The organism is Caulobacter sp. GW821-FHT09H08, assembly GCF_059415885.1.
Window position 1 is genome coordinate 453,560 of the sequence record NZ_JBWKOC010000003.1, and the last position, 57,671, is coordinate 511,230.

43 protein-coding genes (2 of these 43 running past the window's edge) are annotated in these 57,671 nt (G+C 66.7%); 23 read left to right on the forward strand and 20 right to left on the reverse strand.

The annotated features are described in order from the left end of the window. The 8 genes from AC07NN_RS11790 to AC07NN_RS11825 form a co-directional block, all read left to right on the forward strand. Window positions 1-241 carry the end of a GntP family permease gene (locus AC07NN_RS11790; RefSeq protein ID WP_494640886.1) on the forward strand. The gene continues 1,100 nt to the left of window position 1, outside the view, so only the last 241 of its 1,341 coding nucleotides appear in the window; its start codon lies off the left edge, out of view; the stop codon is at window positions 239-241. 79 nt (window positions 242-320) lie between these two features. Beyond that, a complete protein-coding gene (locus tag AC07NN_RS11795) occupies window positions 321-1,685 on the forward strand; it encodes a glycosyl hydrolase 53 family protein (RefSeq protein WP_494640888.1) in 1,365 nt (454 codons plus the stop codon). A gap of 141 nt (window positions 1,686-1,826) precedes the next feature. Further along, the gene (locus AC07NN_RS11800; RefSeq protein WP_494640890.1) at window positions 1,827-4,466 is read left to right on the forward strand and encodes a TonB-dependent receptor; all 2,640 of its coding nucleotides are present in this window, start codon (window positions 1,827-1,829) and stop codon (window positions 4,464-4,466) included. A 75-nt stretch (window positions 4,467-4,541) separates the two neighbouring features. Beyond that, window positions 4,542-7,031 (forward strand): beta-galactosidase GalA, encoded by a 2,490-nt coding sequence (gene galA / locus AC07NN_RS11805; RefSeq protein WP_494640892.1) that lies wholly within the window; start codon window positions 4,542-4,544, stop codon window positions 7,029-7,031. 408 nt (window positions 7,032-7,439) lie between these two features. Then, a complete protein-coding gene (locus AC07NN_RS11810) occupies window positions 7,440-10,541 on the forward strand; it encodes a TonB-dependent receptor (RefSeq protein WP_494640893.1) in 3,102 nt (1,033 codons plus the stop codon). A gap of 147 nt (window positions 10,542-10,688) precedes the next feature. After that, window positions 10,689-11,411 (forward strand): SapC family protein, encoded by a 723-nt coding sequence (locus AC07NN_RS11815; RefSeq protein ID WP_494640894.1) that lies wholly within the window; start codon window positions 10,689-10,691, stop codon window positions 11,409-11,411. Next, the gene (locus AC07NN_RS11820; RefSeq protein WP_494640895.1) at window positions 11,336-12,457 is read left to right on the forward strand and encodes a cupin-like domain-containing protein; all 1,122 of its coding nucleotides are present in this window, start codon (window positions 11,336-11,338) and stop codon (window positions 12,455-12,457) included. Before AC07NN_RS11815 ends, AC07NN_RS11820 begins: the two co-directional genes overlap by 76 nt. Window positions 12,458-12,469: 12 nt before the next feature. Continuing rightward, complete coding sequence (locus tag AC07NN_RS11825) at window positions 12,470-13,969, forward strand: tryptophan halogenase family protein (protein WP_494640897.1); 1,500 nt, start codon at window positions 12,470-12,472, stop codon at window positions 13,967-13,969. Between the two features lie 37 nt (window positions 13,970-14,006). Here AC07NN_RS11825 and AC07NN_RS11830 read toward each other — a convergent pair whose 3' ends face one another. The 4 genes from AC07NN_RS11830 to AC07NN_RS11845 all read right to left on the reverse strand — a co-directional run bounded on the left by AC07NN_RS11830 (window position 14,007) and on the right by AC07NN_RS11845 (window position 18,833). After that, window positions 14,007-15,311 (reverse strand): glycosyltransferase family 4 protein, encoded by a 1,305-nt coding sequence (locus AC07NN_RS11830; RefSeq protein ID WP_494640899.1) that lies wholly within the window; start codon window positions 15,309-15,311, stop codon window positions 14,007-14,009. A 14-nt stretch (window positions 15,312-15,325) separates the two neighbouring features. Next, entirely contained in the window at window positions 15,326-16,588 is a 1,263-nt protein-coding gene (locus AC07NN_RS11835) for an FkbM family methyltransferase (protein WP_494640901.1), read from the reverse strand. Between the two features lie 258 nt (window positions 16,589-16,846). Beyond that, window positions 16,847-18,265: a hypothetical protein gene (locus AC07NN_RS11840; protein WP_494640903.1), complete on the reverse strand. Its 1,419-nt coding sequence runs from the start codon at window positions 18,263-18,265 to the stop codon at window positions 16,847-16,849. Window positions 18,266-18,533: 268 nt separating this feature from the next. Then, window positions 18,534-18,833 (reverse strand): helix-turn-helix domain-containing protein, encoded by a 300-nt coding sequence (locus AC07NN_RS11845; protein WP_494641907.1) that lies wholly within the window; start codon window positions 18,831-18,833, stop codon window positions 18,534-18,536. Between the two features lie 264 nt (window positions 18,834-19,097). Here AC07NN_RS11845 and AC07NN_RS11850 point away from each other — a divergent pair, with 264 nt between their 5' ends. The 10 genes from AC07NN_RS11850 to AC07NN_RS11895 all read left to right on the forward strand — a co-directional run bounded on the left by AC07NN_RS11850 (window position 19,098) and on the right by AC07NN_RS11895 (window position 36,447). Beyond that, the gene (locus AC07NN_RS11850) at window positions 19,098-24,941 is read left to right on the forward strand and encodes a beta strand repeat-containing protein (RefSeq protein WP_494640905.1); all 5,844 of its coding nucleotides are present in this window, start codon (window positions 19,098-19,100) and stop codon (window positions 24,939-24,941) included. Between the two features lie 253 nt (window positions 24,942-25,194). After that, window positions 25,195-26,427 carry a glycosyltransferase family 4 protein gene (locus AC07NN_RS11855; RefSeq protein WP_494640907.1) on the forward strand — a complete coding sequence of 411 codons (1,233 nt, stop codon included), beginning with the start codon at window positions 25,195-25,197 and terminating at the stop codon, window positions 26,425-26,427. Between the two features lie 346 nt (window positions 26,428-26,773). Next, the gene (locus tag AC07NN_RS11860) at window positions 26,774-28,498 is read left to right on the forward strand and encodes a type I secretion system permease/ATPase (protein WP_494640909.1); all 1,725 of its coding nucleotides are present in this window, start codon (window positions 26,774-26,776) and stop codon (window positions 28,496-28,498) included. 55 nt (window positions 28,499-28,553) lie between these two features. Next, window positions 28,554-29,864: an HlyD family type I secretion periplasmic adaptor subunit gene (locus tag AC07NN_RS11865; RefSeq protein WP_494640911.1), complete on the forward strand. Its 1,311-nt coding sequence runs from the start codon at window positions 28,554-28,556 to the stop codon at window positions 29,862-29,864. A gap of 136 nt (window positions 29,865-30,000) precedes the next feature. Next, window positions 30,001-30,978, forward strand: coding sequence for a GDP-mannose 4,6-dehydratase (gene gmd, locus AC07NN_RS11870; protein WP_494640913.1), 978 nt, complete (start codon window positions 30,001-30,003; stop codon window positions 30,976-30,978). After that, on the forward strand, window positions 30,978-31,610 hold the full coding sequence (locus AC07NN_RS11875) for an acetyltransferase (protein ID WP_494640915.1): 633 nt from the start codon (window positions 30,978-30,980) through the stop codon (window positions 31,608-31,610). Before gmd ends, AC07NN_RS11875 begins: the two co-directional genes overlap by 1 nt. Further along, window positions 31,607-32,722: a DegT/DnrJ/EryC1/StrS family aminotransferase gene (locus AC07NN_RS11880; RefSeq protein WP_494640917.1), complete on the forward strand. Its 1,116-nt coding sequence runs from the start codon at window positions 31,607-31,609 to the stop codon at window positions 32,720-32,722. Before AC07NN_RS11875 ends, AC07NN_RS11880 begins: the two co-directional genes overlap by 4 nt. A 3-nt stretch (window positions 32,723-32,725) precedes the next feature. Next, a complete protein-coding gene (locus AC07NN_RS11885; protein WP_494640919.1) occupies window positions 32,726-33,763 on the forward strand; it encodes a glycosyltransferase family 4 protein in 1,038 nt (345 codons plus the stop codon). Then, complete coding sequence (locus tag AC07NN_RS11890) at window positions 33,760-34,797, forward strand: glycosyltransferase family 4 protein (RefSeq protein ID WP_494640921.1); 1,038 nt, start codon at window positions 33,760-33,762, stop codon at window positions 34,795-34,797. Before AC07NN_RS11885 ends, AC07NN_RS11890 begins: the two co-directional genes overlap by 4 nt. A gap of 57 nt (window positions 34,798-34,854) precedes the next feature. Continuing rightward, a complete protein-coding gene (locus AC07NN_RS11895) occupies window positions 34,855-36,447 on the forward strand; it encodes a TolC family outer membrane protein (protein WP_494640923.1) in 1,593 nt (530 codons plus the stop codon). Window positions 36,448-36,458: 11 nt separating this feature from the next. Here AC07NN_RS11895 and AC07NN_RS11900 read toward each other — a convergent pair whose 3' ends face one another. After that, complete coding sequence (locus AC07NN_RS11900; RefSeq protein WP_494640925.1) at window positions 36,459-37,748, reverse strand: glycosyltransferase family protein; 1,290 nt, start codon at window positions 37,746-37,748, stop codon at window positions 36,459-36,461. A gap of 182 nt (window positions 37,749-37,930) precedes the next feature. Here AC07NN_RS11900 and AC07NN_RS11905 point away from each other — a divergent pair, with 182 nt between their 5' ends. Next, a complete protein-coding gene (locus AC07NN_RS11905; RefSeq protein ID WP_494640927.1) occupies window positions 37,931-39,466 on the forward strand; it encodes a methyltransferase regulatory domain-containing protein in 1,536 nt (511 codons plus the stop codon). Between the two features lie 575 nt (window positions 39,467-40,041). On the opposite strand, the gene AC07NN_RS11910 is transcribed toward AC07NN_RS11905, so the two are convergent. From AC07NN_RS11910 to AC07NN_RS11945, 8 genes are all read right to left on the reverse strand, one after another. Further along, the gene (locus tag AC07NN_RS11910; RefSeq protein ID WP_494640929.1) at window positions 40,042-40,791 is read right to left on the reverse strand and encodes a DUF599 domain-containing protein; all 750 of its coding nucleotides are present in this window, start codon (window positions 40,789-40,791) and stop codon (window positions 40,042-40,044) included. 40 nt (window positions 40,792-40,831) lie between these two features. Next, a complete protein-coding gene (locus AC07NN_RS11915) occupies window positions 40,832-42,283 on the reverse strand; it encodes an MFS transporter (protein WP_494640931.1) in 1,452 nt (483 codons plus the stop codon). Window positions 42,284-42,344: 61 nt separating this feature from the next. Next, the gene (locus AC07NN_RS11920) at window positions 42,345-42,500 is read right to left on the reverse strand and encodes a DUF3309 family protein (RefSeq protein WP_165185512.1); all 156 of its coding nucleotides are present in this window, start codon (window positions 42,498-42,500) and stop codon (window positions 42,345-42,347) included. 136 nt (window positions 42,501-42,636) lie between these two features. Further along, a complete protein-coding gene (locus tag AC07NN_RS11925; protein ID WP_494640933.1) occupies window positions 42,637-43,029 on the reverse strand; it encodes a DUF983 domain-containing protein in 393 nt (130 codons plus the stop codon). A gap of 450 nt (window positions 43,030-43,479) precedes the next feature. After that, window positions 43,480-43,617 carry an entericidin A/B family lipoprotein gene (locus AC07NN_RS11930; RefSeq protein ID WP_494640935.1) on the reverse strand — a complete coding sequence of 46 codons (138 nt, stop codon included), beginning with the start codon at window positions 43,615-43,617 and terminating at the stop codon, window positions 43,480-43,482. 82 nt (window positions 43,618-43,699) lie between these two features. Then, window positions 43,700-44,104, reverse strand: a complete 405-nt coding sequence (locus AC07NN_RS11935) for a beta/gamma crystallin-related protein (RefSeq protein ID WP_494640937.1) — start codon at window positions 44,102-44,104, stop codon at window positions 43,700-43,702. A gap of 12 nt (window positions 44,105-44,116) precedes the next feature. Beyond that, window positions 44,117-44,728 (reverse strand): beta/gamma-crystallin, encoded by a 612-nt coding sequence (locus AC07NN_RS11940; RefSeq protein ID WP_494640938.1) that lies wholly within the window; start codon window positions 44,726-44,728, stop codon window positions 44,117-44,119. A gap of 87 nt (window positions 44,729-44,815) precedes the next feature. Continuing rightward, window positions 44,816-46,918 carry an acylase gene (locus tag AC07NN_RS11945; RefSeq protein ID WP_494640940.1) on the reverse strand — a complete coding sequence of 701 codons (2,103 nt, stop codon included), beginning with the start codon at window positions 46,916-46,918 and terminating at the stop codon, window positions 44,816-44,818. Between the two features lie 164 nt (window positions 46,919-47,082). On the opposite strand from AC07NN_RS11945, the gene AC07NN_RS11950 reads away from it, so the two are divergent. After that, entirely contained in the window at window positions 47,083-47,835 is a 753-nt protein-coding gene (locus AC07NN_RS11950) for a class I SAM-dependent methyltransferase (RefSeq protein WP_494640942.1), read from the forward strand. A gap of 116 nt (window positions 47,836-47,951) precedes the next feature. On the opposite strand, the gene AC07NN_RS11955 is transcribed toward AC07NN_RS11950, so the two are convergent. Beyond that, the gene (locus tag AC07NN_RS11955) at window positions 47,952-49,052 is read right to left on the reverse strand and encodes a L,D-transpeptidase family protein (RefSeq protein ID WP_494640943.1); all 1,101 of its coding nucleotides are present in this window, start codon (window positions 49,050-49,052) and stop codon (window positions 47,952-47,954) included. Between the two features lie 90 nt (window positions 49,053-49,142). Here AC07NN_RS11955 and AC07NN_RS11960 point away from each other — a divergent pair, with 90 nt between their 5' ends. Further along, window positions 49,143-50,219, forward strand: coding sequence for a M15 family metallopeptidase (locus AC07NN_RS11960; protein ID WP_494640945.1), 1,077 nt, complete (start codon window positions 49,143-49,145; stop codon window positions 50,217-50,219). On the opposite strand, the gene AC07NN_RS11965 is transcribed toward AC07NN_RS11960, so the two are convergent. Both AC07NN_RS11965 and AC07NN_RS11970 read right to left on the reverse strand, forming a co-directional pair. Next, a complete protein-coding gene (locus tag AC07NN_RS11965; protein ID WP_494640947.1) occupies window positions 50,149-50,769 on the reverse strand; it encodes a glutathione S-transferase family protein in 621 nt (206 codons plus the stop codon). The genes AC07NN_RS11960 and AC07NN_RS11965 overlap by 71 nt on opposite strands. After that, window positions 50,766-50,942 carry a hypothetical protein gene (locus AC07NN_RS11970; RefSeq protein ID WP_494640949.1) on the reverse strand — a complete coding sequence of 59 codons (177 nt, stop codon included), beginning with the start codon at window positions 50,940-50,942 and terminating at the stop codon, window positions 50,766-50,768. The genes AC07NN_RS11965 and AC07NN_RS11970 overlap by 4 nt, the downstream gene beginning before the upstream one ends. 63 nt (window positions 50,943-51,005) lie before the next feature. On the opposite strand from AC07NN_RS11970, the gene AC07NN_RS11975 reads away from it, so the two are divergent. Together AC07NN_RS11975 and AC07NN_RS11980 are read left to right on the forward strand one after the other, a co-directional pair. Next, the gene (locus AC07NN_RS11975) at window positions 51,006-51,566 is read left to right on the forward strand and encodes a hypothetical protein (RefSeq protein ID WP_494640951.1); all 561 of its coding nucleotides are present in this window, start codon (window positions 51,006-51,008) and stop codon (window positions 51,564-51,566) included. Between the two features lie 54 nt (window positions 51,567-51,620). Then, window positions 51,621-52,400, forward strand: a complete 780-nt coding sequence (locus AC07NN_RS11980; RefSeq protein WP_494640953.1) for a protein NO VEIN domain-containing protein — start codon at window positions 51,621-51,623, stop codon at window positions 52,398-52,400. 4 nt (window positions 52,401-52,404) lie between these two features. Here the strand turns inward: AC07NN_RS11980 and AC07NN_RS11985 are convergent, their stop codons facing one another. From AC07NN_RS11985 to AC07NN_RS12000, 4 genes are all read right to left on the reverse strand, one after another. After that, on the reverse strand, window positions 52,405-52,965 hold the full coding sequence (locus AC07NN_RS11985) for a hypothetical protein (RefSeq protein WP_494640955.1): 561 nt from the start codon (window positions 52,963-52,965) through the stop codon (window positions 52,405-52,407). A 124-nt stretch (window positions 52,966-53,089) separates the two neighbouring features. Then, the gene (locus AC07NN_RS11990; RefSeq protein ID WP_494640956.1) at window positions 53,090-56,104 is read right to left on the reverse strand and encodes a TonB-dependent receptor; all 3,015 of its coding nucleotides are present in this window, start codon (window positions 56,102-56,104) and stop codon (window positions 53,090-53,092) included. A gap of 318 nt (window positions 56,105-56,422) precedes the next feature. After that, on the reverse strand, window positions 56,423-56,812 hold the full coding sequence (locus tag AC07NN_RS11995) for a hypothetical protein (protein WP_494640958.1): 390 nt from the start codon (window positions 56,810-56,812) through the stop codon (window positions 56,423-56,425). Between the two features lie 83 nt (window positions 56,813-56,895). After that, window positions 56,896-57,671: the final stretch of a glycoside hydrolase family 2 TIM barrel-domain containing protein gene (locus AC07NN_RS12000; RefSeq protein WP_494640960.1), read on the reverse strand. It continues 1,594 nt past the right edge of the window; the window shows 776 of its 2,370 coding nt (coding positions 1,595-2,370); its start codon lies beyond the right edge, outside the window; the stop codon is at window positions 56,896-56,898.

The window sequence follows — 57,671 nt, forward strand, 5'->3', positions numbered from 1 at the left end:
CCTGGTGCAGCCGGTCATCGCCGCGACCCATGTCGACCCCAACCTGATGGTGCTGGCGATCGGCGCGGGCAGCCTGATGTTCTCCCACGTCAACGACCCAGGCTTCTGGCTGTTCAAGGAGTATTTCGGCCTGAACCTGAAGCAGACCCTGCAGTCCTGGACCGTCATGGAGAGCCTAGTCGGCGTCGTCGGGCTGCTGTGCGTGCTGGCGATGAGCGTTGTGCTGCCCATGCTGGGCTAGCCACCGCTTGCATCAATTGTACGATAAATGATACGCGCTCCGTGGCGAGGTCCTCAGACGGCCTCGCGACGGAGGAAACATGCCCGCCCAGTCCTGGCGCTCGAACGCCCGCATTTCGCTGACTGCTCTCGCGCTGGGGGCGCTGCTGGCCGCGCCGGCTGGAGCCGCTCCGAAGACCTATCTCGGCGTCGACATCTCCTACGCCAACGAGATGGAGGACTGCGGGGCGGTCTATCGGTCTGGCGGTCAGGTCGTGGAACCCTACGCTTTCTTCAAGTCGGCCGGCGCGAACGTGGCGCGGATCCGGATCTGGAACGATCCCGACTGGACGCCCTATTCGAACCTGAAGGACGTCAAGCGCAGCATCGCCAAGGCCAAGAAGGCCGGGCTGCAGGTGCTGCTGGACTTCCACTACTCCGACGACTGGGCCGACGGCGACAAGCAGATCGCGCCCAAGGCCTGGGCGAAGCTCTCGACGCCGGACCAAGCCAAGGCGCTCTACGACTTCACCAAGAACTCCCTGGCCGAGTTGGACCGCGAGGGACTGATGCCCGACCTCGTCCAGGTGGGCAACGAGACCAATGGCGAGATCGTCTCCAGCGTCGCCAAGGCCAAGGAACCGATCAATTGGAGCCGCAACGCCCTGCTGTTCAATGCCGGGATTAAGGCGGTGCGCGACGCCGGCGCGGCCTCGGCGATCAAGCCGCGCGTCATGCTGCACATCGCCCAGCCCGAGAACGTCGAGCCCTGGTTCGCGATGGCGGCCAAGGCCGGCGTCACCGACTTCGACCTGATCGGGATCAGCTACTACAGCAAGTGGTCCAAGCGCTCGATGGCGCAGCTGGGGCAGACGATCAACCGCCTGCGTCACCTCTATGCGGCCGACGTGCTGGTGGTCGAGACGGCCTATCCGTTCACCAATGACGGCGCCGACAGCTCGCCGAACCTGCTGGGGCCCGACTCGCTGATCGCCGGCTATCCGGCCACGACGGCGGGGCAGAAGAAGTATCTCACCGACCTGACCCAGCTGGCCTACGCCAACGGCGGCGTAGGGGTCGTCTACTGGGAGCCGGCGTGGCTCTCGACCAAGTGCAAGACGCGCTGGGGCCAGGGCTCCAACTGGGAGAACGCGGCGCTGTTCGACTTCAAGGGCCAGGCGCTGGAAGGCGTCGACTGGCTGAAGACGCCGTACGCCATGCCGGTGGACGTGACCTTTCGCGTGAAAGCCCAGGGTGAGGCCGCGCGGTTCATCGACGGCGACTTCCTGGGCGGGGCCGGGCCGCGCCCGATGACGCTGGAGAACGGCGCCTGGACCTACCGTACGCGCCTGATGCCCGGTGCTTACGTAACCGTCGCTACGGCCCCGGTTTCCGCCACTGTCGGCGACGCTCCGGCCAAGTCTGCGACCGTGGGGAAAGCGGCCAGCATCATCCCGCTCGACTGACAGCGCTTGTCATGTGTGATTGGTATGATAAATAGAACTTATGACGCTCCCGTGAGCGCCTAGGCGTCCGCGTACGCCATTCGTCGTCCCGGGCAGTCGCGCCATCAACGAGCGCGGCGTCCGTCTTTCAGGGGGAAATCCATGACTCGCCATTCCATTCTGCTCGCCGCCGCCAGCGGCATCGCCCTGACCTTCGCGGCCGGGGCCGTCCAAGCCCAAGAAGCCTCCCAGGTCGAAGAGGTCGTCGTCACCGGCGTCCGCAAGAGCCTGCGCGACGCCCTCGCCGTGAAGCAGGGCTCCGACAAGGTCGTCGAAGCCATCTCGGCCAAGGACATCGGCGTCCTGCCCGACGTCACCATCGCCGAATCCATCGCCCGCCTGCCGGGCGTCAACGCCACCCGCGACCGTGGCAATGACAGCCAGGCCGTCGTGCGCGGCCTCGGCGCGCGCCTGGTGCTGGGCACGGTCAACGGCCGCGAGGTCGCCTCGTCCGAGCCCGACCGCAACGTGCGCTGGGAGATCTATCCGTCGGAAGTCGTCTCGGGCGTCCAGGTCTACAAGTCGCAGTCGGCCGACCTGATCGCCGGCGGCGTCGCGGCCACTATCAACATCTCGACCATCGATCCGCTGGACTACAAGGGCCCGAGCGTCGTGCTGCGCGCCGGCCCGGTGTTCTACGACGGCGGCAAGGACATCCCGAACTACGGCACGACCGGCTACCGCGCCTCGGGCTCGCTGGTCCAGAAGTTGAGCGACGACTTCGCCGTCGTCCTGGGCCTGACCACCCAGCGCCAGAAGAACGGCTATGGCTCGTTCACGGGCTGGGGCTACAACGACAGCAACGCCCGCCCGCCGGCCGGGGCCAGCGACTACTCCAGCGACCTGAACCGCGACGGCAAGGTCGACTACACGCCCTGGGGCGCGCAGATGTCGGCCAGCCGCATCGACCAGAAGCGCACGGGCGTCTCGGGCGGCCTGCAGTACAAGCCCAGCGACAATTTCGAGCTGAAGGCCGACGCCCTCTATTCGAAGATCAAGATCACCGAGGTCCAGGACCAGACCGTCTGGGGCGCCAACAACTGGGGCAACTGGAACACCGGTGCGGCTTCGAATATCGGCTGGAACGACGGCACGTACAACGCGGCCGGCGCGTCCTACACCCTGATCAACAACGCCGTCGTCGCCGCCAAGCTGCCCTTCAGCTCGGTGCAGACGGTCCTGGCCAAGTACAGCGAGGACAAGGATCTGTTCGCCGGCGGCCTGAACGGCAAGTGGACCGGCGACCAGTGGACCGTCGTCGGCGACCTCTCCTACTCGAAGGCCAAGCGGACCAACACCTGGAAGGCCGTGCGCTTCGAGGCCTGGCCGGCCTGGACCAGCTTCGACTGGCGCGCCGGCAAGACCCCGACCATCGCCACCAGCGACGAGAGCATCAAGCTCAGCCAGACGGCGGACCTCTCGGGCTCGCATGACGGCCCCGAGCGCCTGAACGACGAGCTGAAGGCCGCGGCCCTCGACTTCACCCGTGACCTGGGCGAAGGCGCGATCAAGAGCGTTCAGTTCGGCGTCCGCGCCTCGGACCGCACCAAGGACCACACCCGCTTCAGCTTCAGCCCGTCGGCCACCGGCGCGACGGTCCCGACCAACCTGCTGACGGCCTACAAGCTGAGCGGCGGGGCCAATGTCCCGGCGCTGCTGACCGGCGACATCGACAAGATCGCCGCCGTCGCCTACGGCGCCAACGCCTTCGCCGTCTCCAAGGCGACCGAGGATCTGGCCGCGCGCTGGGCAGTCAACGAGAAGGTCTATGAAGGCTACGGCAAGGTGAACTTCGCGGCCGACGGCATCGGCGGCGCGTGGGTCACCGGCAATGTCGGCGCCCGCCTGGTCCACACCGAGACCAGCAGCGACGGCCAGCAGCAGGACACTGCCAGCGCCTTCAAGGCCGTTACGGTAGACAACGAGTACACGGACTTCCTGCCCTCGGCGAACGCCAAGCTGGACTTCGGCGACGGCAAGATCGTGCGCCTGGGTCTGGCCAAGGTCATCGCCCGCCCGCCGCTGGACGAGCTGCGCGCCAGCCGGACCCTGGCCAACTGGGCGCCCTGGACCGGCAGCGCCGGCAATCCGAAGCTGAAGCCCTTCGAGGCCATCCAGTTCGACGCCTCGGCCGAATACTACTTCCGTCCGGAAGCCCTGGTGGCGCTGTCGTACTACTACAAGGACGTCGACAGCTATATCGGCTGGAAGCAGACGCCGGCTACCTTCGGGACCCAGGCCTACACCGTCGCCAGCCCGGCCAACGGCGGCAGCGGTCATATCCAGGGCGTGGAACTGACCTTCCAGACGCCGTTCTTCTTCCTGCCGGGCCCGCTCAGCAAGTTCGGCATCTACTCGAACTACGCCTATGTGCAGTCGAACCTGCACGAGTTCTCGCCGGTCAATAATCCGCTGCGGATGACGGGCCTGGCCAAGAACAACGCCACGGTCGACCTGTGGTACGCCAACGGTCCGTTGGAAGCCCGCCTGGGCTGGAAGTACCACTCGCCGATGACCGTCATCTACGGTTGGAACGGCGCGGACCTGCAGACGCTGGAGACCGAGAAGACCCTCGACTTCAGCTCGTCCTACCAGGTCAACGAGCGCATCGGTATCCGCTTCCAGGTCAACAACCTGACCAACCAGGAGCTACGGATGTACCGCGACAACGATCCCAACCGGATCGGCCGCTACGACAACTACGGCCGTCGTTACCTCGTCGACGTGACGCTGAAGTTCTAGTCCGTCTAGTTTTGTACTCTGCGCTGGGGGGAGGCCGTGCGGCTTCCTCCCTCTTTTTCGTGAGGGGGCGTTTCCATGGTCCAGATCAATCGTCGCCTGGCCCTGGCCGCTACCGCGGGCGCGGTCCTGCTTGCCCGGACCTCGGCGGCGAACGCCCAGGTCGCGCCGGTCGCGGCCGTGGACCTCGGCCCGCGCGAACGCACCTCGCTGGACTTCGATTGGCGCTTTGCCTTGGGTCACGCTTCCGATCCGGCCAAGGACTTCGGCTTCGGCGCCAACCAGCGCACCTATGCCAAGCAGGGCGCGAGCTCAGCGGGCTGGTGGGTGGCCGCCGCCGCCCAGAAGGACTTCGACGACAGCGCCTGGAAGCGGGTGACCCTTCCCCACGACTGGGCGGTCGAGCTGCCCTTCGCGAACAACCCCGACTACAAGCCCTCCGGCAAGCCGGACGACGAGGATCTGCGCGCCGCCCATGGCTACAAGGCGCTGGGCCGCGAGTTCCCCGACACCAGCGTCGGCTGGTATCGCAAGACCTTCGACTTGCCGGCCAGCGATGCGGGCAAGCGCCTGTCGATCGAGTTCGACGGCGCCTTTCGCGACGCCCTGGTCATCGTCAACGGCTACATCCTCGAACGCGAGGACAGCGGCTACAGCCCGTTCCGCATCGACATCACCGACATCGCCAAGCTGGGCGGCGACAACGTCCTGACCGTGCGCGTGGACGCCAGCCTGGGTGAGGGCTGGTTCTACGAAGGGGCGGGGCTCTATCGCCACGTCTGGCTGGTCAAGACCGCGCCGGTGCACGTACCCCAGTGGGGCGTCTTCGTCCGCGCCAAGCCCGATGGCACGCTGCGGATCGACACCGATCTCGTCAACGAGGGTGACAAGGCCCAGGCCTTCGAGCTGACCCACGCGGTGCTGGACGCCGCTGGCAAACCGGTGCTGGCTGTCGCCCCCGTCGTCGACCGCGTCCCCGCCTGGGAGCGCCAGAGCCTGTCTCAGACCGTGACCCTGGCCAATCCGGTGCTGTGGTCGATCGAGACCCCGCACCTCTACACCCTGGTCACCGAGGCCAAGGTCGGCGGCGCGGTCGTCGATCGCTTCGTCACCCGCTTCGGCGTCCGCTCGATCCGCTTCGACGGTCAGACCGGCTTCTTCCTCAACGACAAGCCGGTGAAGCTGAAGGGGAGCTGCAACCACCAGGACCACGCCGGCGTCGGCGCGGCCATCCCGGACGCCCTGCAGGTCTGGCGACTGGAACAGCTGAAGTCGATGGGCTGCAACGCCTATCGCGCCTCGCACAATCCCCCGACGCCCGAGCTGCTGGACGCCTGCGACCGCCTGGGGATCCTGGTCATCGACGAGGCTCGCCGGATGTCCAGCGACCCGACCTCGATGGACGAGCTGGAGCGCCTGGTCCGCCGCGACCGCAACCACCCGTCGGTGATCCTCTGGTCGATCGGCAACGAGGAGCCGCACCAGGGCGCGCCGCGCGGCGCGAAGGTCGCCGCGACGATGAAACGGCTGGTCAATCGCCTCGACGACTCGCGCCTGGTCACCGCCGCCATGGACAACGGCTTCGGGGAGGGGATCAGCCCGGTCATCGACGTCCAGGGCTTCAACTATCGCCACGAGAAGATGGACGCCTTCCACGAGCGCTTCCCGAACGTGCCGATCATCGGCAGCGAGAGCAGCAGCGTGGTGACGACGCGCGGCGAGTACGCCCGCGACGAGGCCAAGAGCTACGTCCCCGCCTACGACACCGACCACCCCTGGTGGGCGACCACGGCCGAGAAGTGGTGGAGCCACGCGGCGGAGCGGCCGTGGATGGCCGGCGGCTTCATCTGGACCGGGTTCGACTATCGCGGCGAGCCGACGCCCTTTAACCGCTGGCCCAGCGTCAGCTCGCACTTCGGATCGCTGGATACCTGCGGCTTCCCGAAGGACAACTATTTCTACTATCGCGCCTGGTGGCGGTCCGAGCCGCTGCTGCACGTGCTGCCGCACTGGAACTGGGAAGGCCGCGAGGGCCAGCCGATCGCGGTCTGGGCGCATAGCAACTGCGACAAGGTCGAGCTGTTCCTGAACGGCAAAAGCCAGGGCGTCCGCGCGGTACAGCCCAACCACCACGTCGAGTGGTCCGTGCCCTATGCGCCCGGCGTGCTCGAGGCGCACGGCTACAAGAACGGCAAGGTCATCCTGCGCACGCGCCGCGTGACCGCCGGTCCCGCCGCCGCCCTGCGCCTGACCGCCGACCGCGGCAAGCTGAGCGCCGACGGCCAGGACGTGGCGATGCTCAAGGTCGAGGTGCTGGACGCCAAGGGCCGCCCCGTGCCCCGCGCCGCCGACCTGGTGCGGTTCGAGGTTTCCGGCGCCCTGGACGTCATCGGCGTCGGCAACGGAAATCCGACCAGCCACGAACCCGACGTCGCCAGCCAGCGGAAGGCCTTCAACGGCCTGGCCCAGGCCATCGTCCGTACTCGGCGCGGCGAGTCGGGACGGGCGAGGGTGTCGGTCACCGCCGATGGCCTGAAGGGCGCCGGCCTCGACATCGATCTGGCCTGACGCACCGCACACTCGGACAAAGACCGCACACGCATGAAGCGCGCGTGGTTGGCTGAAATTTGACAGCGCTTACCCGAAAAGCCCTTGTGGGCTTGGGTTCGAGCCATTTCAGCGCTGTAATATCATGCAATCAAAGGATGTATTGCGAATTGCGGCAGGTTTGCGGCGCTGCAAAAAGCCCTGAATCCGCCCCTTCATTTGTCATAAAAATACGCCAAAAGACCCTTGAAAAAAGAATGCTAGCGCTGTCAATTGGCCATTGCGGCGGTCGGTGACCAATGTTACCGCTAACTAGTATCTCGTGTCCTGGTTGTCATCCGGGGCGCGAGAGCGGGAAGAGCGGCCGGAAATGCTTCCGGTTCGAAACAAAAACATCGCCCCACAGAGGGCTTTTTAGGGGGAACGGCTATGAAGCGGCTTCGTCGCTTGCACGCGTCTGCCTCTTGCGTCGCCATCACGGCGGCCATGTTCGCCAGCCCAGCGCTGGCCCAGCAGACACCAAACACCACGGTCGATGAGATCATCGTCACCGGCATCCGCGCTTCGCTCGAACGGTCGATCGAGATCAAGCGCACCAACAGCGGCGTCGTCGACGCCATCTCGGCCGAAGACATCGGCAAGTTCCCGGACACCAACCTCGCCGAGTCCCTACAGCGGATCACCGGCGTGTCGATCGACCGGACCAACGGCGAAGGCTCGCAGGTCACGGTCCGCGGCTTCGGCGGCGGCTTCAACCTCGTCACCCTGAATGGCCGCACCATGCCGACGGCGAACGTCGCCACGGTCGGCGGCGACCAGTCGACGGACTTCGCCGGCGGCACCAGCCGCTCGTTCGATTTCTCGAACCTGGCCTCGGAAGGCGTGACCACGCTGGAGGTCTACAAGACCGGCCGCGCGGCGATCCCCTCGGGCGGCATCGGCGCGACGATCAACGTCAAGACCCGTCACCCGCTGGATGCGCGCGAGCATGGCCTCTCGGGCAGCATCGGGGTCAAGGGCGTCTATGACCAGAGCATGTCCAAGAAGCTCGAGGACACCTCGAAGTACACGCCGGAAGTCTCGGGACTGCTGAACTATCTCGATGAAGACGAGAAGTTCGGCATCGCTCTGTTCGGCAGCTACCAGAAGCGCAACTTCACCAGCCGCTCGGTCACCTCGAACGACTGGAACATCCGCACCTTCGCCGAGTTCAACAACCCGGCGAACGGCTTCGTGCGTAACGGCGGGGCGACCCAGATCACCAACGCGCCGTCGGCCACCACCCTGGTCGCGATCCCCAACGACAGCCGCTATCACTTCTCGCAAGGCCAGCGCGAGCGGGTGAACGGTCAGTTGACCGCGCAGTTCCGCCCGACCGAAAGCCTGACGATCACCGCCGACGCCCTGTACGCCGAGAACAAGTCGTACGAGCGCCGCAACGACAGCACGAACTGGTTCAACCGCCCGTTCGACAAGGTGACTTTCGACAACAACCCGGTCGTGGCCACCGCGGTCCTGCTGCAGGAAAACCTGAGCGGCACCAAGGACATGGGCTTCGAGCAGCAGTACCGCGCCAACACCGACTCCCTGAAGTCGTATGGCCTGAACGCCGCCTGGGACCTGTCGGACCGCTTCCGCGTCAATGTCGACGGCCACATCTCGAAGTCCGACTCCAAGCCGGGCGCGCCCAACGGCACCAGCTCGACCATGGTCTCGATCGGCGCGCCGATCGTTTCTGCCCACTCCGTCGACTACAGCGGCAAGGTTCCGATCCAGTCGATCACCATCAACGACGCCGCGCCGCGCGGTAACGCCAATGGTCAACTGGACGTCGGCGATCTGGGCAGCCAGGTCGGCCGGACCTCGGCCCAGCGCCAGCAGCAGGAAGTCAAGGAAGCCCGGATCGACTTCACCTGGGACCTCGACGACAACGGCAGCCGGATCGACTTCGGGGCGGACTACCGCACCTCGAAGATGACCCAGTCGAACATCAACACCGAGCAGGACCTGGGCAGCTGGGGTATCTCGAACCCGCGTGACGTCCAGCAATACGCCGGCAGCCTGGTGAAGGCCTTCTGCCTGGCCTGCCGCTTCAGCGAGTTCGACCTGAAGCAAAGCGGCGCCGGCCTGGTGTCGTTCCGCGCCGATGCGGTCAACCTGCTGAACGCCCTGTCTCCGGTCTATGTCGCTCGCGGCAACCCCGTGCGCGTCACCGGTCAGAACAACAACCGGGTCGACGAGGACATCCTGGCCGCCTACGGCCAGATCACCTGGAAGTCGGAACTGGCGGGTCGTCCCGCGACCCTGGTCACGGGCGTTCGCTACGAGCAGACCAAGGTCGACTCGACGTCGCAGATCCGCACGCCCACGGCGATCGTCTGGACGGCGGACAACGACTTCCGGACCGACACGGCGGCGACCTTCCAGCCGCTGGCCGGCAAGGGCAAGTACAACAACCTGCTGCCTTCGCTGGACTTCAGCGTCGACATTCGTGACGACGTGATCGGCCGCTTCTCGTTCAGCCGCACCATCGCGCGTCCTGACTTCGGCAACCTGTTCGCCGCCCAGACCGCCGGCCAGCCGAACCGCCCGATCGCCAACGGGGCCATCCCGCTCGGCACCAGCGGCAACCCGGACCTGGAGCCGCTGATCTCGGACAATTTCGACGTCTCGCTGGAGTGGTACTACAAGCCCAGCAGCTTCATCACGGCCGGCTTCTTCGAGAAGCGCGTGAACAACTTCGTGGGCACCGGCACGGTGATGCAGAACCTGTTCGGTCTGCGTGACCCGTCGTCCGGCGCGGCGGGCACCCGCTCTGGTCAGGCGGCGGCTCTGCTGTCGGGCCTCGGCGCTGGCCAGACCGACGTGAACCTGTTCACGATGACGGCCCTGCTGCAGCAGAACGGCGGTTCGGCGGCGGCGGCGACGGCCCAGTTCCAGGCCAACCGCGTCGCGGGCGGCGATCTGTCCCAGGCCTTCGTGGACGCGATCCTCGCCGCCGTGGACATCGCGCCGAACAGCACCGATCCGTTGTTCAACTTCCAGGTCTCTCGCCCGATCAACAATCGGACGGGCAAGATCCATGGCTTCGAAATCGCGGCGCAGCACTTCTTCGGCGACACCGGCTTCGGTGTGTCGGGGGCCTATACGATGGTGCGCGGCGACGTCGACTTCGACAACGGCGCGCCTTCCGGCCAGGACCAGTTCGCTCTGCTGGGCCTGTCCGACACGGCCAACGCGACCCTGATCTACGACAAGAACGGGATCTCGGCGCGGGTCGCCTACAACTGGCGTGACAAGTTCCTGCAGGCCACCAACCGCGGCGGGGCGCGCAACCCCGTCTACGTCGCGCCGTTCGGCCAGCTGGACTTCAACATCAGCTACGACGTCACGTCCAAGCTGGCGGTTTCGCTGGAAGGCATCAACCTGACCAAGGAAAGCCTGCGGACCTACGGCCGTGACCCGAACCAGCTGTGGTTCGCTCAAGAGCTGGATCGGCGCTTCCTCCTCGGCGCCCGCTACCGCTTCTAGTCGGGTAGTTCTGGAGCCTGCCCTGGCAGGCTCCACCTCTCGGACGAAGAGCGCGTCGCCGCGCTCGGAAGTGGATCTGGGGACCGCCGCTTGCGGCGGTCCCCTTCTTCCTTTGAAGTGAGCGTAACGAGCGTGGGCGGGCCGAGCATGAACCGAGTGCTTCTGAACAATATCGACCACGCCGACCTGCGCGTGATCGCGGGGCACGGCGCGGCCTTTGGCGATGCGATCAACCAGACCCTGGTGCTGCCGACCGAGTTCGAGGCCGTGCAGCGCGAATATCCGATCGTGATCCGCAAGGACCCGTCCGGCGCCTACCAGGCCGTGGCCCTGCTGGGCCTGGATCGCGACGAGAACCTGTTCCTCGACGAGACCGGCTGGAACGCCCGCTATATCCCCGCCGTCCAGCGGCGCGGGCCGTTCTCGATCGCCCTGCAGCGCGACGATCGCGGCGGCGAGCCTCGGCCGATGATCCATGTCGATCTCGACCATCCGCGCGTCAGTCGGGACGAGGGCGAGCACCTGTTCCTGCCGGCGGGCGGCAACGCGCCCTTTCTGCAAGGCGTCAGCTACGCCCTGGGCCAGATCCACGACGGTTTGGAGATCGCCGCGCCGATGTTCGCGGCCTTCGAGGAATACGGCCTGATCGAGCCCATCGATATCGAGATCAAGCTGGGTGACGACACCAGCTACGACGTGCCCGACGTCTATACGATCGCTCCGGACCGGCTGAACGCCCTGACCGGTGAGCCACTGGAGCGCCTTCATGCCTCGGGCCTGCTGCGCGCCGCCCAATGGATCGCCTCGTCGATGGGCAACGTCCAGGAGCTGATCGCTCGCAAGAACAGCAAGCAGGCGAATCTGGCATGAGCGCCCTGGTCGCCCGCCGGACGCTGGAGACCACGGTCGCGACACCGGCCGAGATCCCGTTCGACGCGGTGCTGGCCGGCCAGACGCCGATGGTCTTCAAGGGCCTGGCCCGTGATTGGCCGCTGGTCCAGGAGGGTCTGAAGTCCGCCCAGGCGGCCCGGGACTATATCCGCGCCCACGCCGTTCTTGCCCAAGAGCGGGGCGGCCGGGTGGTGGGCTACACGGGCGATCCGGCCATCAAGGGCCGCTTCTTCTACGACGAGACGCTCACTGGTCTGAACTTCAAGGCCGAGCGTGCGCCGCTGGAGGACTTCCTGCGCCGTATCGAGACGGTGGAGGACCACAACGACGCGCCGTCGATCTATATCGGCTCGACCGATCTGGACGCCTATTTCCCAAGCCTGAAGGCCGCCAACGACCTTGGCCTGGGGCCCGAGACGTTCGGGCCGCAGCCGCCGATGGCCGGCATCTGGCTGGGCAACCGCACCGTGGCGGCGGCCCACTATGACATGTCCAACAACATCGCCGTCTGCGCCGTGGGCCGGCGGCGCTTCACCCTGTTCCCGCCGGACCAGGTCGCCAATCTCTACCCCGGCCCGCTGGAGCCGACGCCCGGCGGCCAGGTAGTCAGCATGGTCGACTTTCAGAACCCCGACCTCGACCGTCATCCCCGCTTCCGCGAGGCCCAGGCTTCTGCCCAGGTCGCCGAGCTCGAGCCCGGCGATGTCCTGGTCTATCCGGCCCTGTGGTGGCACCAGGTCGAGGCGCTGGAAGCCTTCAACGTGCTGGTGAACTACTGGTGGAACACCTCGCCGGGCTTCGTCGACACGCCGATGAACACCTTGCTGCACGGCCTGCTCAGCCTGCGCGACCGGCCCGATTTCGAGAAGCAGGGCTGGAAGGCCCTGTTCGACTACTACGTGTTCGGTCCGTCCGACCGCGCCGGGGCGCACCTGCCCGAGGCCGCGCGGGGACCGCTGGGACCCATGGACGAGCTGAAGGCGCGCCGCCTGCGCGCCTGGCTACTCGATCGCTTGAATCGATAGGGGAGGGACGCCATGACCCAGCAGACGATCCGCAAGGTGGTGATCGCGGGCGGCGGCACCGCCGGCTGGATGGCCGCCGCGGCCCTGGCGCGCCAGCTCGGCCCGCTGCTCGAGATCACCCTGGTCGAGTCCGAGGACATCGGCACGGTCGGGGTGGGGGAGTCGACCATCCCCACGGCCCGGACCTTCAACGCCTTGCTCGGCATCGACGAAGCCGAGTTCATGCGCGCCACCCAGGCGACCTTCAAGCTGGGCATCTCGTTCGAGCACTGGGGCGAGATCGGCGACCGCTACATCCACTCGTTCGGCCAGGTCGGCAAATCCACCTGGATGGGCGGCTTCCATCACTTCTGGCTGCAGGCCCAGGTGCAAGGCTTCGGCGGCGACCTCGGCGACTACTGCTTCGAGTTGAAGGCAGCCGAGCAGAACCGTTTCTACACGGGCGAAGAGAGCCCCCTGAACTACGCCTACCACCTGGACGCCGGCCTCTATGGCCGCTTCCTGCGCGGCATGGCGGAAAAGGACGGCGTCCGCCGCGTCGAGGGCAAGATCGCCTCGGTTCGTCAGCATGCGGAGAGCGGCTTCATCGAAGCCCTGGTCATGGAGAACGGCGACGTCGTCGAGGGCGACCTCTTCGTCGATTGCACCGGCTTCCGGGGGCTGCTGATCGAGCAGACACTGAAGGCGGGCTTCGAGGACTGGGGGCAGTGGCTGCCGACCAACAGCGCCCTGGCCGTCCAGACGCGCTCGACCGAGCCGGCCGTGCCCTACACCCGCGCCATCGCCCACAAGGCCGGCTGGCGCTGGAAGATTCCGCTGCAGCACCGGGTCGGCAACGGCCTCGTCTACTGCAACGACTTCATGTCCGACGACGAGGCGCGTGACCTGCTGACGGGGGAGATCGAGGGGGAGACCCTGATCGAGCCGCGCCTGATCCGCTATCGCACCGGCCGGCGCCGCAAGACCTGGGACAAGAACGTCGTGGCCCTGGGCCTGGCCAGCGGCTTCGTCGAGCCTTTGGAGTCGACCTCGATCCACCTGATCATGATCGGCGTGAACCGGCTGATGCAGATGTTCCCCTTCGCCGGGATCAGCCAGGCGGCCGTCAGTCGCTACAATCGTCAGGCCGATGACGAACTCGAAAAGATCCGTGATTTCATCATCTTGCACTACAAGGCGACCGAACGGAGCGACAGCCCATTCTGGGATCGTGTGCGCGAGATGGAGATTCCCGACAGCCTGGCCCAGCGCATCGCGCTCTTCCGGGAGAGCGCCCAGGTCTACCAGGCGCCGGGTGAGCTGTTCCAGGTCGACTCGTGGCTGCAGGTCCTGCTGGGCCAGCGCGTGACGCCCCAGAGCTGGCACCACATGGGCCGACTGATGCCGCCGCAGCAGCTTCAGCAGGCCCTGAACGACCTGAAGCGCAACATCGCAGGGGCGGTGACGCGTCTACCGCAGCACCAGGCGTTCCTGGACGCTTACTGCGCCCCGCCGGTAAGCAAGAGCGCCTAGGGCCGAAACCTCGCCCTTCGACAAGCTCAGGGTCTTCTTAGGCGTCCAGCGGCGCGAAGAGCTTCTGCAGCGTCGCCCCGATGCGGGCCGACGCGGGATCGCTTTCGCTCAGGCCCATGGCGTTCAGCTCGCCGCCGATGCGACGGCCGATGGCCAGCAGCGGACGGCTGGTGACCTGGGCCTGGGCCAGGGCCTCGATGGACTCGGCGTAGCGCTTGGCGTTGAGGTTTTCCAGCGCCCAGGCGCGGGCGGCCTTGCCGGTTTCGCGGCGCAGCTTGGCGTCGCCGACCAGGCGCTCCAGCACCTGGCGCAACTCGTCGACGACGATCTCGCCGTCTACCTTGAACACCAGGTCGTCGGGCAGCTCGCCATAGAAGCCGGCGCGGGCCACCACGGTCGGGCGGCCGCTGAGCATGCCTTCGCAGGCCGAGCCCGAGGCGCCTTCCAGCACCGGCTTGCGCAGGGCGACCATGATGTCGGCCTCGTCCAGGCGCTTATCCAGCGTGGCGTCGTCGACCGCGCCGTCGATGACCAGGTTGTTGAACCCGACCTCGGCGGCGAGGGCTTCCAGCTTGGCGCGCTCTTCGTCCGAGATCGGACCGACCAGACGATAGACGCAGGCCTTGAGGGCTTCGGAGCCGCCGATGGCGCGGATCGCGTCGGCCACGCGCTTGTTGGGGTTCATGACGCCGACGGTGGTGATGGTCAGCTGCTTTTTGGCCTTGGGCGGCCCCGGTGGGGTTGCGCGGTCGGGGCAGCACAGCGGCGTCACCGCCACCGGGCCGGGCACGGCGGCTTCCAGCTTGGGCGCATAGAACCGCGCGTGGGCCAGGGCGGCCTCGCAGCGCCCGGCTAGCCACTCGGTCATCGGCGCCTTGGCGGCGATTTCGCCCATGTCGGTCATCTGGCCCGAGCGGATGGCGATGGCATGCTGCTCGGCCTCGGGGCCATAGGTCGCGACGATCTCAGCGTCGTGTCGGCGATAGTCGAGACCGTTGTAGTACAGCCAGCCCGAGAACAGGTTGTAGATGTAGAAGTCGTGGAATATTCCCAGGCAAGGCGCGGCGTCCAGGATCGCGAAGACGCCGGCGTGGAAGGGATAGTTGTCGCCGATATTGACGATGACGACGTCGAAGTCCGTCCGCAGGCGCGCGAGATTGTAGGTCCGCCAGTGATGAACGGGCAGGCGCGTCGGATGCAGCGGCTCCGAAGAGTCGTCCTGATCCTCGCACCGCAGGATCTCGACCTGGTGCCCGCGGGCCGCCAGTTGCTTGGCGACCTCGGCGCTGACGCGACCGATGGACGAGCGCAGGACGAAGGGCGTGACCCAGCAGATCTTCATGGGGCGGTCCGGTCCTAGCGCTGCAGCAGGCGCTTTTCGGCGTCGCCGCCGGCGCGCACGAAGGCGATATTGGCCGAAACGACCTCGGCGGCCGTCTTGGCGTTGGTCGTGGCGGCCGCGCCGGTCGCCTCGTCGATCATGTAGGCCTTGAAGCCGGCGTCGGCGAAGGCCTTGAACCATTGGGCGGGGGTCTGGCCAACGCGCTTCAGGTGTTCCGGACCGAACTCGGCGACGATGGCCAGGTCCTTGTTCTTGGCGATCACGCCCGACATGCCGGCCAGGACGTCCAGCTCAGCGCCCTCGACGTCGATCTTGACCACGTCCATGCGCTTGCCCGGCGCGACGTCGTCGAGGCGAACCACCTCGACCTGGACCGTGCGGGCCTCCTCGGCCTCGGGCAGGGCGTAGAGCGAGCTGTGGCCGATGATGTCGCTGACGTGGAAGGTCAGCTGGCCGGCTTCGGCGCCGACGGCCTGGTCACGGACCTCGACCCACGACAGGCCATTGAGATATTTCATCTTTTCCAGGTTCGAGCGCGGCGTGGCCTCGGGCTCGAAGGAAATGACCTTGCCGCTTGGGCCAGTGGCCCAAGCCATAAGCAAGGTCAGCATGCCGATATTGGCGCCGACATCGGCGACGATCATGCCGGGCTGCACCAGGCGGCGCAGCACGTCGCCGGTGCCGGGCTCCAGGCCCTTGCTGGTGGCGTTGGCCAGCATGGTCACGAAGGTCGGCAGGTTGCTCGGCGCCATGACATAGCCGTCGCGCATGCGGATCGCCGTCGACTCCGTGTCGTAGGCGATCAGCGGGCGAGCCTTGATCTCCAGCTCGTCGAAGCGCGGACCGAACAGGCCTGGGATGGCCTCGACCTGGTCGAAGGTGCGCTGGCTCTGGTCGAAGGTGCGCTGACCGAGGGCGAAGGTCGTCCGGCCAAGCTCGATGCCGTCCAGGATGTGAGATTGGATATGGCCCTGGTGGGTCTCGATCAGGCCTTGATGGGTCTCGATCCGGTCCTGTTGGGCCTGGAGCAGATCGACTTGCGCGCGCAGGCTCGCCGTACGGGCGTCGGCCTGCGAAATCTGCGCCGAAAGCGCGCGGGCCAGGGTGCTTTGCTCGGCCAGGATGGCCTGCAGCAGGTTCTGGGTGCGGACGACCTCGCCGCGCATGACGCGAAGTTCGTCGGAGAGGGCGTTGATGCCGGTCTGGGTGTTCCGAAGCTCGTGCTCGACGGAGGCTTGCAGGTAGCGGCGGGCATAGTCGGCGACACGGCCGAACACGGAGGAAACCAGGCGACGCGCCAAGTTGAACCGGCGACGTGGGGCAGGGCCGGAGGCGGGGGCAGGGCTGGGCGCCTGGGCGGCGTGCGGAGGTGGGGCCTCGTGCGCGGGCGCTGGGGAGGGCGTGTCCTTCATGACGGATTGGATCGCCAGATCCAGGCGCGCAGGTCTCACGTCGGTACTTCCTGGACGGGCGCGGGCGCCGCGTTCCGCTGATCTTGGAACGTGCGAAGCGCGCGAGCGCGACGCACGCCTCGTCTAGACCAGAATACCGCCATGGAGGAAGGAAGAATGATCCCCCACGAGATTGACCGAGCTACCGTCGAAGAAGGTGAAGGTGATGCTGGTCAGATGGTCGATCGCACCAGGGTCACTCAGGACGCGCGCGTCGTAGATGACGACCTGCAGGCCCGTGGCCATGATCTCGACGTCATGGGTGTGCGCGATGAAGTAATCGACGAACTGCTTGACCAGATCCTGGGACGCGAACCGAGGCGGGGTCGGCGTGGGGATGGTCGGCTGGGTGGGCGTCGGGTCGGGAATGACCGGGCTGCCGGACGAACCGCCCGTCGAGCCGCCATCCGCCAGGCCGCCGTTCGCGCCACCCGAAGAGCCGCCGCCCGCCAGGCCGCCATCCGTCGTGCCGCCGTCCGTCACACCGGAGCCGGTGTCGTGGTTGCCTGGGTCGGTCGTCGCGCCGCCCGTCGCCGGGGGCGGCGGGGCGACCACCGTGGGCGCATCGGGGACCTCGGTCGCCGGCGGAGCGACATCATAGTGCGTGCCGCGCGCGATGATGTCCGCCAGGGCGACCGGAAGCTTCTCGACCTCGATGACCGCGATCTGCTGCGGCGGGCCGTCGCCGACCGCGGCGCGCACCAGTTGCACCGCCTCGATGTTGAGGGCGTGGCTCCAGTCCATGCGGACTTCGATCGACCACTGGCCGGCCGTCGGGTCCGACGCGCGCGGCGTCAGGATTTCGAAGCCGGTGCTCGCGCCGCCATTGCCGCCGCCATTGCCGCCGCCGTTTCCGCCACCGCCGCTGACGGACAGTTCGTGCGCGGCCGGCATGGTCGACAGCAGGGCCATCAGCGACAGCACCGACGAGACCGTACTCGCGGGGGTGTTGTCGACCACCTGAGCGCGGCTGGGCGTCGCCACGAAGTTGGTTTCGCTAGAACCGACCACGGCGGTCGCGCCGGTGAAGTCCAGGCTCGCCGCGGCCGCGGCGATGGTGGCCGTGGCTTCGTGAGCCATCGGAGCCGCGCGGTAGTCCGAGGCCAGCAGAGCGGCCGCCAGCACCAGCACCGCCTGGTTGGCGGGCAGTTGGGCGGTGTCGTACAGGGCGTTCGACAGGGGAGCCCCCGTCGCGGTCAAGACGGCCGGACCGGAGCTGCTCTGCAGCAGGGCGGGGCGGTTGTGACCTGAACTGGCGTTCGTCGCGCCGGTCTCGGCCGCGCGCGCTTCGCCCGTCTTGAAGAAGGCGGTGCCGACCACGGCGATCAGCAGGGCGGCCGGGTGGATCGAGACGTTGGCGCCGCGCTCCTGGCGACGGATCAGCGGGTGGCGGGCCACCATGTTGCGGACCAGGGCCGAGAAATCGAGACCGCGCGCGATCTCTTCATAGGCCGGGCCGGCAATGATGTATTCGCCGTCGATGCGCGCGAAGTGGATAACCACTTCACCGTCGTCGGCGCGATAGAAGATGAACCAGGGTTCGTTCTCGTCGCTCAGGCCCCGATCGGTGCCGACGCGAATCCCAGCGCGGATGAGGGCGCTCTCTACACGGTAGAACTCTGCGAGTTCCTGTTGCGTCCAATCCGCATAGAACGCGCTCGGGCGTTGCTGACGCTGAAAGAACGAAATGACCTGTGCGACCATCCGGCGGACGCTTCCCCACGCCTGTTAACACGACCGGTTCCCAACCGGCGGTGCAAGGTTAAACGAATTAGTTCTCGCTGAACAGGATTTCGTAGGTGATCGGATCGTAGAACCGCATCAGCTCACGGACGAACGTCCGCTCGTTGAGCATCAGGGCCTGGGCCCAGTCGCGATAGCGATCCGGCGGGATGCGACCGCGCCCCGTCTCCAGCTGCGAGATAAAGGTATAGTAGTCGGCGCCGACCTTGGCCGCGAGCTGACGCTGCGAGAGGCCAGCGGCCTCGCGCACTTCCTTCAGCCAGCGACCGCCTTCTCGCCGAAGGTCCTGGACCTCCGGAGCGCTGCGACGTTGAGGATTGCCATACATTTCAATTACCTCGCGCTTCACGCCATGCACGAGGACGCGTTGTCGCGCCCCGCCCAGGATGAATTCACGCATTCTATATACAGCCATCCGAAGGGGGGTTCAAGGAACGCGACATAGGAATTTGCTGTACCGGTATGAAAAATGCTGTACGGCCCGCATTTCAGGTATTGTCGACGTATGTCGTTTGCTCTATAGCCCTCACTGCCCTCATGCGTGCTGATAAGTCGCGGGGGGGTGTGGGATTATCTTTGGGAGACAAGCCAGATGGCTTACACAATCACCCAGCTTCAGACGTTCTTCACGAACGCCAACGCTGGTACGGGCCCGACTGCAGCGCAGCTCGCCGGCCTGCAGGGCATCGCGAACCAAAATGCGACCGGCGCCCTGACCGATAGCGCGGCCCTGCAGGCCGTGATCAATCTCGGCTCTGACAACACCACCGCGGTCAGCATCGAGACCTACCAATTCTTCCTCGGCTTCGCGCCGAGCCAAGCCGGCCTGGCCGCTCTGAACGCCGCCTACACCGGCTCGGGCATCCAAGCGAACATGAACGGTGAAAACCGCTTCATCGCTCAGTCGATCTCGCTGGCTACCTCGAACGCGACCGCCAAGGCCGCCTTCTCGGCCGCTTACGGCGCGTCGGCCTTCGCTTCGACGGCTGACGCCGCTCGCGCGATGTACAACACGATCATCGGCAACGCGGCCGCTTCGGCCGCCGGTATCAACATCGACAACGCCATCGCGTTCCTGACCAGCACCGCTTCGCTGGCCTATTACAACGCTTTCGTGAAGGCGAACGTCCCGGGCCTGACCGGCGCTGACGTCGAGCTGGCCGTTCGCGCCGCCATCGCCGGCGAAATCATGTACGCCGCCACCAGCTACTCGCTGAACGGCGCTTCGTACCTGGGTTCGTACGCCACGGCCACGAACAACCTGCTGCTCGACCTGGTCGCCGACGGCGTCCTGACGGCCAACAACGCCGCGGGCATCAACATCTTCACCAGCTACGGTTCGGGCTCGGATCCGACGGCGGGCAAGATCGTCGATCTGACCGTTTCGGCCACCGACATCCTGGCCGGCACGAACGGCAACGACACCTTCATCGGTCAGTGGGGTCAAACGACCACGCTGCAAGCTTCGGACAACATCTCGGGCGGTGGCGGCACTGACGTCCTGCGCGTCGTGACCGACGTCAACCCGACCGGTGGCAACGCTGGCTTCGCCGCCAACGTCCAAGGCTTCACGGTCGCTGGCGTTGAGGTTCTGGAAGTCCAGGCTCAAAACGGCAACGGCACGACCCTGGGTCTGGAAAACGTCGACGTCGCTCTGACCACCGTTCGTTCGAGCTCGTCGAACTCGGGCCTGATCGTGAAGAACGTTGGTCAGATCGTTGAGCTGCAAGTCGCCAACGCTCTGAACAACGCCGCTCTGACGATCGCCTACAAGGCGGCCGCCGTCGCTGGTGCGGCTGATGTCCAGAAGATCGCTCTGAACGGCAACGCCGTTGGCGTGATCACGATCGGCACGAACACCGACAACCTGGCTGGCGTTGGCAACACCGGCATCGAAAGCGTCGCCATCTCGTCGACCGGCGCGGCTTCGACCGTCACCGGCCTGAACACCGACGCCACGACTGTCTCGGTCACCGGTGACAAGAACCTGACGATCACCAACGCTCTGAACAACACCGTCGGCACCGTCGACGCTGGTGCGTTCACGGGCAACCTGTCGGTGAAGTCGGGCGACTTCGGCGCGCTCAACACCCTGGCCGTCACGAGCGGCACGGGCAACGACACGCTGGACGTCTCGAACCACTCGGGCAAGGCCAACGTCTCGGCCGGCGCTGGTGACGACACGATCCTGCTGGGCGGCTTCTACACCGGTGACGACACCGTCGCGGGCGGCGCTGGTTCGGACACCGTTTCGGCTACGGGTATCGGCACCGTCAACGGCGCCAAGGCCTTCGCCAACACGACTAGCGTCGAGACCCTGGCCTTCACCGCTGCCACCAACGGCACGCTTAACGCCGGCGCCTACAACGCCACGTCGAACGCGACTGGCACCGGCGCTCTGGCTGCGGGCATCACCACCTACGACTTCCAGGACGGTACCGCTGGTAACGTGACCCTGAACAAGGTGGCTGACGCTTCGACGATCAAGCTCAACCACAAGGCCGCCACCGGTGGCTTCGGTGGCGCTGACTCCCTGACCGTCACGCACAACACGGACACGGCCGCTGACTCGCTGTCGATCGCCGTCACCGTCGACACCGCTGACTCCTTCATCGGCGCGGTCACCATCGGCGACGTCGAAACGCTGAACCTCTCGGTCACCGACAGCAGCACCGCTGTCGCCGTGAACGAAGTGACGCTCGGCACGCTGACGGCTGGCGACCTGACCACGATCAACATCACCGGCAACGGCAAGGTTGATTGGGACAACAGCTGGATCAGCACGGGCGCCATCACGACCGTGAACGCCGGCACCAACACCGGTGGCGTCAAGATCGCGCTGGACGACTCGGACGACGTCTCGGCCGCTACGGCCCAGAACGTTTCGGTCACGACCGGCTCGGGCAACGACACGATCTGGCTCGGCGACGGCAACAACCACGGCGCTTACACCGTTGTCACCGGCAACGGCGACGACACCGTGACGATCGCTTCGGCCGCGGCCGCTAGCGTGACCCACACCATCACCGCTGGTAACGCCACGACCGATACCCCGGACGTTCTGCGCGGCAACATCACCGTCACTGGCGGCGCCAACACCAAGTCGGTCATCACGGCTGGTTCGGGTGGCTGGACCATCAACACGGCTGCTGGCGCTGACAGCATCACGACGGGCGCCGGCAACGACGTCATCAACTCGGGCAATGGCAATGACACCATCTCGTCGGGCGCTGGTGACGACACCATCACCGTCGGCGTGGGCGTGGTCAGCATCGACGGTGGTGACGGCGACGACACCTTCAACTTCACGTCGGGCGAACTGACCTCGGCCGACTCGATCACGGGCGGTGCGGGCAACGACAAGCTGGTTGTGACCGGCAGCGCTACGATCAACGACTCGGCCTTCAACAACTGGGCCGGCGTCGAGCAACTGACGGTTGGCGCCACCTCGTCCGTGACCATGAACGCCATCGCTAACGCGAAGTCGTTCACCACGGTCAACCTGGCTGGCGGCACCAACACCGTGAACCTGGGTGAAGGCTTCACCAACGGTCTGACGATCAACCTGGCAGCCGGCAACGACACCGTGAATGCCACGACCGCTCCGGGCGCCGTGACGATCAACGCCGCTGTCGCCAACGTTGACCTGAACGACTCGCTGATCGGTGGCACCTCGGCCAACGACGTGCTGAACCTGAAGGCCGGCGCTGGTACGGCGAACCTGACGGGCGTTCGTGCGATCGAGACCGTGAACATCACGGTCGGCGCTGCTGCTGGTGACGATGCTATCGTCGACATCAACAACGACGCTGTGATCGCCGCTAACGGCACGCTGACGGTTTCGGCCGCCGCGCTGACCAACGCTGGCGCGACCCTGACCCTCGACGGTTCGGACATCGTCACGGCTACGAAGAAACTGGTTGTCACTGGCGGCGCTGGCGCTGACACCGTCTACGGCGGTGCGGGTGCTGACACCATCAGCGGCGGCGGCGGCGCCGACGTCCTGTTCGGTGGCGCTGGTGCTGACGTCCTGGCTGGCGGCGCTGGCGCCGACAAGTTCACGTACTCGGCCCTGCTGCAATCGGCCGCCACGACCGTCGACACGATCACCGACTTCGCCACCGGCGTTGACACGGTCGTCATCGACACGAGCCTGCTCCTGAACGGCGCGACCGCGCTGAAGTTCGGCGGTAACTTCTCGAACTTCGGTTCGGCCCAGGGCGGCACGCTGGCCGGCGGCACCGACGCTGAATACGTGTTCGACAGCAGCACCAACACGCTGTGGATCGACACCAACAACGACGGCACGCTCAACGCCAACGATATCCAGATCAAGCTGACGGGCGTGACTTCGATCACGGCTGGCGACGTGGTTCTGGGCGCTGTCCTGAGCTCGCTGACCACCCCGAGCCTCACGGTCGCTGGCGCGGCCGGCGTGACGACGGGCTATCACCTGGTTGATACGGCTGCCGCCCTGGCCGCCGCTCCGGCCGCGACCCTGAATGGCGCGACCAACATCACGGCCACCACGGCCGCGACCGTTGCTCAAGCCACGACGATCGACGCCGCGACCAACACCGGTACGAACACCTACGGTCTGGGTGATACGGCTGCGAACCTGGCGGCGGCTCCGGCCGGCGTCGCGAACGCCGCCACCACGATCAACGCGACCACGGCGGCTACCGTCGCTCAAGCGGGTTCGATCGAGGCCTTCACCAACTCGGGCGCCAACACCTACGCCATCCAAGACACCGCTGCGAACCTGGCTGCGGCCGGCAACGCTCCGCTGGCCCTGGCTACCCTGGGTGTCAGCGCCAGCACGAACGCGACGCTCGCTCAGTCGGTCACCATCGACGGCTTCGCCACCAACGTGACGTACAGCGTGGTGGATACGGCTGCGGTTCTGGCCACGGCCACCGACGCTCAGATCGATGAACTGAACGGCGGCACGGTCACGGCGAGCAACAACGCCACGGTGGCTCAATCGACCGCGATCGACGCTCTGGCGACGACCGTGATCTACTCGGTCTCGGATACGGCTGCGAACATCGCTGCCGGCGGTAACGCCGTCATCGACGAAGCTGTCACCGTGACGGCCAACAACGACGCTACGGCTGCTCAAGCGACCACCATCGCTGGCTTCGCCACGGCCGTCGTCTACAACGTCAACGACACGGCCGCTAACCTGGCCGCCGCCGCTGGCGCTGGCCTGAACGAAGCTGTCAACCTGACCGCCTCCACGGCTGCCACGGTTGCTCAAGCGACGACGATCGACGCCGCGACGAACACCGGTACGAACACGTACAACATCAACGACACGGCCGCTAACCTGGCTGCTGCCGGCAACACCATCCTGGCCACGGCCGGCACGGTGACCGCCAGCAACGCGGCGACCCTGGCCCAAGCCATCACCATCGATGGTTACGCCAAGGCCGTGAGCTTCAACGTGTCCGACACCGCTGCGACCCTGGCCACCGCCACGAACGCTGACCTCGATGAGGCTGGCACCGTGACGGCGACCACGACGGCTACGGTTGCTCAGGGCACCGCCCTCGACAACCTGACCCACGCGGTTGTGTTCTCGATCACGGATTCGGCTGCTGCTATCGCCGCCGCGACCAACGCCAACCTGGACGAAGCCACTTCGGTGACGGCCAACACGCTGGCCACTGGCGCTCAGGCCAACACCATCGCTGGCTTCGCCACCGCCGTGACCTTCAACACTCAGGACACGATCGCTGGCCTGGCTGGCAGCCTGACCGGCGCCAACCTGACCGAGGCTCGCGCCGTTGGTCTGGTGGAAGCTTCGGACAGCAGCGCCAACTTCGCCACGGCCCTGACCAACGCTGACCCGAATCTGGCCTATGTCCAGAACTCGGTCGAGCAGGCCACGGTCACCGGCGGTACGCTGACGGTTAACGCCCAACAGTTCACGAACTTCGTGGCTGGTACGGTTGTCCTCAACTCGACCAACACCGTGGTCGTGTCGGGTGACGCCGCGGGCGCTCTGGGCACCCTGACGAACTACGGCGGTAACAACGCCATCGTCCTGGGCGCTTCGGCTGGCACCGATGCTTACACCGTCAACCTGGGCACCTCGGGTCTGACCAGCATCGCGCTGAACGGCTCGGGCAACCACAACGTGACGGCTGCCGCTGCTACGATCGAAACCTTCACCCTGGAAACGTCGTATGACGGTGGTGTGGCCATCCAAGGCCTGACCACGGGCGACAAGGTCGACCTGAGCGCCGGTAACGTCGGCGGTGGTTCGCTGGCCACGCAAGTGACCAACGTTGGTGACGTTGACGCCAACGGTGAGTACCACATCGCTGGCGGCGTCCTGACCTGGTGGAACGGTGCGGCCACCGAGTCGATCGCTCTGGTCGGCGTGACGAACGTCCTCGTGACGGGCGCCACCACGGTCCAAGTCCTCTAAGACGAACAAGCAAGGGGGAGACGGCACACCTTCTCCTCCGACCTTGATCTCCGTCTTACGGATATCTGGAACCCCATCTCTCCTCGGGGAGATGGGGTTTCTTTATGGGCGGCATTTCGCGAGGTCGGTGCGCCGCCTTTGCAGGCCGCGCCAGGATGGCTAAGTTCCATCATCGATAGCCGTAACGCCTATCGCCCCTGCGGCTTCGCCAGCGGGGGCTTTTTCATGGCGGCAGCCAAAGGTGTGCGTCTCCATGAACATCCTGTTCGTCCACCAGAACTTCCCCGGCCAGTTCAAGTTCCTGGCGCCGGCGCTGGCGGCGGGCGGTCATGCGGTCATGGCCCTGACCCCGCGCAAGTTCGAGACCCGCGAATGGCAGGGCGTGGCCTTGCGCACCTATGCCCTGACCCGGGGGACGACGCCGGGCGTGCACCCGTGGGTCGGCGACTTCGAAACCAAGGCGGTCCGTGGCGAGGCCTGTTTCCGCGCCGCCTTGGCGCTGAAGGCCGAGGGCTACTCGCCCGACGTGATCGTGGCCCACCCGGGCTGGGGCGAGAGCCTGTTCCTCAAGGAGGTGTGGCCCGAGGCGCGCCTGGGGATCTATGGCGAGTTCTTCTATGCGCCGACCGGCCAGGACGTCGGTTTCGATCCGGAGTTCCTCAACGCTGATCCCGGCGACGCCTGTCGGATCCGCCTGAAGAACCTGAATTCGCTCATGCACTTCCAGGTCGCCGACGCGGCGATCAGCCCGACCGAGTGGCAGGCCAGCACCTTCCCGGAGCCGTTCCGGGAGCGGATCAGCGTCATCCACGACGGCATCGACACCGCGGCCGTGGCCCCGAAGCCGTCGGCCAATCTGACCCTGAATGGCGACCTGACCCTGACGCGGGACGACGAGGTCATCACCTTCGTCAACCGCAACCTTGAGCCCTATCGCGGCTACCACATCTTCATGCGGGCCCTGCCCGAGATCCTGAAGCGCCGGCCCAACGCGCGGGTCCTGCTGGTCGGCGGCGATGGCGTCAGCTACGGAGCCAAGGCCCCGGCCGGGAAGACCTGGAAGGACATCTTCGCCGCCGAGGTTCGCCCCGCGATCCCGGATGCGGACTGGGCGCGCGTCCACTTCCTGGGCAACGTGGCCTACCAGCACTTCATCCCGCTGCTGCAGCTGTCGCGGGTCCACGTCTACCTGACCTATCCCTTCGTGCTCAGCTGGAGCCTGCTGGAGGCCATGAGCGCGGGCTGCGCCATCGTCGCCAGCGACACCCAGCCGGTGCGGGAAGCCATCGTCCACGACCAGACCGGCCGCCTGACGGACTTCTTCAATGTCGGTCAGCTGACGGACGAGGTGTGTGGCCTTCTTGCCGATTCCGAAGCTCGCGAGCGCCTTGGCGCGGCCGCGCGACGGTTCGCCCAGGAACACTACGATCTGGAGACCGTGTGCCTGCCCCGCCAGTTGCAATGGGTTGAGTCGCTGGCCAACTAGAGCCGCCTCGAACCACCGACTAGGGGTGACATCGAGGGCGCGGAATACCGGGCGCAAAGGGCAATTTGTCTTGGCGCCCTGAAAAGGAAATCCGAGGCTCGTGAATTCCGCCCCATTTTGGCCTTGTTATTTCAGGTTTTGATACACTTTTCCCCTAGAGGCAAAGCTGTCACAACTGAGAGGTTACTTTGCGGTGTCGGGAATAAGGCGGAGTATTGGTGGCCTTGCATTCGAACACGGAAAGTGATTTAGCAGGCCACCGCTGCCTCCGTCGCGCGGCCGGGGCGTCGCGAATGTCCGTCGGGGTGACAGATACGCGCGTCACGTGTAGTCGTTAAGGCTCGAAATGCTATTCAATCGCTCTAACGCCAAGCCTACCATTCTGGATCAGGCCGTAGGTGTTGCGAAGCCGGCGGTCATGACCGCCATGGTCTTCAGCTTCTTTATCAACATTCTGGCGCTGGTCAGCCCGCTCTACATGCTGCAGGTCTATGACCGCGTGCTGTCGAGCCGGAACGTCATGACCCTGGTCATGCTGACGCTGATCTGCGTGTTCCTGTTCGTCGTCTACGGCTTCCTGGAAGCGCTTCGCACCCAGGTGCTGGTGCGCGGCGGCCTGAAGTTCGACGCCAAGGCGCGGGACCCGATCTTCAAGTCGGTGCTCGACTCGACCCTGACCCGGCGCGGCGCCGGCGGTCAGGCGTTCCGCGACATGGATTCGGTCCGCGAGTTCATGACGTCGGGGCTGATCGCCTTCACCGACGCGCCCTGGACGCCCGTCTTCATCATCGTCTCCTGGATCCTCCACCCGTATTTCGGGATCCTGGCGATCATCAGCTGCATCGTCATCTTCGTCCTCGCGGTCATGAACGACCGCGCGACGAAGGATCCGCTGGGCATGGCCACCATGGCCTCGATCGCCGCCCAGAACGACGCCAGCTCGACGCTGCGCAATGCCGAGGTCATGAAGGCCATGGGCATGTGGGGCGGCCTGCAAGCCCGTTGGCGCGTCCGTCGGGATGAGCAGGTGGCCTGGCAGGCCGCCGCCAGCGACTCCGGCGGCGCCGTGATGTCCGGCATCAAGTTCTTCCGCCAGGTCGTCCAGACCCTGATCCTGGGCGGCGGCGCTTATCTCGCCATCCAGGGCAAGATCACCCCCGGTTCGATGATCGCCGGCTCGATCCTCGTCGGTCGCGCCCTGGCGCCGATCGAAGGCGCGGTCGGTCAGTGGAAGGGCCTGCTCAATGCGCGCGGCGCCTGGGACCGTCTGCAGACCATGCTGCGCGAGCAGGCCGCCCAGGTCGAGCCGATGCCGCTGCCCGAACCGCGCGGCGTGCTGTCGTGCGAAGCCGCCTCGATCACGCCTCCGGGCGCTCAGGCCCCGACGATCCGTCAGGTCAGCTTCCGCGTCGACGTCGGCACCTCGCTGGCCATCGTCGGTCCCAGCGCGGCGGGCAAGTCCTCGCTGATGCGCGGTCTGGTCGGCGTGTGGCCCTGCGTGGCCGGCGTGGTTCGCCTGGACGGCTACGACATCAAGCAGTGGGATCCGGAAAAGCTGGGTCGTCACATCGGCTATCTGCCGCAGGACATCGAGCTGTTCACCGGCACGGTGGCGCAGAACATCGCCCGCTTCACCGAGTTCGAGTCCCAGGACATCATCGAAGCGGCCAAGCTGGCCGGCGTGCACGAGATGGTCCAAGGCCTGCCGCAGGGCTACGACACGCCGATCGGCGAAGGCGGCGCCTCGCTGTCGGGCGGTCAGCGTCAACGGATCGCCCTGGCGCGCGCCGTGTTCAAGCTGCCGGCGCTGCTGGTGCTGGACGAGCCGAACGCCAGCCTGGACCAGACCGGCGAACAGGCCCTGGTCGAGGCCTTCAAGGGCCTCAAGGCCGCCAAGCGCACGGTCATCTACACCACGCACAAGCTGAACCTGCTGGCTCAGGCGGACTACATCATGGTCATCAACGGGGGCGTCATCTCCGACTTCGGCGAGCGCGATCCGATGCTGGCCAAGCTGACGGGCGCGGCTCCGCCGCCTCCGCCGCCGACGCCCATCAAGAGCGCCAACTGATCCGCTGATAGAGTTCAACGGCCGCCCCTGTGGCGCGCCTCTTAGGCTAGAAAATATGCAGCCGCCGAAGATTCAACGTCCGACGGACAACTACAACCGCGTGGCCCGTATCGGCTATGCGATCATCGCCTTCACCTTCGTGGGGTGCCTGGGGTGGGCGGCTTTCGCGCCGCTCGACAGCTCCGTGAACGCCCAGGGCGTCGTCTCGGCCGAGGGGAACCGCAAGGTGGTTCAGCACCTCGAAGGCGGCATCCTCAGCAAGATCCTGGTCCACGAAGGCCAGAAGGTGAAGGCTGGCCAGGTCCTGTTCGAACTGGATCCGACCCAGGTCGACGCCGCCGCCGGCATCACGCGCAGCCAGTATGTGACGCTGAAGGCGATGGAAGCCCGCCTGGTCGCCGAGCGCGACCAGCGCGCGGTCATCAGCTTCCCCGCCGACCTGACCGGCCAGCGTTCCGATCCGGTCGTGGCCCGCGCCCTGGCCGACGAGGAATCCCAGTTCATCGAGCGTCGCCAGACGATCGCCGGCCAGGTCGACCTGTTCAATGCGCAGCGCGATCAGTACCAGAGCGAAATCCAGGGCATCGATCGCCAGACCGAGAGCCTGAAGAGCCAACTGGGCTTCATCGAGGACGAGCTGGGCGACGTCCGCAAGATCTATGACAAGGGCCTGGTGCCGCGTCCGCGCCTGCTGGCGCTGGAACGTGAACAGGCCTCGCTGTCGGGCAGCATCGGCCGCCTCGCCGCCGACCGCGCCAAGGCCACGCAAGGCCTGAGCGAAACCCAGCTGAAGATCCGTCAGGTCAAGCAGCAGTTCTTCGAGGAAGTCAGCCAGCAGGTCGCCGAGACCCGGGTGAAGCTGGCCGAGGTGACCGAGAAGGAAGCCGTGGCCTCGGACGCCAAGCGCCGGATCAACGTCCTGTCGCCGGTCAGCGGCACGGTGCAGAACCAGCGCTTCTTCACGGAGGGCGCTGTCGTCCGTCCGGCTGAGCCGATGGTCGAAGTCGCGCCGGACGATGAGGCTTTCATCATCCAGGCTCACTTCCAGCCGACCGACGTGGACAACATCCGCCCCGGCATGATCACCGAAGTGCGCCTGCCGGCCTTCCACTCGCGGGAAATCCCGATCCTGAACGGCAAGATCGTGTCGGTGTCGCGCGACCGCCTGAGCGATCCGGAAGGCAAGGTCGTCTACTTCCTGGCCATCGTAAACGTCGATCTGAAGCAGCTGCCGAAGGAAATGCGCGCCAAGGTGACCGCCGGCATGCCGGCCCAGGTCATCGTCAAGACCGGTGAGCGCACCGTCCTGCAGTACCTGCTCTCGCCGCTGCGCGACACCATGCGCACTACCATGCGCGAGGAGTAGTCGCGGATTTCAAGAACCTGATTTCGCTCGCTTTTCGGAAAGCGGTGATCGACGACGAAAAGTCGCCGGCGCCGCTTTCCAATCGCCTCCAATAGTGTAGTCAGAACCCTTCTTTCTTACTGGAGTCGATGAGAGCGTGGCGAAGACGGCTTTGATCACCGGGGTCACCGGTCAGGATGGCGCGTATCTCGCCAAGCTGCTGCTGGAAAAGGGCTACAACGTCCACGGCATGCTGCGTCGTTCGGCCTCGGCCGACGTCATCGGCGACCGCCTGCGCTGGATCGGCGTCTATGACGACGTCCAGATGGAACTGGGCGATCTGCTGGACGCCGGCGGCCTGGCGCGTCTGATGCGCCGCCTGCAGCCCGACGAAGTCTACAACCTGGCGGCCCAGAGCTTCGTGGGCGCCTCGTGGGACCAGCCGCACCTGACCGGTCAGGTCACGGGCCTGGGCACGACCAACATGCTGGAAGCGGTGCGCCTGGAGTGCCCGCAAGCCCGCTTCTACCAGGCCTCGTCGTCCGAGATGTACGGCCTGGTGCAGCACCCGGTTCAGTCCGAGAAGACCCCGTTCTATCCGCGCTCGCCGTACGCCGTGGCCAAGATGTACGCCCACTGGATGACGGTGAACTATCGCGAGAGCTTCGGCATGCACGCCTCGGCGGGCATCCTGTTCAACCACGAGAGCCCGCTGCGCGGCATCGAGTTCGTGACCCGCAAGGTCACCGACGCCGTGGCCGCCATCAAGCTGGGTCAGCAGAAGACCGTAGATCTGGGCAACCTGGACGCCAAGCGCGACTGGGGCCACGCCAAGGACTATGTCGAGGCCATGTGGCTGATGCTGCAGCAGGAAACGCCGGACGACTACGTGGTCGCCACCGGCAAGACCTGGACGGTCCGCGAGATGTGCGAAGTGGCCTTCGCCACGGTCGGCCTGAACTATCAGGACCACATCACGATCAATCCGAAGTTCCTGCGTCCCGCCGAAGTCGATCTGCTGCTGGGCGATCCGACCAAGGCCAAGGAAAAGCTGGGCTGGGAGCCCAAGATCACCATGCAGGACCTGATCGCCGAGATGGTCGAAGCCGACCTCGCCCGCCGGTCCAGGAACTGATGAGGGCCGGCGTCGTCATCATCGGCGGCGGCGGCCACGCCAAGGTGGTCATCGAAAGCCTGCGGGCCTCCGGCAAGGCGGTGGCGGCGGTCGTCGACGCCGACCCGACCCCGCGCGAGGTCCTGGGCGTCCCGGTCGTCGGCGACGACCTGGCGCTGCCGGGCCTGAAAGAGCAGGGGCTTTCCGAACTGTTCGTCGCCATCGGCGACAACCGGCTGCGCGAGAAGCTGGGTCGCAGGGCCCAGGGCCTGGGCTTTACCCTGGTCAACGCCATCCATCCTTCCGCGATCGTCTCGCCCTCGGCGAAGGTCGGGCAGGGCGTGGCGATCATGGCGGGCGTGGCGATCAACGCCGACAGCCAGGTCGGCGATCTGGCCATCATCAATACGGGCGCGGTCGTGGATCATGACTGCCGCCTGGGCGCGGCCTGCCATCTGGGGCCCGCCTCGGCCCTGGCCGGCGGCGTGACCGTCGGTGAGCGGGCCTTTCTCGGCGTCGGCGCGCGGGCTATTCCCGGCGTGACGATCGGGGCGGACACCACTGTCGGCGCCGGCGGCGTCGTGGTGCGCGACCTGCCGGACGGCGTCCTGGCGGTCGGCGTACCCGTGAAGATCAAAGGAGAGCGTTCTTGAGCAGCCTGCCGCGGATTTCCGTCGCCCAGCCCAGCCTGGACGGCAACGAGCGCGACTACGTGCTCGAGTGCCTGGACTCGACCTGGATCTCGTCGGCTGGCCGCTTCATCACGGACTTCGAGAAGGCCTTCGCCGACTATTGCGGCGTCAAGCACGCCATCACCTGCAACAACGGCACGACGGCCCTGCATCTGGCCCTGGTGGCCATGGGTATCGGCCCGGGCGATGAAGTCATCATCCCCAGCCTGACCTACATCGCCTCGTGCAACGCGGTGACCTATTGCGGCGGCACGGTCGTGCTGGTCGACAACGACCCGCGCACCTTCAACGTCGATCCGGCGGCGATCGAGGCCAAGATCACGCCGCGCACCAAGGCGATCATGCCGGTCCACCTGTACGGCCAGGTGGCCGACATGGATCCGATCCTGGAGATCGCCAAGAAGCACAACCTGATGGTTATCGAGGACGCGGCCGAGGCCGTGGGCGCGACCTACAAGGGCAAGATGTCCGGCTCGCTGGGCGACTGCGCGACCTTCAGCTTCTTCGGCAACAAGATCATCACCACCGGCGAAGGCGGGATGATCACCACGAACGACGACGAGCTGGCCAAGACCATGCGGTTGTATCGCAGCCAGGGCATGGATCCGAACCGCCGCTACTGGTTCCCGGTCGTCGGCTTCAACTACCGCATGACCAACATCCAGGCCGCCATCGGCCTGGCGCAGCTGGAGCGTGTCGACACGCACCTGGCCGCCCGCGAGCGGGTCGTGGCCTGGTACGAAGAGAAGCTGGCGCGCCTGGGCAACCGGGTGATCAAGCCGTACGTCGAAGAGACTGGCCGCCACGTGTTCTGGATGTACACCGTGCGTCTGGGCGAAGGCCTTTCGACCTCGCGCGACCAGGTGATCAAGGACCTGGAAGCCCTGGGCATCGAGAGCCGTCCGGTGTTCCACCCGATGCACGCCATGCCGCCCTACGCCCACCTGGCGACCGGCGACCTGACCAACGCCGAGGCCTGCGGCGCGGATGGCCTGAACCTGCCGACCCATGCCGGCCTCTCCGAAGCCGACATCGATCGCGTCGTCGCGGCGCTCGACAAGGTTCTGGTCTAGGCCATGCGCATCGTCCTGCTGTCCTCGATCGTGCCGTTCATCAACGGCGGGGCGCGCTTCATCGTCGAGTGGCTCGAGGAAAAGCTGCTCGAGGCCGGCCACGAGGTCGAGCGGTTCTACCTGCCGTTCGTCGATGAGCCGACCGAGATCCTGCACCAGATCGCCGCCTGGCGCATGATGGACCTGACGCAGTGGTGCGACCGGGTCATCTGCTTCCGGCCGCCGGCCTATGTGGTGGATCACCCGAACAAGGTGCTGTGGTTCATCCACCACATCCGCACTTTCTACGACCTGTGGGACACGCCCTATCGCGGCATGCCGGACGATCCGCAACACCGCGCGATCCGCGACAACCTGCGGGCCCTCGACACGCGCTCGATCGCCGAGAGCCGGGCGGTGTTCACCAACTCGCAGGTGGTCGCCGACCGCCTGAAGACGTTCAACGGCCTGGACGCCACGCCGCTGTATCCGCCGATCTACCAGCCGGAGCGCTTCACCCACACCGGCTATGGCGACGAGATCGTCGCCATCTCGCGCCTGGAGCCGCACAAGCGCCAGGCCCTGATGATCGAGGCCATGGCGCATGTGAAGACCGGCGTGAAGCTGCGTCTGGCCGGCACCGCCTCCAGTCCGGAATATGGTCGCCAGCTGCTTCAGCGCGTTCGCGAGCTGGGCATCCAGGATCGCGTCATCCTCGAGGATCGCTGGATCACCGAGGACGAGAAGGCGCAGATGCTGAAGGAAGCGCTGGCCATCGCCTACCTGCCCAAGGACGAGGACAGCTATGGCTATCCGTCCCTGGAAGGCGCGCACGCTCGCAAGCCGATCATCACCACGACCGATAGCGGCGGGGTGCTGGAGCTGGTCGAGCATGGCCGCAACGGTCTGATCAGCGAACCCGACGCCAAGGCCCTGGCCGAGCAGTTCGACCGCCTGCACGCCGACAAGAAAGCCGTGGCCAAGATGGGGACCGCGTCCCTGAACCGCCTCGCCGAGATGAAGATCGACTGGAGCACCGTCGTGGATCGGCTGACCGCATGAAGGTGCTCGTCGTCAACAACGCCGCCCCGTTCCAGCGTGGCGGGGCCGAGGAACTGGCCGACCACCTGGTTCGCCGCCTGAACAGCACTCCTGGTGTTCAGTCGGAGCTAGTCCGCGTTCCTTTCACGTGGGAGCCCGCCGAGCGCCTGATCGAGGAGATGCTGATCTCCAAGGGCATGCGGCTCTACAACGTCGATCGCGTGATCGGCCTGAAGTTCCCGGCCTATCTGATCCCGCACCAGCACAAGGTGCTGTGGCTGCTGCACCAGTTCCGCCAGGCCTATGACTTGTCCGAGGCTGGCCAGAGCCACCTCGATTTCGACGAGACGGGCAGGGCGGTGAAGACCGCGATCCGCGAGGCCGACAACGCCTGCTTCGCCCAGTGCCGCAAGATCTTCTGCAACTCGCCGGTCACCCAGAACCGGCTGATGAAGTTCAACGGCGTCGCCAGCGAGGTCCTGTACCCGCCGCTGAACGACGGCGAGCTGTTCATCGGCGGCGAGTACGGCGACTACGTCTTCGCCGGCGGCCGGGTGGCGGCGGGCAAGCGCCAGCACCTGCTGATCGAGGCCCTGGCGCTGCTGCCGAAGGGCCCGCGCCTGGTCATCGCTGGTCCGCCGGAGAACCAGGCCTATGCCGATCGCCTGACCAAGCTGGTCGAGGACCTGGGCTTGAAGGATCGCGTCGACCTGCGGTTCGGCTTCCATCCGCGCGCCAACATCGCACGCTGGGCCAACGACGCCCTGGCCTGCGCCTATCTGCCCTTCGACGAGGACAGCGTGGGCTATGTGACCATGGAGGCCTTCGCCTCGGGCAAGCCGATGTTGACCGTCACCGACTCTGGCGGCCTGCTGGAAATCGTCAGCGAAGAGACGGGCGCGATCGCCGAGCCGACCCCGGAAAGCTTGGCGGAGGCGCTCAATCGTTTAACGTCTGATAAGACACGAGCGTTAACCCTAGGTGGCGCCGCGCGTAAACTCTGGCGCGACAAGAATGTCACATGGGAAGAGACGGTTCGCCGTCTTCTTGATTAAGCCACAAACATTGGGTTGAAGCCGTCGCAACGGCGAGTTCCGCCAAAGTCTAGGAATATGCGAGTGCTGTCGAAAGTCCTGTCCGCTCGGACGTCCGTTGTCGCCCTGGCGCTTGCCATGGCCGTGGCCGGTCACGCCGAACTCGCGCACGCCGAGACCTTGGCCGACGCGATCACCGCCGCCTATCAGACCAACCCGAACATCCAGGCCCAGCGCGCGGCCATGCGCGCCCTGGACGAGAACTACGCTCAGGCCCGCGCCGCCTACGGCCCGCAGGCCAGCGCCTCGATCTCGGAAGGGTACGGCTGGAACAAGTCGCACCGGGTGCGCAGCGGGACGGAAGCGGCCAGCCAGACCAACCAGCTGTCGCTCAGCCAGATCATCTACAGCAACGGCCGCTACGCCTCTCGCCTGGGCGGCGTCGAGGCCCAGATCCGGGCCTCGCGCGAAAGCCTGCGCCGGCTGGAGATGGACCTGCTGGTCCGCGTGACCAACGCCTATGTCTCGGTTCGTCGCGACCGCGAGGTGCTGCGCATCGCCCAGGGCGGCGAAGCCTGGCTGCGCAAGCAACAGCAGGACACCGAAGACAAGTACAGCGTTCGCCAGGTCACCTTGACCGATGTCCAGCAGGCCAAGGCCCGTCTGGCCGGCGCGACCACCCAGGTCGCGCAGGCCCAGGCGCAGCTCAACGTCTCGGTGGCGTTCTACGCCTCGCTGGTCGGTCACCTGCCCCAGACGCTGGATCCGGAACCCGATATCGACGACCTGCCCCAGTCGCTCGACGAGGCGTTCAACCTCGCCGAAGAGGCCAACCCGACCCTGCTGCAGGCGTTCTACACCGAGAAGGCCTCGCGCCTGGGCGTCTCCGAGGCGAAGGCCCAGCGCCTGTTCTCGGTCTCGGCGCGTGCGGACTACCGCAACGGCCCCAGCATCTCCTACGTCGACAAGATCCCGTATCGGGAGAACAGCCTGACGGCCAGCGTGGCGCTGACCCAGCCGCTGTTCAGCGGGGGCCAGCTGGCCGCCGCCGTTCGCCAGTCGGTCGAAGAGAACAATCGCGACAAGCTGCTGATCGAGGATGCGCGCCGCAACATGGTGCTCAACGTCTCGCAGGACTGGGACCAACTGACCGCCGCGCGTTCGTCGCTGGTCAGCATCGAGGCTGAAATGGAGGCCGACAAGATCGCCTTCATCGGCGTCCGCGAGGAAGAACGCTTCGCCCTGCGCAGCACGATCGAGGTGCTGAACGCCCAGGCCGAACTGCAGAACGCCCAGATCAACTTCGTCCGTGGCCGGGCCAACGAGTTCGTCGGTCGCGTTCAACTGCTGGCGCAGGTCGGCACGCTCGAGGTCGGCAACCTAGCGCCAGGCGTCGAGCCCTACGATCCCGAGCGGCACTTCAAGAAGATCCGCTACAAGGGCATGCTGCCGACGGACCTGGTCGTCATGACCCTGGACCACATCGCCGCGCCGCTCGTGCCGCCGCTGAAGCCGAGCAAGCCCAAGGCTGGGGACACCACGCCGATCCGTCCGCCGTCCACCCCGCTGCCCGCCGCGCCGCCGTCGGCTGACAAGGTCGTGCCGCCGCCCGCGATCAGCGACCTGCCGACGCCGAACGACGGCCCGGTGGCGACGGCGCCGAAGGGCTAGGCCCCAGAAGGCTAGCCTAGCGGCAGCAGGGCGCGGATCATCCGCGTCCAGGCTTCCGGATCGAAAGAGACATGGCGGTTGCGCACGGTCGCAGCCGCCATTTTCGTGCGCGCGGCGTCGTCGCCGATCATCCGCGCCAGCTTGGCGGCCGCGTCCTCGACGCTGGCGTCGGCCCAGCGTCCGGCGCGATAGATCAGGTCGCCGCCTTCCACCGGGATCAGGGCGTAGTCGACCAGCTGACTGGACGCGGGGTCCATGAATTCGACGTTCGAGGACCAGCCTGTCGCCAGGGTCGGCTTGCCCAGCCAGATCGCTTCGGCCAGCAGCAGGCCGTAACCCTCCGAACGATGCAGCGACAGGACGATGTCCGCGCTGGCGGTCAGGGTCGCCATCGCCTCGGCCGACAGGTTCTCGGTCATCAGCCGGATGGTGGCGTCATCGGCCACCTCCGCCCGCAGGGCTTCGAAGGTCTCTGGATGGCGGTCGGCCCCGACCACCTTGCAGACCAGCAGGGCGGGTCGTCCCGACGCCTCCACGGCCCGCTGGAAGGCCTGTAGGGCGGCGCGGGGGTTCTTGCGCTGGGCCGAGGAGCGCAGGTCGAAGGCCATCAGCACCACGACGGCGTCGTCGGGCAGGGCGAAGCGGGCGCGGTCGGCCGTGGGGCGCGGATTGAGATAGAGCGGGTAGGGAACCGGCGAGACCGTGATCCGAGGCGGCGCGATCTTGCGGATGGCGTCGGCGGCGAAGGTCGAGGGCGTCCACACCTCGTCCACCAGGTCGAAGGCCCGGGCCCAGTCGGCCGGGGCGTCCTCCAGCTCCCAGGCCCAGTAGCCGATGTGGCGACGGCCTTCGAACGGCCGTCCCTCGGTCGCGCGCGCCCAGTCCAGCAGCTCGGGCGGATTGATGTGCGAGATCACGACGCCCCGCTCGTCCGCCGTTGGCGCGGGGAACACGGCCGGCAGGTCCGCGGCGAAGGCGACCTGCGCCGACAGGTCGATGGCGCGGGTGGGCAGGCCGGCGTCCGCGAAGCCGCGCGCCAGCATGCGGGCGCCTTCGCCCAGGCCGTGAACCGCGCCGTGGAAGCCGACGATGGTCACCGGCAGGGCTGGGGGCAGGTTCGAGCGCGGCGACCTGCGCAGCGCCCGCGCCAGCAGGATGCGGTCCGCGCGGGCCTTCTTCATGTCGTCGAACTTGTCGGCGAGGCCGCGATACGCCGCACCCGGCGCGCCGGCGGCCAGATGCGCGGTTCGGCGCACCGGAACCGGCAGGTTTCGCCACAGCGCGAGAAGTTTGGACGTCATGAACCGAGTGCGGAAAACGCCCGTCGAGGGCGACCGGCTCTCGACCTATAGCGGCTCGCGCGCCGGGAGCGCCACGGGAAAGGCGAGCCGATCCGTTACGCGAACGTGTTACGCGAACTTGTCAGGGGGGGCGTTTCCGGGCAGCAATGCAGACACTTCAGCGCGAATGAATGAGGCTCCGAGTGTCGACCGAATGGAACGCCGGCTACGTTACCGACGTGAACTATACCTTCGGCTACTACGGGGAGCTGAATGCACTCCGTTGCCGGTTACCGTTGCTGTTGACGGGGCAGCATGCGCCGAAGATCGAGAACGCCTGCGAACTGGGATTTGGCCAGGGCTTGTCGGTTTCGATCCACGCGGCGGCGCAGCCAGGCGTCAATTGGTACGGCACCGACTTCAATCCGTCGCAGGCGGTGTTCGCCTCGGAGATGGCGCGGTTGTCGGGCTCCGACGCCAAGCTCTATGACGAAGCCTTCGCGGAGTTCTGCAATCGCACGGACCTGCCGGACTTCGATTTCATCGGCCTGCACGGAATCTGGACGTGGATCTCGGACGAGAACCGCGGAATCCTCGTCGACTTCATTCGCCGCAAACTGCGTCCGGGCGGCGTGCTCTACATCTCGTACAACACCAATCCCGGTTGGGCGGCCCACGCCCCGATCCGTCACCTGATGAAGCGCCACGCCGACGTGATAGGCGCGCCGGGCTCGGGGATCATCGCCAAGACGGGCGCCGCCCTGGACTTCATCGAGCAATTCTTTGGCACCGAGCCCGCCTATACCCGCGCCAACGCGACGGCCGTTGAGCGCTTCAAGCAGATCAAGGGGCAGGACCGGAAGTACCTGGCTCACGAGTACATGAACCGGGACTGGCACCCGATGTACTTTTCTGACCTGGAGAACTGGCTGAGCGACGCCAAGGTCGGGTTCGCGGCTTCGGCGCATCCGCTCGACGGCCTTTACGACCTGAGCATGACGCAGCAGCAAGCCGCGTTCATCCAAGCCGTGCCCGATCCGTCGCTCCGAGAGACGCTGCGGGATTTCTGCACGAACCAGCAGTTCCGCCGCGACTATTGGATCCGGGGCGTGCGCCAGGTGACTGGCCATGAACAGCTGTCCGCGCTCCGCGAGCAGCGCATCGTGTTGACCGCGACCAAGGACAGCCTGCCCAAGAAGGTGCGGGGACCAGGACGCGAAGCTGGGCTGCTCGATGCGATCTACGACCCGATCTACGCGTTCCTGCTGGATCATAAGCCACACTCCATCGGCGAACTGGAAGCGCATCTGGTGGGCAGGGACATCAACTTCGGCCAGTTGACCTCAGCCGTGACGATCCTGCTGGGTCTCGGCGTCATCCAGCCGGTGCCGGCTGGTCATGACCTGGAGGCGGCGAAGGCGCGCAGTCTGGCCCTAAATACGGCCATCGCACAGCGCTCGCTGTCTGGCGGCGACATCTCCTACTTCGCCGCGCCGCTCTATGGCGGAGGCATTTCCGCGCCGCGCTTCCACCAGATCTTCTGGCTGAGCAAGCAGAGCGGCGGCAAGACGCCCGACGATTGGGCCAGCTTCGCCTGGCGTCACATCTCGGCCTTGAACCAGTCGCTGGTCAAGGACGGGGCTCCCCTGCAAGGCGACGCCAATCTCGAGGAGTTGAAACTCCAGGCCAAGGAGTGGGGCGATCGGATCCTGCCGCTCTGGACCGCCCTGGGCATCTGAGGACGCCTGGACCTGCGCGCCTAGCGAGAGTGGACTTAAATCTCCTCGCTAGGCCGCACCGCGCAGAGGATGAATCGTTTGGAAACGATTCTCGCCTGCTTGGAGAATGATCGCCAAATCTTCAAACGCTTTTTGGCGTAGTTGAAAGCGTCCAAGGTGTAGTTTGCGCATTCGCGCAAATCCTGACCGAAAACTCAATGTTTAGGCTTCGGTACTGGATTAATGCTTTGCGGGATAAACCTGCGTTGCAGAACTCTATCAATCGAAGACTCTCCGATGCCTTTCTCAAGCGGCATGGACCCTCGACCGATATTTCTAGCTTGGCCGTGAGAATCTGGCGGCGCTGTCGCAATATCGGAAGTTGCAGTTCGAATTCACGACGAAATGTCGGATTCTCGTAGCAAGGAGGTTGCGAACCTCGGCCGCTTGGGGTAAGAAGGTGTTGTCTACCCACAAGACTTCCCATTAGCCCCGCCGGAGACCGAGTCACCGGCGGGGCTTATTGTATCTGGGGTCTTGATGTCGGCGATCGAGAGAACGCAGCGCCCGTGGGCGCGTTCCTCCAGCCCAGCTTCCTAAATGCGATCTTCCGGCGGGTCGGTGTGCAGGCTCGTCAGGTGCGGGCCGTGGACCACCGGCTGGCGCTCCAGGATCTGGCGGACCTTGCGCACGGCGGTCGAGGCGCGGCTACGGCGCTGACGCCAGAGCAGCAGCGCCATGGCGCCCAGCGTCGCCGACAGGAAGGGCAGGGGGCCCAGCAGCCAGACGGCGGCCGCCAGGGCGAAATAGTAGGCACGAACGCCGGCGTTGAAGGCCGACAGCGCGGGGTTCAGGATTCCACCGGCGGCTTCGGCATATTCGGCGAGCACCGAGGGCGGCGCCCACATGGGCGCGGCGCCGATGGCTGCCACGCAATAGTTCATCTGCCGGATCGCCCAGATGAAATCGAGCAGGCCGCGCGCCAGGGCGACCAGCACCAGGCCCAGCTTGACTTGGAACATCATCGGCGAGGTCTTGGCCAGGACCGCCAGCCCCTCGACGCTTTTCCACGCATTGTCACCGCCGAACAGCACGCCGGCCGCCGCGGCGATCAGGATCAGGTTCGACGAGGCGAAGAAGCTGGCCGAATTAATCGCGTGGCCCAGCAACTGGCCGTCCAGCAGCGCGATCTCGCGCACCGCCATCTCCTGCATCCACCGGCGCCGGATGACGGTCATGTCGGTGTTCAGAACGCCGCCGCCCTCGCCCAGGCGCTTGAGCATGGGCTCGTACAGCAGCCAGCAGGCGGCGAAGACGGATAGGACGATGATATCGAGCAACGGCATGGGCGAAACCTAGCGGGCCGCGAAGAGTCGGAAAACCGGCTTAGTCCTCATGAATGAGACTATTGCGCCCGGTGTCTTTGAGGATGATCGAGCAGATCAGGCCCAGGGTCATCACGGCCGCGACGTAGATGTAGAAGGTGCTCTCCATCTTCTCGTGCTTGAAGGCCAGGGCGACCATCTCGGCCGTGCCGCCAAACAGCACGTTGGCCAGGGCGTAGGGCAGGGCCACGCCCAGGGCGCGGATCTCGGCCGGGAACATCTCGGCCTTCACCACGGCGCTGATCGAGGTGTAGCAGGACTGGATGAGCATGCCGGCCAGGATCAGCCACAGGGCGCCGGTGATCGAGGTGGCGTGGCTGATGCCGGTCATGATCGGCCAGATGGTCAGGGCCCCGCCGCCGAAGGCCAGGATCAGCATCGGCTTGCGGCCGAACTTGTCGGAGAGCCAGCCGGCCAGGGGCTGGGCCAGCATGAAGCCGATCAGGCTGAGCGCGCTGACCTCCGAGGCCTGGGCCTTGCTGAAGCCGGCCGTGTTGACCAGGAACTTCTGCATGTAGGTGGTGTAGACGTAGAAGGTCAGCGAGCCGCCGGCCGTCAGGCCCATGATCAGCAGGCTCTCGCGCGGATGCCGGCGGATCAGCGGCACGATCAGCGACACGAAGAACAGCACCAGGAATACGGCGGCGGCGATCTGGCCCGGCTTGGCCAGCGCGCCCTTGGTGACGCCCAGCACGCCGGCGATGATGGTCAGCAGCAGGAAGACGCCGGCGCTGGTCACCTGGCCGCGCGACAGGGTCTCGCGCTGGGCGGGGCGCTTGAAGGCGATGCTCTCGTCCAGGCCTCGGCGGATCCAGAACACCACGACCGCCAGCAGGGCGCCGATGATGAACGGTACGCGCCAGCCCCAGGTCTTCAGTTCGGCCTCGCCCAGGGTGCGCTGCAGGACGATCAGCACGCCCAGCGCCAGCAACTGGCCCGCGATCAGGGTCACGTAGTGGAAGCTGGACCAGAAGCCGCGCCGGGCCTTGCCGGCCATCTCGCTCATATAGGTGGCGCTGGCGCCGTACTCGCCGCCGACCGACAGGCCCTGCAGCACGCGGGCGAACAGCAGGATGGCCGGGGCCCACAGGCCGATGGTCGTGAAGCTGGGCGTGACGGCGATGATCAGGGCGCCGGCGCACATCAGGGCTACCGAGGCCGACAGGGCGGCGCGACGGCCGGCGTGGTCGGCATACATGCCCATCAGCCAGGCGCCGATCGGGCGCGCGACGAAGCCCAGGAAGAAGACCGCCGCCGCCTGCAGCAGCTGCACGGTCTGGTCGCCCTTCGGGAAGAAGGCGGGCGCGAAATAGAGGGTGAAGGCGGCGTAGGCGAACCAGTCGTACCATTCGACGAGGTTGCCGGCGGAACCGCCCAGGATGGCCTTGGCCCGGGCCACGGGCGAAAGGCGCGCGGCCCCGCTCTCGGATGCCGCTTCGGCGGTCGCCGTCATGTGAAACTCCCCCCTCCCGATATGGAGGGGGAGATTAGGCGAACGCGGTTCTAGGTCTACGTTAAATCCTGCCGAGCAGGACCAGGATGATCAGGATCACGAGGATCAGGCCGAGACCGCCGCTGGGGAAGTAGCCCCACGAGCGACTGTGGCCCCAGGTCGGCAGGGCGCCGATCAGGGCCAGGATCAGGATGATGATGAGGATCGTGCCGAGCATGGTCCGAAAGGTCCTTTGAGCCCGCGCTCGCCACCACGGCGCCGCTGGGGTCACGACTTCGGAATTCGCGGCCTCGCTTGTCGGTTCCGAAGGGTTTGGTTCCCACCGGACATCAAAAAAGTCGAGATCCCGACGCCTAGGCCGGGGTGTCCTGGGCCTTGCGCAAGCGGATCGCCCACAGGGCGCCGATCACGCCGCCCTTCACGCGCGGCAGCAGCAGCAGGGTCAGGATCGCCAGCGGGATCAGGGTCAGGGGCGCGACCAGGAAGGGCGAGGCCTCCCAGATCCAGGGGAAGAACAGCAGCGGCGCGACCACGAGGTGGCCGATCAGCAGGATCGTGAAATAGGCCGGACCGTCGTCGGCCGGATAGCAGCCCAGCTCGTGCCCGCAGGCCTCGCACTCGGGATCGACCTTCAGGTAGCGCATGTACAGGCGGCCGTCGCCGCAGTTGGGGCAGCGGTGCAGCAGGCCACGCTTGAGGCCGGTAAGCATCGGGGACGGGACAGGGGACTCTGACATGGCGCTCATATGCGCCTCCCGAGGCGGCAGGAAAAGGGCGACTTGCCGTCGCACGGCGACGTTTTGTCCATGCTTTCGGTAAGTAAAGGTCAACCTCGTTCGAGAATTGATCTGGATCAATCCGTGCAAACGATGTCCGGTCGATCTCGCGCGATGATCCTGGTTAATGAAGGATATTCTTAGACCGATGTTCTAGGATCTCGAGTCCTCGATCCGGGGTCTTGGAACTTCGATCTCTGGTCGGCGTTCACCGCGTGACGCTCGAAAGGCCTTCGGATGACCGAACAAGACCCTCGCCCGCCAGAACCTTCGGAGCCGCCGACTCCGCCTCGAAAGGGGACCGGCGCGTCCAAGGCCGAACACGCCGTCCGTCATGCGCCGGAGGGCGCCGTCGCGCCGCATGAGAAGCGGGCAATCGGCGCCGAGACCTCGCGCGAGGAAGACGCCTAGGTCCGAGGGCTAGTGCTTGGCGTCGCGAGCAGCGCCGGCGACGGCCTTGCCGGCCGACGAGACGTCGCGGCCCGCGCCTTCGATGGTGTTGCAGGCCGAAACCAGCAGGGCGGCCGCGGCGGCGGCCAGGACGACGATCTTACGCATGTCGGAAAGCTCCAGTTCGGAAGGCGGCGGGACCTTAGCCGTGGCGCGCGCCGGGCTTCAAGAGCCCGGCGCGGCGTGAGGCTTAGCGGACGCGGCGGACCGAGCTGTAGCGGTCGTTCTGCTTCTTGGGCAGGCTGGCCGTATCGTAGTCGTAGCGCCAGCACTTGCCCTGATAGTAGGCGTGCTCGCAGAACTCCCACGATCCGCGCTGGATGCGCATGGACGAGACGCGGTCGTTGAAGCCGAGGCGCGCCAGGTCCGGCGTGTCGCCGCGTAGCGGGCGGGCCTCGCCGCGGAAGCCGTCGTGTTCGAACAGGACGACCTCGCCGCCGGCACCCCAGCGGTCGCCACGGCGGTCATCACGTCGGTCGTCGCGGCGATCGTAACGGTCGTCACGACGGTCCCAATTGCGATCCTGAGCCACGGCCGAGCCGACGGTGAGCAGGGTCAACGCCCCGCAGACGAGGGTGAGAGCGATCTTGCGCATGGGATGGTCTCCTTAGCGGACGCGACGGATCGAGCTGATCGCGTCATTCCATTCACGGGGGAGGACGGCCTGGTCGGCGTCCAGGCGGCTGCAACGACCCTGGTAGTTGGCGTGCTCGCAGATCTCCCAGCGGCCGCCGGTGCGGCCGATCTGGATCGACGAGGCCTTGTCGTTGAACTTGACAGCGCCCAGGTCGGGCATGTCGCCGTTCACCTCGAAGGCGCGCCCTTGGTACTGGGTGTCCTCGAACAGCACGACGCCATCGCGCGAGCCGCCGCCCGGACGACCGCCGCCGCCGTTGTTCCAGCCACCGCCATTGTTGCCACCGCCGCCACCGCCGCCGCCGTTCCAGCCGACGCATTGCAGACGGCCGTCACGGTTTTCCAGGCCCTGGCTGCCGCAGTCGCGGGTGCGGGCGCTGGTCCATTCCCAGCCGCCGCGGCTGCTCTGGCAGCGCGCCCAGACCTGGCCGTTGAAGGCCGTGATCTCGCGACACGAGCGCAGATAGGAGCCACGCGGCGGCTCGTCGTACTGGCCGTTCCAGCTCGGCGCCTGGGCCGAGGCGGCGCCCGCCATTCCCAGGCTCATCACGGTAAGGGCCAGCAGGCCGAAGGTCTTGCGCATCAGAATTCCCCACCTGAAGCTTCGTTGTCGAAACCGAGCTAGCCGTTTCTCAACTGAACGGCGCCTGAACGGCCCAGCTTTTTACGATCACCGATCTCCGGGGCGATAGTCCACCCTGACGTGTCCCTTCAGCTGTTCTTCGGTGAACCAGACCGGCTTGGTCTTCATGGCCACGAAGAGCGGGGTCTGGTCGGCATAGTGGGGCGACCTGGCGTCCAGGGTGGCCGAGCCGAACTGGTGGATGCTCTCGGAATGCAGCGTCCCGGCTTTGTCCCAGGTGACGAACATGACGAAGGTGTCGCCGCCGTCGGCGGTGGTGGTGCCGTCCTTCTCCGGCGTCCCCCACACCGAGCGATAGGTGTCGGCCGCGCCGTCGATGGGCAGGTTCACGGTCCCGCGCCGGATGCGGTTGACCTGGCCCCACTCGGGATCGAGGCGGCCGAAGTGGGTCTTCAGCGTGAGGATCGCCGCGCGCAGGCTGTCGATGGGCGCCGGCGCCGCATCGCCGTTCGAGCGGGCGAACAGGATCGGCTGGGTCATCAGGGCGACCAGGGCCGCGCCGCGATCGTGGACGTCGGCCTTCCTGTCCCAGCCGCGCAGGATCGCCTGGGCCTTGGCCAGGTCCGGTTCGCCCTTGGCGTCGATCGCCAGCACCTCGCGGACCATCTCCATCACCGAGGAGCGGTCGCTGAAGGCCACGTCGAACTTGTGGGCGCGGAAGCTGGCGTCGGTGAGGGCGTGGTCGGTCCCGAAGGTCTCCAGCGCCCGCCAAGCGCGGTTGGTCATGTTGCTCTGCAGCCCCATGGAGGCGGGGAAGGCCTCGGGCTTCAGGTTGTCGGCGTCCTCGCTGGCGCGGAACGGGGTGTTGTTGGAGTTGAACACCAGGCCCGACTTCGGATTCCACAGCTGCGGGGTCTGCTCGACCGGGCGGTAGCCTTGCCAGACGAGGTCCGAGCGGTCGCCGGGCAGGATGCCCTTCCAGTCGGCGGCGACCGTGCGGTTCGGATACTGGCCGTTGTGGACAAAGCCGATGTTCCCGGCCGCGTCGCCATAGATGTAGTTCAGGCTGGGGATGGCGTGGGTGGCGATGGCGGCGCGCCACTCGTCCACGGTCCGGGCCCGGTTCAGTCGCCAGTACTGCAGCGGCTGGCGCCACTCGCCCATGCCGGCGTAGCGGATGGCGAAGACGCCGTGGTCGGTCTCCAGCACCGGCCCGTGCACTGAGCGCAGTACGGCCTTCTTCACCGGCAGGACGATGGGGCCGAAGAGCTTCACGCGCAGGGTGACATAGCGCTTGTCGAAGGCCTTCCACTGGCCGTCCAGCCGATACTGGTTCTTGTCCGCCGGGTTGATGGTCAGGCGGTAGATATCGACGAGGTCCGGCTTGGACACGGTGTTGGCCCAGCCCAGGGTGGCGTTGTGGCCGTGCAGCATGAACGGCGCGCCGGGGAAGAAGCCGCCGGCCACGTGCCAGCCTTCGCCGCTCTCGACCACGGCCTCGTACCAGGCGACCGGGCCGGTATAGGGCTGATGCGAATTGACCAGCAGCCGCGTGGCCCCGTCGGCGCTGCGCGAGGGCGCGGTGGCCAGGCCGTTCGAGCCCTTCGGCGGCGGGCCTTTCTCCGCAGGCGCGGTCAGATGCTTCAGTTCGGTGTCCAGGCCGTAGAAGAACGGCTGCTTGAAGACGAAGCCGGCCTCGATGTCCTTGCCGGTCAGCGGCAGCAGGCCCGGCTTGACCTTCTCCGGATGCTTGGCGGCGTAGACGCTTACGCCGTCGGCATAGGCCTCCATCACCTTGCGCAGGTCGGCCGGCAGCTCGGCATAGTGCTTGTCGACCGTCGGCCAGACGTCGAGCAGGGCGGCGACATAGTCGGTGGGCGCGGCCTTGGCGCCCTTGTCGCGGGCCAGGACGCCGCGCGTGGCCAGCACCACGTCCTGCAGGGTGTCGAAGTCATCCTCGCTCTGGGCGTAACCGAGACCGAACGCGGCGTCGGCGTCGGTCTTGCCCAGGACGTGCGGCACGCCCCAGTCGTCGCGCCGGATGCGGACGTCGTAGTGGCTGGCCTTCTCGAGCAGGACCTGGCGATCCGGAGCCTTGGGCAGGCTGGCCTGGTCGATGGCGATCAGCGCCGCGCCGGCCAGAACGACAAGCGCCAGCAACGCGCCGACCCCGCGCAGGACCCACTTCATACCGGTCTCCCCAGACTTTTGTTCGTTATCGGCGATCATGCGGGGCGGCGCCGGTCGAAGGAAGAGCCGCTTTCGACGAAACCTTGCTGAAACTTCATGATAACGCCGTTCGCCCAGCGTCGCGGGCCTGCTACGACAAGCGCCACAACAAGGGAGGCGCGCTCATGGCTCGCAAGCACGTGGTTTCGGCTCTGGTCATCCTGACCATGAGCATCGGCGGCGCGGCGTTCGCCGAAGTCCCCGCCAATATCGCCAAGGCGCTGGCCGATCCGTCGCGCCCGGCGGCTGACACCGCCCGCGACGCAGCGCGACATCCGGGCGAGATCCTGGCCCTGGCCGAGGTGAAGTCGGGCGACACCGTCGTCGACTACGTGATGGGCGGCGGCTACTTCACCCGCATCCTGTCGGCGGCGGTCGGCCCCAAGGGGACCGTCTACGCCTACCAGCCGGCCGAGTTCATCAAGTTCATGCCCAAGTACGGCGAGGACCAGAGACTGGTCGCGGCGGCGCTGCTCAACAGCAAGCCGATGAACGGCCCGATGACGGCGCTGGACCTGCCCGACAATGTCGACGCGGTGATCACCGTCCAGAACTATCACGACATGCACCTGAAGCCGTTCCCGGTGGACACGGCCGCCAAGGCCAATGCCGAGATCTTCAAGTCGCTGAAGCCGGGCGGGGTCTTCCTGATCGTCGACCACGCCGCCGTCGCCGGCTCGGGCATCACGGCCGCCGACACCCTGCACCGCATCGACATCGCCGCGGTGAAGAGCGAGGTCGAGGCCGCTGGCTTCAAGCTGGAAAGCGAAAGCCCGCTGCTGGCCAGCAAGGACGACCCGCATACGGCCAGCGTGTTCGATCCGTCGATCCGGGGAAAGACCGATCAGTTCATTCTGAAGTTCAGGAAGCCGAAGTAGGCTCAAACGCCCAGCGACCGTCCTCGCCCTTCGACAGGCTCAGGGTGAGGACGACTGGTGCTGCCGTTCAATTGAAAACCTCACCCTGAGCTAGTCGAAGGGCGGGGTTTTCGCTCCTACGACGCCCGCGCCTCCGACCCCATGAACACCACCTTGGCCCCCTTGTTCACAGCCGAGCCCAGTTCGGCCGCGTCCCAGTTGGTCAGGCGCACGCAGCCGTGCGAGGCGCGCTTGTTGACCAGCTTGGGGTCGGGCGTGCCGTGGATGCCGTAGGTGTCCTTGGTCAGGTCGATCCAGGTCGAGCCGACCGGATTGTTCGGCCCGGCCTTGATAGTCAGCTTGGCCTTGGGTTTGCCGAACGTCAGGCGTGACGGGTCGTAGGTGTAGGTCGGCGCCGGCGCGAGCGTGCGCACGGCCCACTCGCCGGAAGGGGCAGGGCGCTCGGTGCTGCCGACCGTAGCCGGATAGACCGCCAGCTCGACGCCGTCCTTGTCGAAGGCGCGGACCTGGCCCAGGGCCTTGTCGATCTCGATGCGGTCGACCTTGCGATCCAGCTTGTCGGCGCCCGCGGCGGTCACGACGATCGTCGTCCCGGCCGCCCCGAAATCGACGCCCGGATTGAGCGCCTGCAGCAGCGCCTCGTCCATATGGAAGCGCTCGGCCAGCATCTCGAGCGGCGTCACGTAGTCGAGCGCCGGCAGCTTGGCCATCGCCTCGTAGTCGTCCTTGGGGATCGGCGGTGAGTACGGGCCGGCCTCATCCTCGGCGGTGATCGTGTAGTCGACCAGCACCGGTCCGCCGTCGCCGGCGGTCAGGGTCTCGACCAGCGCTTGGGTGATCTGTCCGTCCACCGTCAAGTTGCGCGAGGCCTGGAAGGCCTTGATCGCCAGGGTCAGGTTCGTCCCGTCGCGGCCGTCGATGACGCCGGGCGAGAAGTGGGCGCGGTCCAGCAGGGTCTGGACGCGGATCAGCAGGTTGCGATGGGCGTCGGGATCGGTGGTCGCCAGGTCGAAGGTCGCGGCGTTGATGGTCTGGGCCAGGGGCGAGCCCGCCGCCACGGCCGGTGGCGCGGCGACGACAGGCGGCGGGGCGGGCGCGGACTTCTGGACGCTCTTGGCGGGCGCGGGCTTGGCCGGCGGCTTGTCGTCGCAGGCGGCCAAGATCAGAGATGGCGCCAGGACGGCGATCAGGGCGAAGCGGGAAACCAGACCGGTCATGCATACTCCAGGCGCGCCAGGAAGGCGGGAACGACTCCCTGGTCTCAAGCCTTGAGCCATGGCGAAGTTCCTTGAGGAGCGAGGACCGGCTTGAAGCTGCTACGCCGTCTGTTGTGGGGATTGGGCCTGCTGGTCCTGGCCGTCGGCGCGCTGCTGCTGTGGGCGACCTGGCCGACCGGCAAGCCGTCGCCGGAACCGGTCCAACCGCGCGACGAGACTGCCTTCCTGCCGCCCCAGCATGTGCCCTCGATCGATCCGTCTGGCGCCTTGCCGGTGCTAGCCGGCGCGCCCGAGACCTGCGACGGGACCGACGCGCCGGAGAGCGCCGCCGCCGTCAACGCCGCTTCCCTCGCCACCATGGCCTGGACCCCGTTCGGCAAGGCCGAGACCGGCTGGGAGATCTACGCTCCGCGCATCGCCGCCGAGATCGGCACGACCTGTGGACCTGGCTCGAACGGCTTCGCCTCGGCCCTGGCGCGCTGGCAGGGCGGGCATGGGCTGCAGGCGACCGGCGTGGTCGATGCCGTCGTCTTCGGGACCATGGTGACCCGCTGGCACCTGGCCCGGCCGTTCGTGCGGGTGAACCGCGAGGGCATGTGCCCCGGCGCGCCGCCCGAGGCCAATCTCAGCCTGGCCGATCCCAGGGAAAGCTATGGCGGCAAGGCCATTCGCCTGCGGCCGGGTGCTCTGGAGGCCTATCGCAACATGGTCGCCGAGGCGAAGGCGGCCGGGGTGCTGCGGCGACCCGAGGCGCTGACCATCTTCTCCGGCTTTCGCGCGCCGGACGCCGACGCCCAGCGCTGCGCGCGGGACAACAACTGCCAGGGGCTGATCCGCACCATCTGCTCGGCGCATCGCACTGGGCTGGCCATGGATTTGGTGATCGAGGCCGCGCCGGGCTTCGGGCCCGACAGCTCGGCCGACGCCAACCGGTTGGCGATGGCGCGTTCGCCGCTTTATCGCTGGATGGTCGTGAACGCCGGCCGGTTCGGCTTCGTGAACTATGTCTACGAGCCCTGGCACTGGGAGTGGACGGGCGAGCCGCTGCTGCCCGGCGTGCCGATCGCCAGCCTGCCCAAGGCCGGCTCGGAGCCCCTTACGGAACTTCCGGAAGGCCCCACTTCGAAAACGCCGGCCGCTGCTTCAGGCGCGCGTAATAGGCGGTGAGGGCGGGCCAGTCCTCGCGCTGGATCGGGCTGTAGAGCCAGCGGTGCAGCGACAGGCCCAGCACGATGTCGGCCAGGGTGAAATCGTCGCCGGCCACATAGGCGCCGGTGTCCACCAGACGCGCGTCCATCAGGCCCATGGCGGTGTTCCAGGCCGTGACGCTGGCCTCGATCTGCTTGGGATCGTCGAAGCCGGGGAACTTGCGCACCAGCCCCGCGAACGCGTAGCGCCAGGCGGTATTGAGCTCGGTGGCCTGCCAGTCCATCCACTGGTCGACGAGGGCGCGCTTACGGCGGTCGACTGGGAACAGCGGGGTGTCGGCGGCCACATAGCGGCAGATGGCGTTGCTTTCCCAGACCGGGCCGTGCTCGTCGATCAGCACGGGCACCAGGGCGTTGGGGTTCCACTGCAGGAACTTCGGATCGTTGGTGGGCGCGAACCCCGCGCCCCAGTCCTCGCGCTCATAGGCCAGCTCCAGCTCGTCCAGGGTCCAGAGGACCTTGCGGACATTGATGGAGGAGGTGCGGCCGAGGACCTTGGGGATCGTCAACGGGTCATCCAGGGCTTGGACTTGCCGGTCGGGGCGGCGGCGTTGGCGCGGTCGACCTTGCCGGTCGAGGCCTTGGCTCCGTGGCCGTGCTTGCCTTGAGCCGCCTTCTTCAGGCGCAGGGCGCGCTGCATCGGGGTCTCGTCAGCGGGAGGTGCGTCGGTCTTGTCGGTCATTACGGGGATGTAGGCCTCGAATGGCGCCTTGAGAAGGCCGCGCTTACTCGTCAGTCTGGAAAGATGTCGTTCGCCCGTTCGGTTCCCCTCCTGATCGCCGTCGCCGCCCTGGCGGCCTCGCCGGCCTGGGCGCAGAGCAAGCCCGAGCCCAAGGAAGAGCCGAACGCCGTCTCGCCGGTGCTGATCCTGCCGCCGACCCTGCCGCCCAACGTGGTGTCGTCCTATCCGGCGGAAGGCCAGACCGTGTCCCCCGGCGTGCTGATCCTGAAGGTGACCTTCGACCAGCAGATGTCGCCGAGTGCCTGGAACTACGCCCCGGCTGCGGGCGCGGAACCGATGGACTGCGTGAAGATGCCCAGGCTGCTGCCGGACCAGAAGACCTTCGTCCTGCTGTGCCGGGTGCTGTCCAACAAGACCTATGGCGTGACCTTCAACGCCACGCGCGCCGGCGGTTTCGCCAATCTGGGCGACAATCCGGCCCACACCTCGGCCCTGACCTTCAAGGTCGATTCCGAATATCCGATCACCACCGTCCGCCGGGCGATGGAGGCGGCCAAGCTGCTGCCCGACCAGATGCCGGTGCAGGACGCCCCGATGGCCGTCGCCACGAGCGGAAGCCGCTAGAGACTCATACCCAAGCTTGTGGCGCGCGACGGCCTGTCTCGGCATCATCGTCCGATGACGGGAGAATCGAGTCTTCGCGATTGGTCGGGCGCCGAGTTGGCGGTGGTGGTGGGCGACTATGTCGTCCAGCTGGAGAAAACGCTCGCCGGTAAGCCGATCGACCGCGCCGCCCATGACCGCTCCGTCCGCTTCGTCACCGGCAAGGCCGACATGCCGATCCTCTGGAAGCAGGGCGAGATCTCGGCGGTGCTGTCGCTGATCGGCCTGCCGCCGCTGAAGGACCAGCCGCCGCGATGGTCGTACGACGAGGCCCTGGTCGAGGCGGTCGAGGAGCAGTTGGCCGCCAAGCCGTCCCTGCTGAACGCCGCCGTCCGCCCCGCCGCCCTGTTCGCCAAGCCGCCGGTCCTGCCGCTGCTGGAGACCGCGCCGCCCAGGCCGATGCCGATGGACGACCGCCTGATCCGCGTGGCCCAGCGCTTCGACATGTCTCGCCGCGAGGCCGAGGACCGGTTTCTGCGCGAGCTGGGTGTCGCCAGCGTCGTGGCCCACGAGGCCCGCCGCCTGGCCGAGCGCGGCCGCCCCGACCTCGCCGCCAGGGTCCGCCCCGCGCGGGCCGGCGACGCCGAAGGCTGCGACGTCATCAGTGTGGGTCTCGACGAAGGCCTGCGTCTGATCGCCGTGAAGACCACCCTGGGCGCGGAGTTCGCCCCCTTCGGCCTCAGCTCGGCCGAGTTCGAACTGGCGGAGGCCCGCCCCGAAGCCTTCCGCATCCGCCGCGTCTACGACCTGATGGGCGAGGCGCGGTTCTACCGGCTGAAGCCGCCGTTCGGGTGAGGCGCTAGGGCTTGAACACGTGCGCCAGCATGTGGCCCAGCCCGCCCAGCGTCCGTCCGTGATTGAGTTCGCCCGGCAGCCGGACCAGCGTCTCGTGGAAGCCGAGTGGTGGTATCGCGCTCATCACCTCGACCACCTGGCGCCGTGACAGGCCCTTGAGCAGGCGTCCGCCGCTGGCGTCGATCCAGTCGGCCTTGCGCACGGCGTTGACCACCTCGGCGTTGGCGCCTCGGAACGGCGTGACCTTGTGGTGCCAGTGGATCAGGTCGCGAATGAGCGCGGCGTCCAGGTGCGGCGCACGAGCCTGCCTGGCCTGCTCGGCGCGATCCTCGGACGGTTCGAGATAGGCCAGCGCGCCGTCCGTCCAGAGGCCGACGTCGTGATAGGCCAGGGCGAAGGCGATCGGTTCGCGCCAGCGCTCTTCTCCACCCAGGAAGTGCAGGGCGTAGGTCAGCACCCGGTAGACGTGGTTGCGATAGCCGTCGAAGTCCGCGCCGATTCGGTCGCGCAGCGGCGCCAGTTCGGCTTCGACGAGGGGGGCGGTATCGATGATGGCGATCGGCATGGGCGCAGATCAGCGCCTCGGGCGCGCCAGGTCTTGAACGGAACGCAGCCGCAAAAGAAAAGGCGCTGGTCTTGCGACCAGCGCCAGTGCGCCTTGGAGGGGATCCAAGATCTGGAAGTCGGGCCTAGAAGACGTACGAGGCCCCGAAGAAGAACTGCCGGCCGGTGGTGCTGAACACCCGCTGCGAGCGGCGCTGCTTACCCGACCACTGGTCGGCTTCCTGGTTGGTCAGGTTCAGCGCGTCGAAGGTCAGTTTCAGCTTGTCGGTCAGCTTGTACGAGATCGAGGCGTCGATGTTGGTCGTCGCATAGCTACCGTTGGCGTCCGGTACTTCGGACTTGAAGGGCAGGGCGGTCAGGTACTCGTCGCGATAGGCCACCGAGACGCGGGCGGAGAGCTTCGCATCCTCGTAATAGAGGGTGGCGTTCACCGAGTGCGGCGACACGTTCAGGAACTGGTCGTGGATCTGCGTGGCCGGCGTCGTGGCCGTACCGGTCGACAGGTAGTAGAGCACCGAGCTGTCCACATAGGTGTAGTTCAGCATCGTGCCGAGGTTGTCGAATGGCGCGGGCAGGAACTTGAACGGCTGCTGGTAGTTCAGCTCGATCCCGCGGATGAAGCCGCCCTGGGTGTTGCGCGAGCGGGTCACGAGGTAGGGCGTGTTGGCGTCCTGGCCGGCGGGCAACAGGGCCATGGGCAAGCCGGTGAGACCATAGGCTTCGGTGGTGGCGATCGTCTGGATCGAGCTGGCGATCTCCTTGTCGAAGACCGTGGCCGAGACGATCACGCCTTCGCTGGGATACCATTCCAGGCTGAAGTCGTAGTTCTTGGCGCGGTACGGATCCAGGAACGGGTTGCCGATCGTGGCCGTCTGGGCGCCGAAGGTCGTGTTGACCGCGCCGCCCGGCGTCAGGTTGCCGAAGCTGGGACGCGCCATGACCTTGGCGGCGGCGAAGCGGGCGACCAGGTTCTCACGCACGTCCAGGGCCAGGTTCAGCGACGGCAGCCAGTCGCTGTACTTGTTCTTGACCGTGATCTGCGAGGTCAGCGAGGTGTAGCCCGTGGCGTCCAGGTCGGTCTTCACGTAGCGGACGCCGACATTGCCGCGCAGGCGACGACCGTCCAGGACCTGGGTGTCGAAGTCGGTCTGCAGGTAGGCGGCGGTGTCCTTCTCCTGGACCGCGCGGTTGTTGCCCAGGGCCGAATTGATGGCCAGCGTGAAGTCGCCGTACTTGTTCGAGCAGTTGCAGAGCAGGCCCAGCTTCTCGATGTAGGCCGAGACGTCCGGCACCACCCAGCTGGTCACTGAGCCGGTCGGGAGGTTCAGCTGCTTGCCGAAGCCGGTGACGACGTGGCTCAGCGGGGCCGAGTCCGGGAAGTCGGCGGCGAAATTGGCGAAATTGAACGGGATGGTGCCCGTCGCCGTCACGCCCGTCGCGCCGTTGTTCGGATAGAGGCGCTGGACCTGCTTGGTCTGGAAGTCGAACGACTTCAGCGCCACGCCGCCCTTGAGGGTGAAGGTGTCGTTGAGGCGGAACTTGGCGTTGGCCTCGCCGGTCCACAGCGTGTTGAACACCGCGGCCTTCACGACGCGGATGTCGGGCGTCAGGCCCGTGCCGGCGTTGGTGAAGGTGACATTGGCCGGGTTGGTGACGTCGTAGCCGTAGTTGATCAGCGGCCGGCGGGCGTCCTCGCGCGAATCCCAGACGTAGCCGGCCTTGTTGAAGCCGTCATAGGACATCAGCACGTCCCAGGGCTGCTTGAAGTCCGAGCCCGAGTGACCGAACTTCACGTCGCCGCTCAGTCGGTCGGTGAAGTCGTGCTTCAGCGTCAGGCCGATCTGGTGGGTCTTGGTCGAGGTGACGCTCTTTTCCTCAATGTGTTTGATGTCGACATTGTTGATCTTCATGTAGTCGACTTGCCCGGTCGGCAGCACGTGGACGTCCATGATCTGGGCGTCGACCCGGCCAGCGAACAGCGGGAAGGCCGCGCTGGCGCCGTTGACGTTGCGGTTCAGCGAGGCGTTCGACAGGGCGTAGTCGGTGCGGTCCTGGTCGAACTTCGAATAGACCACGTCGAGGATCACCTCGGTGCGGTCGCTCGGGCGCCATTGCAGCGCGCCGGTCATGCCCAGGCGCTTCTGGTCCAGCTGGAAGCGGCCCAGGCCCGGATTACGGGGCAGGAAGACGTTGGGCTGGTTGATCGCCGCATAGGCGGCCGGATCCGACGGCAGGCCCGAGAAGCACTGGCCGGCGGGGCGGTTGCCCGCGCCCGACAGGGCGTTCACGTACGGGATGGCGGTGTTGACCACCTGGCTGCCGGCCTGCGACGCGATATCGACCGCCGTGCCGCAGAAGCCGTTGTTGACGTCCGAATAGTCCGACTGCGAGGTGTCGCTGTAGCCTTCTTCCTGCTGCTTGCGCTTGTTGTAGGCCAGCGAGAACAGGGCGCCGAAGTCGCCCCAGGTGTCGCTGACCAGGCCGGCGAAGCGCGGGGCCTTGGTCTTGTTGTTGTCGTAGTAGGCGCCCTGCAGCGACGCGGCGGCGCGGAAGCCCTTCTTGTCGAACGGGCGGCCGGTCTGCAGGTCGACATTGGCGGCCAGCGAGCCTTCGTCCATCTCGGCCGACTGGGTCTTGCTGACGGTGACGCTGTTGAACAGCTCCGAGGCGAAGGTCGAGAAGTCGAAGCCGCGCGAGCGGTTGATGCCGGCGACCACGCCCAGGGTCGAGCCGGTGGTGGCCGAATAGGCCTCGATGCCGTTCAGGGTGGTGCGGACGAAGTCGCCGCCCAGGCCGCGCACGGTGATGTTGCGGCCTTCGCCGCCGTCACGGGTGATCGAGACGCCCGGGATGCGCTGGATCGACTCGGCCAGGTTCGCGTCCGGGAAGCTGGCCATGTCGTCGGCCTTGATGACGTCGACGATGTTGTTGGACACGCGCTTGGTGTTGATGGCGCTGGTCAGGCTGGCGCGGAAGCCGGTGACAACCACCTCTTCGACGGTCGCCTGGTCCTGGGCGGCGGGCGCGGGGGCGGTCTGCGCGGCGGCGGCGAAAGCCGTCAGCAAGGAGGCGCCCAGCGAGAGCGCCACCACGGAAGTTCCGGCGCGCAACGCGCCGCGAGTCTTGGACTGCAAGCCCATGTTTCCTCTCCCAATCGGCCGTGCTCATGCGGCCGCGTTGATTGTTGGGGCCGTCTTGTCGACGGCTCTCCGTTGGGAGGAGGCGGGGGTGTAGTACGCTTGGAACGGCTTAGATCGAGACCCGCTTAATCTCATATAATGAGATAGTATCCCAACTTATAAGCAGGATACGCCTGAACGGGGTTTCCGCCAGTCACAATCGTCACGCAACGTCACTCTATTGCCAAATTGCAACATGAGCTCCCGGATGTTGGGAGTAGGGCGACCGGAAGTGGTGGCGAGCTCGCTCGGCGCCACCTCCGGTCAGGGATGGGAGGGTCACGCGCTGGCCGTGGCGCGGCCGAGGCCACGGGCCTCCAGCAGCGTCAGCACGGCCACAACGGCGGCCTGGCCGGCGACGAAGGCGACGCCCAGCAGGGACGGCGAACAGGTGAAGAGCACGGCGATGCTCCCCAGCACCCACGCCGCGTTGCCGGCCACGGCCAGCGGCAGCAGGGGTGGCGGCGAGACGGGCTGGCGCGACATCCAGCCGAACAGGGCCGCGATCGGCAGCAGGGCCGCGCCGGCCACGGTCAGCAGCATTGAGGGCAGGCCCAGCAGGGGCGACAGCAGGCCCGCGCCCAGCAGCATCAGCGCGCCGGCGGCCAGGCAGGTCAGGGCGTCCAGCGCCAGGATGGGGCGGACATCGGTGTTCGGGGTCGAGGTCATGGTGGGCGTCTCCTTGTTGACGCCCACCTTGTCGCGCCGCCTGCGAGGACGGTCGATTACGCGGGAGGTAATGGCCGAAGCGCTTACCGCCCCAGCGTGATCGTCGCCGGCTTCAGCCCCGGGGTGGTCGCCGTGACCTTCACCGAGCCGGACGCCTGGCCTCGCACCAGAGCCACGGCCTTGCCCATCAGCGGCGTACGGGTCGGGGACTTGAACGGCGTATGGTCGATGCTGGAACCGTTGTCAGTGGCCACCAGCTCGCCGCCCTCGACCGCGAAGGTCACCGGGGCCGAGGCCGAGGGGACCGTAACGCCCTGAGCGTCGGTGATCCGGGCGCGGACATAGGCGACGTCGTCGAAGCTGGCGCCGACCGCGCGGGCGTCGGGCTCAAGCACGATGCGCGCGGCCGCGCCGGCGGTGCGCAGCTCGGCGCGCGGGCCGTCCTGGCAGGTCGCCGTAACGACGCCGGGCTCGAAGGTCACCGGCCAGCGGCGGGGGGCGGCGTTGGCCGGCAGAGGCAGGGCGCCCAGGTCGCGGCCGTTCAGGGTCACACGCACGCTGGCGCAGTTGCTGTAGACCTCGATGGTCTCCTGGTGCGGGCCGAGGTTGGCCGGCGTCCAGTCGGCATAGAGCTGCGGCGCGGCGGCGGGGGTGGCGACCGCGATGGTCACCGGCATCGGCGTCGCGGGACCCGCGCCGTCATTGGGGACGGGAACCGCGTCCGGGGCCGCGTTGCGCACCACGTGCACGACCGGCTTCTCGGACCACCAGCTCTCGCGCTCCAGGCCCCGGATACGCGGCGCGCCGGTGCGGTCCAGAAGGCCGGCCGGATTGTCGATATTGGGCCAGCCGCGCCGGT

Coding starts and splice junctions, on each gene's coding strand:
- AC07NN_RS11845 (WP_494641907.1), bottom strand. CDS start 18,833: ATGTATGGCAATCCTCAACGTCGCAGCGCTCCGGAGGTCCAGGACCTT.
- AC07NN_RS11855 (WP_494640907.1), top strand. CDS start 25,195: ATGAACATCCTGTTCGTCCACCAGAACTTCCCCGGCCAGTTCAAGTTC.
- AC07NN_RS11815 (WP_494640894.1), top strand. CDS start 10,689: ATGAACCGAGTGCTTCTGAACAATATCGACCACGCCGACCTGCGCGTG.
- galA (WP_494640892.1), top strand. CDS start 4,542: ATGGTCCAGATCAATCGTCGCCTGGCCCTGGCCGCTACCGCGGGCGCG.
- AC07NN_RS11985 (WP_494640955.1), bottom strand. CDS start 52,965: ATGCCGATCGCCATCATCGATACCGCCCCCCTCGTCGAAGCCGAACTG.
- AC07NN_RS11850 (WP_494640905.1), top strand. CDS start 19,098: ATGGCTTACACAATCACCCAGCTTCAGACGTTCTTCACGAACGCCAAC.
- AC07NN_RS11940 (WP_494640938.1), bottom strand. CDS start 44,728: ATGCGCAAGACCTTCGGCCTGCTGGCCCTTACCGTGATGAGCCTGGGA.
- AC07NN_RS11935 (WP_494640937.1), bottom strand. CDS start 44,104: ATGCGCAAGATCGCTCTCACCCTCGTCTGCGGGGCGTTGACCCTGCTC.
- AC07NN_RS11875 (WP_494640915.1), top strand. CDS start 30,978: ATGAGGGCCGGCGTCGTCATCATCGGCGGCGGCGGCCACGCCAAGGTG.
- AC07NN_RS11970 (WP_494640949.1), bottom strand. CDS start 50,942: ATGACCGACAAGACCGACGCACCTCCCGCTGACGAGACCCCGATGCAG.
- AC07NN_RS11910 (WP_494640929.1), bottom strand. CDS start 40,791: ATGCCGTTGCTCGATATCATCGTCCTATCCGTCTTCGCCGCCTGCTGG.
- AC07NN_RS11860 (WP_494640909.1), top strand. CDS start 26,774: ATGCTATTCAATCGCTCTAACGCCAAGCCTACCATTCTGGATCAGGCC.
- AC07NN_RS11890 (WP_494640921.1), top strand. CDS start 33,760: ATGAAGGTGCTCGTCGTCAACAACGCCGCCCCGTTCCAGCGTGGCGGG.
- AC07NN_RS11950 (WP_494640942.1), top strand. CDS start 47,083: ATGGCTCGCAAGCACGTGGTTTCGGCTCTGGTCATCCTGACCATGAGC.
- AC07NN_RS11800 (WP_494640890.1), top strand. CDS start 1,827: ATGACTCGCCATTCCATTCTGCTCGCCGCCGCCAGCGGCATCGCCCTG.
- AC07NN_RS11945 (WP_494640940.1), bottom strand. CDS start 46,918: ATGAAGTGGGTCCTGCGCGGGGTCGGCGCGTTGCTGGCGCTTGTCGTT.
- AC07NN_RS11995 (WP_494640958.1), bottom strand. CDS start 56,812: ATGACCTCGACCCCGAACACCGATGTCCGCCCCATCCTGGCGCTGGAC.
- AC07NN_RS11975 (WP_494640951.1), top strand. CDS start 51,006: ATGTCGTTCGCCCGTTCGGTTCCCCTCCTGATCGCCGTCGCCGCCCTG.
- AC07NN_RS11795 (WP_494640888.1), top strand. CDS start 321: ATGCCCGCCCAGTCCTGGCGCTCGAACGCCCGCATTTCGCTGACTGCT.
- AC07NN_RS11820 (WP_494640895.1), top strand. CDS start 11,336: ATGGATCGCCTCGTCGATGGGCAACGTCCAGGAGCTGATCGCTCGCAA.
- AC07NN_RS11895 (WP_494640923.1), top strand. CDS start 34,855: ATGCGAGTGCTGTCGAAAGTCCTGTCCGCTCGGACGTCCGTTGTCGCC.
- AC07NN_RS11955 (WP_494640943.1), bottom strand. CDS start 49,052: ATGACCGGTCTGGTTTCCCGCTTCGCCCTGATCGCCGTCCTGGCGCCA.
- AC07NN_RS11810 (WP_494640893.1), top strand. CDS start 7,440: ATGAAGCGGCTTCGTCGCTTGCACGCGTCTGCCTCTTGCGTCGCCATC.
- AC07NN_RS11925 (WP_494640933.1), bottom strand. CDS start 43,029: ATGAGCGCCATGTCAGAGTCCCCTGTCCCGTCCCCGATGCTTACCGGC.
- AC07NN_RS11915 (WP_494640931.1), bottom strand. CDS start 42,283: ATGACGGCGACCGCCGAAGCGGCATCCGAGAGCGGGGCCGCGCGCCTT.
- AC07NN_RS11920 (WP_165185512.1), bottom strand. CDS start 42,500: ATGCTCGGCACGATCCTCATCATCATCCTGATCCTGGCCCTGATCGGC.
- AC07NN_RS11865 (WP_494640911.1), top strand. CDS start 28,554: ATGCAGCCGCCGAAGATTCAACGTCCGACGGACAACTACAACCGCGTG.
- AC07NN_RS11825 (WP_494640897.1), top strand. CDS start 12,470: ATGACCCAGCAGACGATCCGCAAGGTGGTGATCGCGGGCGGCGGCACC.
- AC07NN_RS11900 (WP_494640925.1), bottom strand. CDS start 37,748: ATGACGTCCAAACTTCTCGCGCTGTGGCGAAACCTGCCGGTTCCGGTG.
- AC07NN_RS11990 (WP_494640956.1), bottom strand. CDS start 56,104: ATGGGCTTGCAGTCCAAGACTCGCGGCGCGTTGCGCGCCGGAACTTCC.
- AC07NN_RS11980 (WP_494640953.1), top strand. CDS start 51,621: ATGACGGGAGAATCGAGTCTTCGCGATTGGTCGGGCGCCGAGTTGGCG.
- AC07NN_RS11830 (WP_494640899.1), bottom strand. CDS start 15,311: ATGAAGATCTGCTGGGTCACGCCCTTCGTCCTGCGCTCGTCCATCGGT.
- AC07NN_RS11885 (WP_494640919.1), top strand. CDS start 32,726: ATGCGCATCGTCCTGCTGTCCTCGATCGTGCCGTTCATCAACGGCGGG.
- AC07NN_RS11930 (WP_494640935.1), bottom strand. CDS start 43,617: ATGCGTAAGATCGTCGTCCTGGCCGCCGCCGCGGCCGCCCTGCTGGTT.